Annotated in this window: 61 protein-coding genes (1 of these 61 cut by a window edge); 23 read left to right on the top strand and 38 right to left on the bottom strand. The window is 57.1% G+C overall.

Annotation, left to right across the window (positions count from 1 at the left end; genetic code table 11):
- Positions 1–612: 612 nt before the first annotated feature.
- The 4 genes from BM029_RS09030 (at position 613) to BM029_RS09045 (ending at position 2797) form a co-directional block, all read left to right on the top strand.
- A complete protein-coding gene (locus BM029_RS09030) occupies positions 613–1062 on the top strand; it encodes a ribonuclease H family protein (protein ID WP_092434926.1) in 450 nt (149 codons plus the stop codon).
- A 13-nt stretch (positions 1063–1075) separates the two neighbouring features.
- Positions 1076–1318, top strand: coding sequence for a hypothetical protein (locus BM029_RS09035; protein ID WP_371329105.1), 243 nt, complete (start codon positions 1076–1078; stop codon positions 1316–1318).
- 308 nt (positions 1319–1626) lie between these two features.
- Positions 1627–2451, top strand: coding sequence for a transporter substrate-binding domain-containing protein (locus tag BM029_RS09040; RefSeq protein ID WP_092434928.1), 825 nt, complete (start codon positions 1627–1629; stop codon positions 2449–2451).
- Positions 2452–2500: 49 nt separating this feature from the next.
- Positions 2501–2797, top strand: coding sequence for a recombinase family protein (locus BM029_RS09045; protein ID WP_092434930.1), 297 nt, complete (start codon positions 2501–2503; stop codon positions 2795–2797).
- Between the two features lie 464 nt (positions 2798–3261).
- On the opposite strand, the gene BM029_RS09050 is transcribed toward BM029_RS09045, so the two are convergent.
- Positions 3262–4866 (bottom strand): PAS domain-containing sensor histidine kinase, encoded by a 1605-nt coding sequence (locus tag BM029_RS09050; RefSeq protein ID WP_092434932.1) that lies wholly within the window; start codon positions 4864–4866, stop codon positions 3262–3264.
- A gap of 464 nt (positions 4867–5330) precedes the next feature.
- Between BM029_RS09050 and BM029_RS09055 the strand changes: the two genes are divergently transcribed.
- From BM029_RS09055 to BM029_RS09065, 3 genes are all read left to right on the top strand, one after another.
- Complete coding sequence (locus BM029_RS09055; protein WP_092435242.1) at positions 5331–5972, top strand: response regulator; 642 nt, start codon at positions 5331–5333, stop codon at positions 5970–5972.
- A gap of 174 nt (positions 5973–6146) precedes the next feature.
- Positions 6147–6887, top strand: coding sequence for an acetoacetyl-CoA reductase (gene phbB, locus BM029_RS09060; protein ID WP_092434934.1), 741 nt, complete (start codon positions 6147–6149; stop codon positions 6885–6887).
- Positions 6888–6998: 111 nt separating this feature from the next.
- Positions 6999–7565, top strand: a complete 567-nt coding sequence (locus tag BM029_RS09065; protein ID WP_092434937.1) for a phasin family protein — start codon at positions 6999–7001, stop codon at positions 7563–7565.
- Between the two features lie 345 nt (positions 7566–7910).
- On the opposite strand, the gene BM029_RS09070 is transcribed toward BM029_RS09065, so the two are convergent.
- On the bottom strand, positions 7911–8723 hold the full coding sequence (locus BM029_RS09070; protein WP_092434940.1) for a glutathione S-transferase family protein: 813 nt from the start codon (positions 8721–8723) through the stop codon (positions 7911–7913).
- Between the two features lie 410 nt (positions 8724–9133).
- Between BM029_RS09070 and BM029_RS09075 the strand changes: the two genes are divergently transcribed.
- The 4 genes from BM029_RS09075 (at position 9134) to BM029_RS09090 (ending at position 12081) form a co-directional block, all read left to right on the top strand.
- Complete coding sequence (locus BM029_RS09075; RefSeq protein ID WP_092434943.1) at positions 9134–9451, top strand: hypothetical protein; 318 nt, start codon at positions 9134–9136, stop codon at positions 9449–9451.
- A 494-nt stretch (positions 9452–9945) separates the two neighbouring features.
- Positions 9946–10407, top strand: a complete 462-nt coding sequence (locus BM029_RS09080; protein WP_092434946.1) for a Rid family detoxifying hydrolase — start codon at positions 9946–9948, stop codon at positions 10405–10407.
- 424 nt (positions 10408–10831) lie between these two features.
- On the top strand, positions 10832–11707 hold the full coding sequence (locus BM029_RS09085) for a helix-turn-helix domain-containing protein (RefSeq protein WP_092434949.1): 876 nt from the start codon (positions 10832–10834) through the stop codon (positions 11705–11707).
- A 14-nt stretch (positions 11708–11721) separates the two neighbouring features.
- Positions 11722–12081 carry a nuclear transport factor 2 family protein gene (locus BM029_RS09090; RefSeq protein WP_092434952.1) on the top strand — a complete coding sequence of 120 codons (360 nt, stop codon included), beginning with the start codon at positions 11722–11724 and terminating at the stop codon, positions 12079–12081.
- 49 nt (positions 12082–12130) lie between these two features.
- Here BM029_RS09090 and BM029_RS09095 read toward each other — a convergent pair whose 3' ends face one another.
- The 5 genes from BM029_RS09095 to BM029_RS09115 all read right to left on the bottom strand — a co-directional run bounded on the left by BM029_RS09095 (position 12131) and on the right by BM029_RS09115 (position 18557).
- A complete protein-coding gene (locus BM029_RS09095; protein WP_092434955.1) occupies positions 12131–13498 on the bottom strand; it encodes an alpha/beta hydrolase family protein in 1368 nt (455 codons plus the stop codon).
- Positions 13499–13594: 96 nt separating this feature from the next.
- Positions 13595–14077 carry a substrate-binding domain-containing protein gene (locus tag BM029_RS09100; protein ID WP_170851027.1) on the bottom strand — a complete coding sequence of 161 codons (483 nt, stop codon included), beginning with the start codon at positions 14075–14077 and terminating at the stop codon, positions 13595–13597.
- Between the two features lie 148 nt (positions 14078–14225).
- Entirely contained in the window at positions 14226–15713 is a 1488-nt protein-coding gene (locus BM029_RS09105; protein WP_092434960.1) for an aldehyde dehydrogenase, read from the bottom strand.
- Between the two features lie 19 nt (positions 15714–15732).
- Complete coding sequence (locus BM029_RS09110; protein WP_092434963.1) at positions 15733–17151, bottom strand: aspartate aminotransferase family protein; 1419 nt, start codon at positions 17149–17151, stop codon at positions 15733–15735.
- A gap of 35 nt (positions 17152–17186) precedes the next feature.
- Positions 17187–18557, bottom strand: a complete 1371-nt coding sequence (locus tag BM029_RS09115; RefSeq protein ID WP_092434966.1) for a glutamine synthetase family protein — start codon at positions 18555–18557, stop codon at positions 17187–17189.
- 163 nt (positions 18558–18720) lie between these two features.
- On the opposite strand from BM029_RS09115, the gene BM029_RS09120 reads away from it, so the two are divergent.
- Positions 18721–19224, top strand: a complete 504-nt coding sequence (locus tag BM029_RS09120) for a porin (protein WP_371329106.1) — start codon at positions 18721–18723, stop codon at positions 19222–19224.
- Positions 19225–19391: 167 nt separating this feature from the next.
- On the opposite strand, the gene BM029_RS09125 is transcribed toward BM029_RS09120, so the two are convergent.
- A complete protein-coding gene (locus BM029_RS09125) occupies positions 19392–20600 on the bottom strand; it encodes an FAD-dependent oxidoreductase (RefSeq protein ID WP_092434972.1) in 1209 nt (402 codons plus the stop codon).
- 68 nt (positions 20601–20668) lie between these two features.
- Between BM029_RS09125 and BM029_RS09130 the strand changes: the two genes are divergently transcribed.
- Positions 20669–21106, top strand: a complete 438-nt coding sequence (locus BM029_RS09130) for a MarR family winged helix-turn-helix transcriptional regulator (RefSeq protein ID WP_211482455.1) — start codon at positions 20669–20671, stop codon at positions 21104–21106.
- A gap of 39 nt (positions 21107–21145) precedes the next feature.
- On the opposite strand, the gene BM029_RS09135 is transcribed toward BM029_RS09130, so the two are convergent.
- The 4 genes from BM029_RS09135 to BM029_RS09150 form a co-directional block, all read right to left on the bottom strand.
- Positions 21146–21550, bottom strand: a complete 405-nt coding sequence (locus tag BM029_RS09135) for a DUF1801 domain-containing protein (protein ID WP_092434978.1) — start codon at positions 21548–21550, stop codon at positions 21146–21148.
- A 107-nt stretch (positions 21551–21657) separates the two neighbouring features.
- Entirely contained in the window at positions 21658–22068 is a 411-nt protein-coding gene (locus tag BM029_RS09140) for an SRPBCC family protein (protein ID WP_092434981.1), read from the bottom strand.
- Complete coding sequence (locus tag BM029_RS09145) at positions 22065–22388, bottom strand: ArsR/SmtB family transcription factor (RefSeq protein WP_092434984.1); 324 nt, start codon at positions 22386–22388, stop codon at positions 22065–22067. The genes BM029_RS09140 and BM029_RS09145 overlap by 4 nt, the downstream gene beginning before the upstream one ends.
- 87 nt (positions 22389–22475) lie before the next feature.
- Entirely contained in the window at positions 22476–23645 is a 1170-nt protein-coding gene (locus BM029_RS09150) for a 4-hydroxybenzoate 3-monooxygenase (protein ID WP_092434987.1), read from the bottom strand.
- Positions 23646–23783: 138 nt separating this feature from the next.
- Between BM029_RS09150 and BM029_RS09155 the strand changes: the two genes are divergently transcribed.
- Positions 23784–24704 carry a helix-turn-helix domain-containing protein gene (locus tag BM029_RS09155; RefSeq protein ID WP_092434990.1) on the top strand — a complete coding sequence of 307 codons (921 nt, stop codon included), beginning with the start codon at positions 23784–23786 and terminating at the stop codon, positions 24702–24704.
- Here BM029_RS09155 and BM029_RS09160 read toward each other — a convergent pair.
- Positions 24701–25474 (bottom strand): IclR family transcriptional regulator domain-containing protein, encoded by a 774-nt coding sequence (locus BM029_RS09160; protein WP_092434993.1) that lies wholly within the window; start codon positions 25472–25474, stop codon positions 24701–24703. The genes BM029_RS09155 and BM029_RS09160 overlap by 4 nt on opposite strands.
- A 142-nt stretch (positions 25475–25616) precedes the next feature.
- Here BM029_RS09160 and pcaH point away from each other — a divergent pair, with 142 nt between their 5' ends.
- Genes pcaH through pcaD form a run of 4 tightly spaced genes read left to right on the top strand, consistent with a single transcriptional unit; the run spans position 25617 to position 29545 of the window.
- Positions 25617–26309, top strand: coding sequence for a protocatechuate 3,4-dioxygenase subunit beta (gene pcaH / locus BM029_RS09165; protein ID WP_092434995.1), 693 nt, complete (start codon positions 25617–25619; stop codon positions 26307–26309).
- Between the two features lie 12 nt (positions 26310–26321).
- Positions 26322–26840 (top strand): peptidase associated/transthyretin-like domain-containing protein, encoded by a 519-nt coding sequence (locus tag BM029_RS09170; protein ID WP_092434998.1) that lies wholly within the window; start codon positions 26322–26324, stop codon positions 26838–26840.
- Positions 26841–26876: 36 nt separating this feature from the next.
- Entirely contained in the window at positions 26877–28271 is a 1395-nt protein-coding gene (gene pcaB / locus BM029_RS09175; RefSeq protein ID WP_092435001.1) for a 3-carboxy-cis,cis-muconate cycloisomerase, read from the top strand.
- 11 nt (positions 28272–28282) lie between these two features.
- Positions 28283–29545, top strand: a complete 1263-nt coding sequence (gene pcaD / locus BM029_RS09180) for a bifunctional 4-carboxymuconolactone decarboxylase/3-oxoadipate enol-lactonase PcaCD (protein WP_092435004.1) — start codon at positions 28283–28285, stop codon at positions 29543–29545.
- 48 nt (positions 29546–29593) lie between these two features.
- Here pcaD and BM029_RS09185 read toward each other — a convergent pair whose 3' ends face one another.
- The 3 genes from BM029_RS09185 to BM029_RS09195 form a co-directional block, all read right to left on the bottom strand.
- Positions 29594–30778 carry an ABC transporter substrate-binding protein gene (locus tag BM029_RS09185; RefSeq protein ID WP_092435007.1) on the bottom strand — a complete coding sequence of 395 codons (1185 nt, stop codon included), beginning with the start codon at positions 30776–30778 and terminating at the stop codon, positions 29594–29596.
- Between the two features lie 88 nt (positions 30779–30866).
- A complete protein-coding gene (locus BM029_RS09190; protein WP_092435010.1) occupies positions 30867–31832 on the bottom strand; it encodes a PDR/VanB family oxidoreductase in 966 nt (321 codons plus the stop codon).
- Positions 31829–32860 (bottom strand): aromatic ring-hydroxylating dioxygenase subunit alpha, encoded by a 1032-nt coding sequence (locus BM029_RS09195; RefSeq protein WP_092435013.1) that lies wholly within the window; start codon positions 32858–32860, stop codon positions 31829–31831. The genes BM029_RS09190 and BM029_RS09195 overlap by 4 nt, the downstream gene beginning before the upstream one ends.
- Positions 32861–33002: 142 nt before the next feature.
- Here BM029_RS09195 and BM029_RS09200 point away from each other — a divergent pair, with 142 nt between their 5' ends.
- On the top strand, positions 33003–33476 hold the full coding sequence (locus tag BM029_RS09200; RefSeq protein ID WP_092435016.1) for a MarR family winged helix-turn-helix transcriptional regulator: 474 nt from the start codon (positions 33003–33005) through the stop codon (positions 33474–33476).
- Here the strand turns inward: BM029_RS09200 and BM029_RS09205 are convergent.
- A complete protein-coding gene (locus BM029_RS09205; protein WP_244544975.1) occupies positions 33463–33822 on the bottom strand; it encodes a type 2 periplasmic-binding domain-containing protein in 360 nt (119 codons plus the stop codon). The genes BM029_RS09200 and BM029_RS09205 overlap by 14 nt on opposite strands.
- Between BM029_RS09205 and BM029_RS09210 the strand changes: the two genes are divergently transcribed.
- Positions 33808–34833: a PDR/VanB family oxidoreductase gene (locus BM029_RS09210; RefSeq protein WP_170851028.1), complete on the top strand. Its 1026-nt coding sequence runs from the start codon at positions 33808–33810 to the stop codon at positions 34831–34833. The genes BM029_RS09205 and BM029_RS09210 overlap by 15 nt on opposite strands.
- Before the next feature lie 172 nt (positions 34834–35005).
- Here BM029_RS09210 and BM029_RS09215 read toward each other — a convergent pair whose 3' ends face one another.
- From BM029_RS09215 to BM029_RS09245, 7 genes are all read right to left on the bottom strand, one after another.
- A complete protein-coding gene (locus BM029_RS09215) occupies positions 35006–35719 on the bottom strand; it encodes an ABC transporter ATP-binding protein (protein WP_092435022.1) in 714 nt (237 codons plus the stop codon).
- Positions 35712–36473: an ABC transporter ATP-binding protein gene (locus BM029_RS09220; RefSeq protein ID WP_092435024.1), complete on the bottom strand. Its 762-nt coding sequence runs from the start codon at positions 36471–36473 to the stop codon at positions 35712–35714. The genes BM029_RS09215 and BM029_RS09220 overlap by 8 nt, the downstream gene beginning before the upstream one ends.
- Positions 36470–37453, bottom strand: a complete 984-nt coding sequence (locus BM029_RS09225) for a branched-chain amino acid ABC transporter permease (RefSeq protein WP_244544986.1) — start codon at positions 37451–37453, stop codon at positions 36470–36472. The genes BM029_RS09220 and BM029_RS09225 overlap by 4 nt, the downstream gene beginning before the upstream one ends.
- 68 nt (positions 37454–37521) lie before the next feature.
- Complete coding sequence (locus tag BM029_RS09230; RefSeq protein ID WP_092435029.1) at positions 37522–38388, bottom strand: branched-chain amino acid ABC transporter permease; 867 nt, start codon at positions 38386–38388, stop codon at positions 37522–37524.
- Positions 38389–38502: 114 nt separating this feature from the next.
- Entirely contained in the window at positions 38503–39705 is a 1203-nt protein-coding gene (gene pcaF / locus BM029_RS09235; protein WP_092435245.1) for a 3-oxoadipyl-CoA thiolase, read from the bottom strand.
- Positions 39706–39725: 20 nt separating this feature from the next.
- Positions 39726–40391, bottom strand: a complete 666-nt coding sequence (locus BM029_RS09240; RefSeq protein ID WP_092435033.1) for a CoA transferase subunit B — start codon at positions 40389–40391, stop codon at positions 39726–39728.
- Complete coding sequence (locus BM029_RS09245; RefSeq protein WP_092435036.1) at positions 40388–41053, bottom strand: 3-oxoacid CoA-transferase subunit A; 666 nt, start codon at positions 41051–41053, stop codon at positions 40388–40390. The genes BM029_RS09240 and BM029_RS09245 overlap by 4 nt, the downstream gene beginning before the upstream one ends.
- 191 nt (positions 41054–41244) lie before the next feature.
- Between BM029_RS09245 and BM029_RS09250 the strand changes: the two genes are divergently transcribed.
- Positions 41245–42099 (top strand): IclR family transcriptional regulator domain-containing protein, encoded by an 855-nt coding sequence (locus BM029_RS09250; protein WP_170851029.1) that lies wholly within the window; start codon positions 41245–41247, stop codon positions 42097–42099.
- A 340-nt stretch (positions 42100–42439) separates the two neighbouring features.
- Here BM029_RS09250 and BM029_RS09255 read toward each other — a convergent pair whose 3' ends face one another.
- A complete protein-coding gene (locus BM029_RS09255) occupies positions 42440–43531 on the bottom strand; it encodes a porin (RefSeq protein ID WP_092435038.1) in 1092 nt (363 codons plus the stop codon).
- Between the two features lie 209 nt (positions 43532–43740).
- Here BM029_RS09255 and BM029_RS09260 point away from each other — a divergent pair, with 209 nt between their 5' ends.
- Positions 43741–44916 (top strand): ABC transporter substrate-binding protein, encoded by a 1176-nt coding sequence (locus BM029_RS09260; protein WP_092435041.1) that lies wholly within the window; start codon positions 43741–43743, stop codon positions 44914–44916.
- A 64-nt stretch (positions 44917–44980) separates the two neighbouring features.
- Here the strand turns inward: BM029_RS09260 and BM029_RS26065 are convergent, their stop codons facing one another.
- From BM029_RS26065 to BM029_RS09290, 6 genes are all read right to left on the bottom strand, one after another.
- Entirely contained in the window at positions 44981–45328 is a 348-nt protein-coding gene (locus tag BM029_RS26065; RefSeq protein ID WP_211482456.1) for a hypothetical protein, read from the bottom strand.
- A gap of 299 nt (positions 45329–45627) precedes the next feature.
- Positions 45628–46275 carry a dihydrofolate reductase family protein gene (locus BM029_RS09270; RefSeq protein WP_092435044.1) on the bottom strand — a complete coding sequence of 216 codons (648 nt, stop codon included), beginning with the start codon at positions 46273–46275 and terminating at the stop codon, positions 45628–45630.
- A 14-nt stretch (positions 46276–46289) separates the two neighbouring features.
- The gene (locus tag BM029_RS09275; RefSeq protein ID WP_092435047.1) at positions 46290–46505 is read right to left on the bottom strand and encodes a hypothetical protein; all 216 of its coding nucleotides are present in this window, start codon (positions 46503–46505) and stop codon (positions 46290–46292) included.
- Positions 46506–47145: 640 nt separating this feature from the next.
- Positions 47146–47490 carry a hypothetical protein gene (locus BM029_RS09280; protein ID WP_244544976.1) on the bottom strand — a complete coding sequence of 115 codons (345 nt, stop codon included), beginning with the start codon at positions 47488–47490 and terminating at the stop codon, positions 47146–47148.
- Positions 47491–47629: 139 nt separating this feature from the next.
- Positions 47630–47965 (bottom strand): hypothetical protein, encoded by a 336-nt coding sequence (locus BM029_RS09285; protein ID WP_092435050.1) that lies wholly within the window; start codon positions 47963–47965, stop codon positions 47630–47632.
- Positions 47966–48033: 68 nt separating this feature from the next.
- Positions 48034–48309 carry a hypothetical protein gene (locus BM029_RS09290; protein ID WP_092435052.1) on the bottom strand — a complete coding sequence of 92 codons (276 nt, stop codon included), beginning with the start codon at positions 48307–48309 and terminating at the stop codon, positions 48034–48036.
- 185 nt (positions 48310–48494) lie between these two features.
- Here BM029_RS09290 and BM029_RS09295 point away from each other — a divergent pair, with 185 nt between their 5' ends.
- Positions 48495–48959 carry an RDD family protein gene (locus BM029_RS09295; protein ID WP_092435055.1) on the top strand — a complete coding sequence of 155 codons (465 nt, stop codon included), beginning with the start codon at positions 48495–48497 and terminating at the stop codon, positions 48957–48959.
- Positions 48960–49046: 87 nt separating this feature from the next.
- Here BM029_RS09295 and BM029_RS09300 read toward each other — a convergent pair whose 3' ends face one another.
- From BM029_RS09300 to BM029_RS09330, 7 genes are all read right to left on the bottom strand, one after another.
- Positions 49047–49259, bottom strand: coding sequence for a hypothetical protein (locus BM029_RS09300; RefSeq protein WP_092435058.1), 213 nt, complete (start codon positions 49257–49259; stop codon positions 49047–49049).
- A 186-nt stretch (positions 49260–49445) separates the two neighbouring features.
- On the bottom strand, positions 49446–49655 hold the full coding sequence (locus BM029_RS09305; protein ID WP_092435061.1) for a hypothetical protein: 210 nt from the start codon (positions 49653–49655) through the stop codon (positions 49446–49448).
- A 72-nt stretch (positions 49656–49727) separates the two neighbouring features.
- Positions 49728–50039 carry a hypothetical protein gene (locus tag BM029_RS09310; protein ID WP_092435064.1) on the bottom strand — a complete coding sequence of 104 codons (312 nt, stop codon included), beginning with the start codon at positions 50037–50039 and terminating at the stop codon, positions 49728–49730.
- A gap of 152 nt (positions 50040–50191) precedes the next feature.
- The gene (locus tag BM029_RS09315) at positions 50192–50860 is read right to left on the bottom strand and encodes a LysE family translocator (RefSeq protein WP_244544977.1); all 669 of its coding nucleotides are present in this window, start codon (positions 50858–50860) and stop codon (positions 50192–50194) included.
- A gap of 196 nt (positions 50861–51056) precedes the next feature.
- Positions 51057–52463 carry an efflux transporter outer membrane subunit gene (locus tag BM029_RS09320; RefSeq protein ID WP_092435068.1) on the bottom strand — a complete coding sequence of 469 codons (1407 nt, stop codon included), beginning with the start codon at positions 52461–52463 and terminating at the stop codon, positions 51057–51059.
- Positions 52463–55609 (bottom strand): efflux RND transporter permease subunit, encoded by a 3147-nt coding sequence (locus BM029_RS09325; RefSeq protein ID WP_092435071.1) that lies wholly within the window; start codon positions 55607–55609, stop codon positions 52463–52465. The genes BM029_RS09320 and BM029_RS09325 overlap by 1 nt, the downstream gene beginning before the upstream one ends.
- A gap of 12 nt (positions 55610–55621) precedes the next feature.
- Positions 55622–55969 carry the final stretch of an efflux RND transporter periplasmic adaptor subunit gene (locus BM029_RS09330; RefSeq protein ID WP_244544978.1) on the bottom strand. Its footprint extends 819 nt past the window's final position, so 348 of the gene's 1167 nt are visible here — the last part of the coding sequence; the start codon falls outside the window, past its right edge — the gene reads right to left on this strand; the stop codon is at positions 55622–55624.

The following is a 55969-nucleotide window of genomic DNA, read 5'->3' on the forward strand; positions in this document are numbered from 1 at the left end:
CAGTATTGGGCAATCTGCCGCCCGCCGCCTATGAGCGGAAAATGGCAGAAAAAGAACCTATTGTTGTGTCCGAAATTACTTGACCACCGCAGCCTTCCCTCTGACGTGGTGTGCGAACTGATGGACAATGAATTTCTACACGGAGTTCATGCCCTTGCAGGTGCCATGCATCCCTAGCCGACCTAGCCGGGAGGAACCCACAGGCCATGGCAGTCATGAGGTCGCGCACCAGCTTCTCAATAGATCGAGGGGGTGGGAGGGGAAAAATCCATGCGGATGGGAATCGACATAATGGACCTTCACCTGATTTTTGTACCGGCGAGATGGGTCGGGCGCTATTTGAGGCACTCCCCTAGCGCTACATGCGAATGCCTATCCAGTTGCATGCGCTGGAGGATGTGTCATAGTCTTGCAGAGATCCCCCCCCAGCTATACTCAAATTGAAGAAGTACGAGTTGCTCTCCTCAATCGGGGTGATGTGGACCGGTTAGCTGAGCTGATCAAATTGTGCACGAACTATATTTATTATTCTTAGGAATCGGCCGGGGGATGTAAAGAAAATCCGCTCAATCTCGCATTGTCGTTGCTTAAAGAAACATAAAGGAAATTTGGATGAGTTGGATTGTATACACAGATGGTGGTGCGGCCCCTTCTAATCCCGGCCCTGCCGCGTGGGGCGCGGTCATTATTGCCCCGGACAAAGTTGTCTCGCACCACAACGGATTTATTGGACATGGCACCAACCAAATTGCCGAGCTAACTGCTGCGATAGAAGGTCTTTTGCTCATTCCTGCGGATTCCAAAGTAGAGCTGGTGTCAGATAGCCAGTACGTCCTCAAAGGCTTAACAGAGTGGCGTAGTGGATGGGAAAGAAATGGTATGCGCAACTCAAAAAAGGAGCTGGTTGCGAACCTTGAATTATGGAAGCGGCTATACCATGTAGCGGATGCCCGCAAAGTTGCTACGCGCTGGATTAAAGGTCACAGCGGCGATAAATATAATGAGCAAGCCGACGTACTGGTTGGTGAGGCGATTGCATTAGCGCGCAGGAACGCGGCTTGAGAATGGAAAATCTATGATGACATTATTTGCCGTACCTGTTTTCGATGCGACTGTAATCGTCGAAGGAAATGAGCTTTTCAAAGGACAGGGTTCAGCAACGCGTTGGGCTGAACGCTTGGCCGCTGAAATTGGCAACATGGTGGTTGCGAAAAAGATCGGAAACGGCTGGGCACTGTGTGGCTCGGTGGATGGCATCGATTGCGTGTGGGGCATTCACGGGCAGCGACTTAAACGAATCGAATTGAAGGAAACTTAATCTTTGGTGCTGCAATAGTGGGGGAAAGCCAGTACCCTAGCGCTACAGGTCACCCTGTAGCCAATTGCAGGCGCTGGTGTTATGACCACCACCATGCCGGTTTAGTCTGACGTCCAGCGCTGGTCAAAGCGGATCAATTCGCTGGTGTTGCACCTGCATTGATTGGGAGGGTGTGCTCCCGGTTGATGCCGGAATTCAAGACGATTGTCCTTATCGCAAGCCGGTTTTATCATCGCTGTCTTCGTTGACGTCTAAAAAAGTACTGGGAGATCCATGCCTGATATGCATCATATCCGCAGAGGTGAGAAATGAAGATGAGTTTATTCAAGTTCGGCCTCGTTCTTATCGCTGCGGCGCTAACCGCCTGCGCGGCGCCGCAAAACGATGGAAGCTCTGATGCCGTGAGACAGCAGCTCACACCAACCGGCAAAGTGAGGGTCGCGATCTCTGTGGGGCCGACAGCGAACACGTTCCGCGCGACGCTCGATCCGGCGACTGGTCGCCCGCAGGGTGTGGCAGTAGATTTGGCTAACGCGCTCGGCGAAAGACTTGGCGCACCGGTAGAGTTCATGCTGTATGACAACTACGTGGAACTACTCGAAGCGGCCCACCACGGTGTGTGGGACGTCACTTTTCTCCCGTTCGATGAGGAACGCACGAAGGTGTTGGACTACGGGCCTCCATATTACCGCTTCGAGTTCACCTATCTCGTTCCCAGCGGCTCCGCAATCCGCGCTCAAGCGGATGTGGATCGTCCCGGCGTAAGGATCGCTGTTGCGGAGGGATCGGTTACAGCCCGAAATCGGCAGCAGGCTCTGAAGAACGCGACTCTGCTCCGCTTCAAGACACTTGCCGAGATTCAGGAGCAGGTGCGGGCTGGGAAAGTGGATGTGGCCGCTGCGGGACGCGAAACGCTTGCGGGTCTCGCTGCCCAAGTTCCCGGTGCGCGCGTTCTGGATGGTTCCTTTCATGTCGAGGGCGTCGCCGTGGCGGTGCCAAAGAACCGACCTGCCGCGCTCGAATTCGTTTCCGATTTCATCGAAACCGCGAAAGCGACTGGGATCGTCCGCCGGGCCTTCGACAAAGCGGGGTTCAAGGACGCAGTGGTTGCGCCGGCAGCGTCTCGACCGTAATGCCTCCTATCTGCTTGCCTGGCCGTGACAACGAGCATGCTGGACCCTGATGCTTTCCCCGGACCTGATCTTCACGGGCGACGATAGCGCGATGAACAACCTGCTGCTGACGCTCCTGGGTGCCGTGGCTGAGTTCGAGCGGTCGATGATCCACGAGCGTCAGCGCGAAGGCATCGCCATCGCCAAAACCAAAGGCGTTTACACAGGCCGCAAGCAACAACTGACTCCGCAACAAGTAGGTGAGTTGACCGCATGCGTCGAGCATGGGGAACCGAAGGCGAAAATCGCCCGTGACCTCGGGATCAGCAGGAACACCTTATACAATTACATCGAGCGGCTGCGTTAAACAGCCGGGATATCATATGGCATAGCCGTGTGGTTGTTGGCAGCAGCTAAATGTCTGCATGATTGGGTTACTGGATGCGCTGGACTGCGCCATGGGTGTAGCCGTACCAATGGCGCCACCGCCTGCGTCTTCTATGGGCCTGCCAATCTAGACCAGCGCCGTGTACAAGCTAGAAGACTTCGGGTTGGTACTAATCGCACTCGTTGCCCTGATGTTCTGGAGGTTTCCGCCTTGGCTAGTCGTTTTTTTTGGGGGCGGCGTGACCGGCTGGCTGTTGAATATCACGCTTTGATGTAGCTGGAACCTTTTTTCTTTTCGTTTTCCATAATCGTTCTGTGGAGGCGAAAGTGCGATAGGCCAAATTCACGCAACACAAATTGACCTTCAGTGAAAGACCGCCAAATAAGAAGGATGCTGTTGTGCTCGATTGCATGGCCATCCAACAGCCCCACCCTGATTTTCTATCAGCCTTTCGGGTTTTCCAGCGGTAATCGCAGCACCACCAGGGTGCCATGCGATGTGTCGGAAATCCTGATGTCCCCGCCAAAATAGCGTGCGCGTTCGGCCATGCCGGCGATTCCCCAGGACTGGCGGTTGGGTAGTTGGCCGGCATCGATGCCCCTGCCATTGTCCTCCACCTCCAGCCTGATCCAACCATCTTCATGCATCACCCGAATGTCGACCTGCGATGCATAGGCATGACGCGCCACGTTGGTGAGCGTTTCCTGCACAATACGAAACAGCGCCGTGCTGCGTTCCGCGTCAATGACGGATTCCTCGGCAGAAGGATCGATGCTGACGTGGCAGCGAAAACCGCTACGCGCTTCGATTTGTGCGGCAACCCATTCCAGCGCGGCCCACACCCCGAGTTGATCCAGCACGCTGGGCCGCAAGTCGGTGATCACTCGGCGCACCGTGTCTACCGCCGCGTCCAGTAATGCACAGGCATCCAGCAGGCGCGGATTGGGAACTTTGCCGGCGCGGTCATCCTGAGTCATTGCGACCGACAGGTTGGCCTTGATGCCGGTCAGCACACCACCCAGTTCGTCATGAATTTCGCGTGCGATGCGGATGCGCTCGTTTTCCTTGATACGCTCCTGATAAGCCACCAGTTCGTGCAACTTCTCATGCGACAACTGTAATACGGCTTCCGCCAACTTGCGTTCGCTGATATCCACGACCGTGCCGCGCAAGAGCGTCGTGTGCCCATCGGCATTGACGAGCGGATGTCCCCGCGCATGCATCCAGCGAATCTCGCCGGTGGGGAGTACGATGCGGAACTGGTCGTCAAAATCGCGGCCTTCGCGCAACGCCGTCTGTATCAGTTCGTGGTAATGCCGGCGGTCTTCCTGATGCACGAGCCGCAGGTATTGCCCGCCGTAGAGGGCGGGCAGCGCCGGATCGATACCAAACAGCCGGTAGGTCTCCAAAGTCCATGTGACGGAACGAAGCACTGGGTCGAGCGCCCAGCCACCGAGTCCTGCGATGCTCTGAGTCAAGTTCAGGTTCGCCTCACTCGCCTGAACCGTTTGTAACATGTCTTGCAGGTCCTTATTGCTCTGATGCAACTGCTTGCGCAGCCCGCTGATAAACCCGCCCATCAGGGCGAACCAAGGCAAGGTGAACGCAAGGGCCAGCCACTGCAGCAGTTCCAGACCCAGGTCCAGCGAGTGCGGCTTGAAATACCACAGCAGGCTGATCACCCCGCCGTAGGCGCACAGAATACCCGCAGCGTAAGCCATTAATGCCCGGACAGTGAGTCGCAGCACGCCGAACAGAAAGATCATCAGCAGGAGTACAAGGAACACGACCCGCTCCCCATCAGCGGCGTACATGGCGTACAGGATAACCAGGGTCGCAATCAACATTTGCGGAGCGGTGAGACTCGGGTCGCTGAACCTCAGATTGAGTCCCGAGCGGAACATGATATAGAAGGCCAGGACCGCAAGCAGGACGAGCGTGGCGCTTTGATAGAATGCCGCGCTAGACAGAGCGCCCTGCAGATAGCAGGCAAACAGCAGGCCCAGCGCCAAGAATGACGTTCCGGCCGCCATGAAATAGCGGTACATGCGCAACGACTGCTTGGCGTCGATTGGTTTTGGGCCGCTGCCGAACGCCGTTATTCTGATTCTGTGCACTGGTTATCCGAATTCTATATTTACAAAAATATGGGATTTGCAAAAAACGACGCGCTTGGCCTGAGCTGGTTGACCGCAGCATCAACGGAGAAACATGTTATCGCTAAAGCGCAAATGAATGGGCTTTAAATAACCGGCCGGCCTGGCTCACACCAGAAGCCAACAACAAGCGCCTAGGATCAGGTAGCCATCGAAAATACCGCCGATACAAAGGCAAATGACGACAAGCTGCCGGTATGGCCGTCGCCCGTCAAGACGCAACCAAAACCATCGTCGGTTAGCGTTTCACAGGCCACGCTACCAACAGCACGCGGTATGAACGATACTGATAATGAAGCAAGGGTACAGCTCCGCATAAAATGCTTCATGTACCAATAAAAGAGAAAAAGAGAAAAATGAGTAAGCGCAATATCAGAGTTTTGCTGGTGGATGACCATAGCATTGCCCGCAACGGCGTGCGCCTGATGCTGGGAACAGAGAACGACATTGAAGTTACGGGTGAGGCGGAGACGGCGAAGGACGCCATGCAACTTATCCGCAACAATGATTTCGACGTTGCGCTGTTGGATATCGCGTTACCGGGAACGAATGGCCTTGACCTCCTTAAGTCGTTACGGACAGAGAAACCAAAACTCGCCGTTCTGATGCTAAGCATGTATTCGGAAGATATCTACGCCTTGCGTGCAATGAAGCATGGTGCTGCCGGCTATCTCACCAAAACGGTGTCTGCAGCGACCCTGGTTGCTGCAGTTCGGAAGGCAGCGGCTGGTGGCCGGCATATTAGCCCCGAGCTGACAGAAATATATATCGACGTCATTGGCGGAGGCAACAGGACGCGGCATGCTGCGCTATCCGACCGGGAGCTGGAGGTATTGAAGTTGCTCGCTGCAGGTGAAAAAATTATCAATATTGCCAAGACGCTACATCTGAGTCCGAACACCGTGACGACTTACCGCACCCGTATCCTGGAAAAAACGGGGATGGATAGCAACGCTAAACTGGCCCGTTATGCACTCGAAAATGGTCTACTAACTTGATTTGCTTTAATCGCCTCGTAATATATGCCCCCCTTGTAGTTGAACACTTACAAAAAAATGCGGTAAATACCTATGGCAACCCCTGGTTGACTTCAGCATACTTCTCTCGTCTTCATACAGTAAGCAGCGTCATTTTCAATAGCATCACGAAATCAGATATCAGGAGACAGCAACATGGCAAGACTTGCATTAGTGACTGGCGGCATGGGCGGTTTAGGTGAAGCGGTATGCATCAAATTGGCAGCTCTGGGGTATCGAGTAATCACAACCCATTCACCCGGCAATACCAAGGCCAACGAATGGCTGGCAGCGATGGACCGACAAGGTTACCAGTTTCGCGCCTATCCTTGCGACGTGGCTGACTACGAGTCGGCCAGGGAATGCATCCGCACCATCGAGAAGGAAATCGGCCCGGTCGATGTGCTGGTCAACAACGCCGGCATCACGCGCGACATGACCTTCAAGAAAATGGATAAACCCGACTGGGATGCGGTAATGCACACCAATCTCGATTCCGTATTCAACATGACCAAGCCAGTGTGCGATGGCATGGTCGAGCGCGGCTGGGGCCGCATCATCAATATCTCGTCGGTGAATGGGCAAAAAGGCGCGTTTGGGCAAAGCAATTATGCGGCGGCCAAGGCCGGCATGCACGGGTTTACCAAAGCATTAGCACTCGAAGTAGCGCGCAAGGGTGTGACGGTGAACACTATTTCACCTGGCTATATCGGCACCAAGATGGTGATGGCGATTGCACAGGACGTACTCGACAGCAAGATCATTCCGCAGATCCCGATGGGCCGCCTGGGCAAGCCGGAAGAAGTTGCCGGTTTGGTCGCCTATCTTGCTGCAGATGAGGCCGCCTTTGTGACCGGAGCGAATATCGCCATCAATGGCGGCCAACATATGTCCTAAAGGTGCGCACTGTTTGTAGTCATATATGACGGTAACGCACCCTAATTGTTGCTGCACCCCATATCGGTGGCAGCTTGTTTAAAGCACCTATTGAACCTCAAGGAAAAATCCATGTTTTCGATTTCAGAACAATTTTCAAGCGCTATCAAGGCCAACTTCGAGGCCCAACTCGCCATGATCAATGCGCTGACCGGCACAGCGCTCGAAGGTGTCGCAAAAGTTATCGAATTAAATGTCGGCGCCGCCAAAGCGTCTGCTGCAGAGTCTGCGGTTACAGCCAAGCAACTGCTCTCCGCCAAAGACCCACAGGAATTTTTCGCGCTGAGCGCAGCGCAAGCACAGCCGAATACGGAAAAGGCGCTGGCCTATGGCCGTCACCTGGCTGCCATTGCGTCCAGCACCCACGTTGAATTCACCAAAACTACTGAAGCGCAAATTGCCAATGCCCACAGCAAGGTAATCGGGTTGTTGAACGAAGTCGCCAAAAATGCACCCGCCGGTTCCGAAAGCGCGGTAGCGATACTGAAATCATCCTTTGACAACGCCAACGCCGGCTACGAGCAGTTGACCAAAACCGCCAAACAAGCAGTGGAAGCGCTGGAAACCAATCTGACTGCGGTCACGGACCAGTTTTCGCAAACAGTAGGAAAAACTGTTAATCAGGCTAACAAGAAGTAACGAGTTTGCGTGACAGGTTTTGACGGGCCGCTTAGCGGCCCATTTTCTTTTGCGCAAGCCCAATCTGCCCTCTCAGAACCGAAAAGCGGTCTTTACCAGGTCAACGTCAATTGTCGCAATCTTTACACGTATAGCAGACATTCAGCTCGCCGGTGTTGACCGCAAGGCCGGGCATCGCGTCGTCCAGGAGCAGTGGCAGTGCGAATCAGCTTGCCGGGCCGTGTCGAGTCTTCACACGCACCCCTTAGTTTTCCCTGACGACATCTGATCTATCTTTCAACCGGTGAAAGATAGCCTGCCAGTCAGGCTTGCCGGTATTGCCCGACTTCGCGCATCTCGCAACGGTTAGCCCGAGCCTGATACGTCCAGAGCATGTCGAGCTTCGCCGGCCAACCTTCGGTCTCGTTCTTGCGAGAACAAGCGCAGCGCGAATCGTCCGGCATCGGTACCCCGCAGGCGCAGCACCTCGTCGCGCATCGCGGTAGGTACCTTGTCGAGCGCGGGATAGGCGGCACGGTAGCCCGCTGGGAACAGCACAGGTGCGGCGAGCGCTGCAAACGTCAGGTCGGCGGCAGTGAAACGTCCGCCGACCAAGAATTGGCGCCCATCGCTAAGTCGTTCGCTGACGTTATTGAAGACGCCATGCACGCGTTCAATGGAGCGACGGGCATTCTCCGGCGTAATCCTCAACCCTGTGCGGACGAGGCGGACCACACCCGGCATGATTAGCGGCAGTATGCCAGCCTCGAAACGTGGTACGCCACGCGACATCACTTGACGGAGCAGGCGACGCTCCGTCAGCAATTGCGCATAAGCCCAACGCCTCGTATGCGGGCCGAGTTTCTCGTCGAAACGCGCCTCAAGTGCTTCGACTTCTTTTCGCAGTGCCGAGTCGCGTGGATAAAGAAGGTCGCCGCCGCAAACGGCATTCGCATGAATCAGGATGTCGGTAGAATCAGTGAAGCGACCCGCGCCATATATCAATACCGGTACACTGCGGCCACCGTTGCGCATCGTTGCCAACCGGTGTAGCAACGGCACATGCGGTTCTTCGCGATACGGCAGCGAGAGCCAATCGAGCGCCCACCGTGCCTTCTCGCAGTAGTGGCTGTGTGGCATCGTAATCAGAACGGCGGGGGTAGCACTGTTGTCCGTCATTGGGACGATGCTCCTTGTCGGGCTTGCGATTCGGTTACGGATCAAATATCCGTCGGAATACAGCACGATGTCAAATAGGGCCTGTCTCCATTGCCCAAATCACGCATGCAACCACAGTCTGCCCGCACCTAGTACGTCAAGAACAAGCCCAGGCTCACCGGCCAGGAACCCGCCATGTCCAAGATCACGACCCCGATGCTGTCACCAACGCCAGCCACCGGTGACGCAATATCCAACTTGCCAAGCTCGGGGATTGGTATATTATTAACAAGCAATAATGACAACAATCCGACTTACTCGAAAGTGCCAGACATACAACATTGCAACAATTATGACTGAAAAGTATTTTTTTTGCGTTAATAACAACATCATTTAAAAACAATAAAGACAACACAGGGAGTCAATTCAATATGAGTAATCACCCTACCCCGTTCGCTCCACTCAACAACAATCTCAACGAACTGGTGACGTATGACCCAGATCACTTGCTTGATTTTTTGAGCAAAAAATTGCTGTTGAAAAATGATGCGGCGCTCGCCCGCGCACTCGAAGTGGCACCGCCGGTCATCAGCAAAATCCGTCATCGCCGTTTGCCGGTGGGCGCATCACTGCTAATCCGCATGCACGAAATCAGTGATCTCACGATTGGAGAATTGCGCAGTTTGATGGGGGATCAGCGAGCTAGATATGGTATTAGCGACAAACATTCCCAGACAAAGGATGTTTAAAGTCCATGACTAAAAATTCCCAGTCTGCCGATGCCTAGGTGTGAACCTGGCCCTAGGAACGTCATAGGGCCGCGCACGCTACGATAGGCCGTAGATATAGCTTGGCGCTGCGTCGCGGCCAATTTAAGTGGCGTATCGAACGTCTTGCCTCCGCCTTATCGCGGGCAGAACCGATCCTTGTGCGCTCGACCAGTTGCAGGCGCTGGCGCGAATTGACCACAGCATCGGTTCTGGCTGACCTGCTGTGCTGACCCGCCCCGACTTATCCTGATGGCGTTGACCTTACTACCTCGAGTTTAAAACGCTAAACACCCTTTCATTGTTCATTGCGGTAGTTGTTGTCTCAAGGTTGCCAGTTCGTCTGGTCGCAGTTATTTGGTTTGCGTCATGGTGCATTTTTAATATTGCCTATCATTTCGACAACATCATTCCTACAATGGACCAATCCCTTAGCCAGAGTTATCCGCAACAAACCAACCCAAAGAGGTATCAAAATGACGCGTCTATTTTGTATATCAACGCTATTTGCAGCCATTGCCCTTGGCGGATGTGCGAACTTACAATCGAATGAATTGAAATTCGTTGCTGTTCCCGGCGCTCCAAAAGCAGTCGGCCCTTATTCGCAAGGCGTGGTCTCAAACGGAATGCTTTTTACAGCGGGATATACCCCGCGTGATCCTGTGACCGGCAAGCTGATCGAGGGCGATATGGTCGCAGCAACAAATCGTGTTATCGATTACCTTGAGGCTGTTTTACTCGGTGCCGGTTGCTCGCTAACAGACGTGGTCAAAGTAACCGTCTACATGACAGATCTCGCCGACTTTGCGAAGATGAATGAGGCGATGGCAGCAAAATTCGGAAGCCATAAGCCTGCGAGAACAACTATTCAAGTCGAAAAAATACCTGGGGGCGCAACCATCACAATGGACTTTATTGCGCGGGTACCACCGCAATAGCGGAGGCGATTCACGGTTCCTTGATTCCGAAGCTGTTCATCGTGGTTGATTGCTCGACCGGACGGTTTTTACCGACTGCGCCCCTTCGCGCCTGACAGTATATAGTCGCCACAAACCCTCGGTAAGCATAGTCAATGCCGGCGAAACAGCGTTGAACCGGTCAACGACTACCAGCGATGGTGGTCAACTTTAGCGGAATATGCAACCAGCAAGCCGCATTCCATTTCCGCAACCACTGCCAGCATCAACTTCTTGGGCTGTGACGATGAGCGCGTGCTTGAACCCGAAACTTTCCCAGATGGCATCTAGCCTATCTTCGGAATTCCGAAGATACGCATCGGCTGCCATGCCACCCAAAATCGAGCACAAAATATCAAAACCCCGGATTTAAATCCTTTTATCATTCTTCCACAAAGGAGAACTGATGAATTACCTCGATCAAATCCAACGCAGTGTCGATTACATCGAAGCCAATCTTGACCAGCCAATTTCCATCAATGCAGTGGCAAGCGGTGCCGGACTTAGTCAATGGCATTTTCAACGCATCTTTAAAGGACTGACGGGCGACACAGTCAAGGACTACATCCGCTCGAGAAGACTCGGAAAAGCACTTGATCAGCTGCTGAACAGCGACAAAAAAATCATCGACATCGCAATGGAAGCGGATTTTGAAAGCCAGGAAAGCTTTACACGGGCGTTTAAATCCGCGTTTGATACTACGCCGGCTGAATATCGCAAAATTGGAAAGAGACGCCCATTCCCGCAAAAGGTAAAGTTCGACCAAGACTACCTTGAACATATCAACAAGAGGATGAATACCGTCCCCGAAATTTATGAGCAAAAGGAAATGCATCTTGTGGGACTAAGGACAAGCTTCTTTGGCACCGACTCGGAGAAAAACAATATTGGCGAAAAACTCCCGCCTCTGTGGCAGCAATTCCTTCCCCGGCTATCCGAAATCAAGAACACGGTCGGCGGGACTTGTTACGGCGTCGTCAGGCAGATAACAGAGAACAGCGATGAACTGGAATATTTTTGTGCGATTGAAGTGACGGCGCTCATGGATATCCCGGACAGAATGCTGGCGATTAAAATCCCGGCATGCACCTACGCCAAATTTGCGCACAACGGCGCCGTCAGCTTGATCGACAACACCATCAACTACATTTACTCGACCTGGCTGCCGCGCAGCGGAAGAAGACACGCAAATACGGCCGATCTGGAGTTCTATGGCGCGGGCTATAACCCCAGCTCGAATGAATCGGTCATGCACTATGCCATCCCGATAAATCGATCATGACAGGAGCAGAAAACATGAATGCAGATCTTGAGAAGACGTGGGAAAAATATACCTCTGCCTGGAAAATGACAAGCAAGGCGGAGAGGCTGGCTATATTTTCAGAGGCACTCGCGGATAACGCCGTTTACACAGACCCGCTAACGCAAGCGGCATCATGGGACGAGCTCATCAATTACATGGAGAATTTGCATCAACAGATTCCCGGCGCCCATTTCGTCACAACCTGTTTCATGTCTCACCATCAAAAAAGCATCGCTAACTGGGAAATGAAAACGCAAGAGAACATAACTGTGGGAACCGGGATAAGTTACGGCGAGTATGACGATCAAGGCAGATTGGTCCGCATGAATGGATTTTTTGAGAATAACTCTTGAAATTTACACAGAGGTGGGGCCAGGTCTTTGCACTGAGGTAAGCGAAAATTCACCTGGCCGTCGGTGCCAGCATCCTCTCCTGCACCTCCGGAGACAAAGGCTTCTGCCTCATCCAGTCGGCCAAGAGTCGATCATAGCCGGCCGCGTAAGCCAGATATTTGCGACTACCGTCAGGCATCACGGAAAACGAACGGATGCCGTGATCCGACTGCGGAAAAACCGCAATCGCGATATCCTTGCCGCTGCCGCGCAAGGCATTCAGGCGCGCGATGGTCGGCGCGCTGGGCGCCACCGAATCGTCTTGCGCAAACACCCACAGCTGCGGGATGGCGAGCTGCCGCAGCACCGCCAGCGAATCGTAATGCCAGATCACTTGCGGGCTTTCGCTGCGCGCCCGTTCCACCTCGCCGCGCAGCAGTGCGCCGCTGTACTGGCCATCGACTTTCGCCAGCCAAGGCTCGCCCGCGTATTTATCCTTAGCCAGCAGCAATTGCGGCATGCCGCGACGGAAATCCGATGCCGCGACATTGCCGGCCAGGGCAGTCAGCGTACGCGCCTTGCCGATCACATCTTCGCCGTAGCCGAGCTGGCGCAACTGGTAGTCAACCTGCCACTGGTCCTGCTCGATCGGCGTACCGATCACGCCATAACCGACCACCAGGAAATCCGCCTGTGCCTTAAGCGCTGCCAGCGGCGCGACCCAGCCGCCTTGGCTGAAACCGGCGAGGCCGACGCGGCCGATACGGCCAGCGCCCAGCCGGCGCGCCTCGTCTACCGCTGCTGCGGCGTCGCCCGCCAACAGCACGAAATCCTGGGTATAAACGCCACCTGAGCCACCAGTGCCGCGCTTGTCAAACAAGAAGGCGGCGACGCCTTGGCTCGCCATCAGGAATGCATGGTTGCTGGCATCCACCGTGGCGCTCGATTCGGATCCGTGCACCAGCACGAACAGTGGCGGTTTGTCGCCGCCGGCCATCGGTTCGATCAGTTCGCCATTCAGCTGCACCGCACCGGACATGAAACGAGTGCGGGTAATCCGCAGCGGCAACCGCGACCACCGTTGCGCATCAGCGCCGGAAAACTGCAAGTCGAGCGAAGTGGCCTGGCATCCGGCATAAGTCAGGCGCCCCGCCAACCTGGCCGGATTATCGGCGTCCTGCGCGGCGTTCAATACGCCGTCACCAGCCACCTCAAAGACGCCGCTGCGGCCGTTGAAATCAGTCACCAGCAATGTCTGCGGAAAACCCGGGCGCTGGGTCAGGGTGACGATCTCGCCCGCCGGTGAACGGTAGGCGCCCGTAAGACAGGCCGGCGCCGCCGTCGGCAGGGACTGGGCAAAAGCCGCGCCTGAAAAGCAGGCAAGCGCAAATACTGAATAGCGGAAAATAGTAGAGGTTCGAGCTTTGGTGGATGGCATTTGAATTCCTTGACGTAGGTGCCAAATCCTACCCGATATATTTACCACAAGGCAACTATGCCGCCTGAGCCAAACCTACGCAGTGGTCAATTGGCACTAGCCCAGCGGCACCGTGCCTTCGCTGGACATCGCTTTTTGTTCCTTGGCGCGAATCGACTCGTCATTCCAAACAACGATCTCGCCAGTCATGATCTTTGCCAGCACCACGCCATTGAGGATCAACTTATTCGACTCGACTCCCGGAAGATTCACTACGGGGACAATTGCGGTAACCATTGATGGAAACTGAATAAGCTTGCGCTCTTCCAGTTCCTTGCCCGTAAGTGCAACATCCGAAACCGAAAAATCCGCAGCACCAGATGAAACGCTCTTGGCAAATTCGTCCGTCTTCCTATCAGAATATTTTAACGAGAGTGGCTTTTCGATAGAACTAAAGTCATCGGCCAGGGCCATGTACAGCCCGTGCATGTAGGGAGCGCCCATGACATTGCCGGTTACGACGCTCTCGCTGAACGCTGGGTTCACCAGGAAGAAAGATGCTGCCACCATCCAAAACATTTTCGAGAATGAATTTTTCATAGTCCCTGTGTGGATAACTAAAAATATGAAAGGCTTGTGACTGAGAGGCGTTCCCGCTTGCCAGGAATGGCGGCGGAAAGCAAAGCTATCAACGCAAACCCGGGCTTTCCTCATGAAAGCGGACTTGCGTTGACTAGACCAGAGCGCTTTACCTGATGTTGATCCAGGTGGTTTTCAGTTCCGTATATTTATCGAAAGCATGCAAGGATTTATCGCGCCCGTTTCCGGATTGTTTGTAGCCACCGAACGGCACCGTTATGTCATCGTCGTCGTACTGGTTGACGTGCACCGTGCCCACGCGCAGCGCCCGTGCGGTTTGGTGGGCCTTGCGGATATCCGAGGTCCAGACTGCTGCCTGCAAGCCGAACGCGGTCGCATTCGCTGCACGGATCGCTTCGTTCAAATCGGTGAAGCCGAACACCGACAATACCGGCCCGAAGATTTCTTCGCGGGCGATCTTCATCGTGCTGTCGACGTTATCGAACAAGGTCGGCTCGATGTAATAGCCACCGCTCTCGCTGCGTACTTGCTGCCCGCCCGCCAGCAATTGCGCGCCTTCCGCCTTGCCCGATGCGATAAAACCCAGCACCGAGTTCATCTGGATATCGTCGACGATGGCGCCCATCACGGTTGTCTCGTCCAGCGGATCACCTGGCTTGAAATTCGGCACCAGTGCCAGCGCTTTGGCAATGAATTGCTCCTTGATCGATTTCTCCACGAACAAGCGTGAAGGTGCGTTGCAGCTCTCGCCCTGATTGAAGTAGATCGAACCTACCGCCGCTCGCACGGCGGCATCCAGGTCGGGGCAATCCGCACACACGATGTTGGGCGACTTGCCACCCAGCTCGGTCCAGACCCGTTTCAGATTGGACTGTCCTGCATATTGCATGATCTGCTTGCCAACCCGCGTCGAGCCGGTAAAGCCGATGCAATCGACATCCATGTGCAAGGCCAGCGCGCTGCCAGCCTCATTGCCATAACCCGGCACCACGTTGAACACTCCGGGCGGAATGCCGGCTTCCAGCGCGATTTCAGCCAGCCGCAGCGCCGACAGCGGTGACTTTTCCGATGGCTTCAGCACCACGCTGTTGCCGACCGCCAATGCCGGCGCGATTTTCCAGGAGGCCATCAGCATCGGGTAATTCCACGGTACGACTGCAGCTACCACACCGACCGGCTCGCGCGTGATCAACGCCAGGGCAGTGTCGGGCGTCGGGGCAATCTCGTCATAAATCTTGTCGACCGCTTCGCCGTACCAGCGGATGCAGTTGGCCGCCCCTGGCACGTCCACGCTACGGCTGTATTTGATAGGTTTGCCCATATCAAGCGTTTCCAGCAGGGCCAGCTCATCCCGGTGTTGCAGCAGCAAATCGGCAAATTTGATCATGGTGCGTTTGCGCACCGCCGGCGCCAGCCCGGCCCAGCGTCGGTCTTCGAAAGCGGCGCGTGCTGCAGTCACCGCCGCGTCGATATCGATCGCCTCGCAACGGGCGACATCGACCAGCTTGCGGCCATCGACGGGAGAAATACAGTCGAAGGTTGCGCCGGACTGCGCTGCGACACGCTGACCGTTGATGAAAGCGCGTCCGTCAAACTTCAATTCCGCAGCGCGGTCATGCCAACGTGTGTTCGTCATTTGAATATCCTTAAAATGTTTACATCCAGCCGCGCTGGGTAATATCTGTCAAAGTTGCATCGAGACAAGCGCGAATCAAGGCCACCATCTCGTCAATTTCGGCATGCGTCATCACCAGCGGCGGCGCGATGATCATCCGGTCACCGACGGCGCGCATGATCATGCCATTGTTAAACATATGACTGCGGCAGACCATCCCGACCTCCAGCTTCGCGTCGAATGACACGCAATCATGCACATTCGCCGCTTTTTTCCGCACCAGATTGATACCGGCGACAAAGCCGCAGGTATCCGCAGCACCGACCAATGGATGATCGGCCAGTGTCTCGAATTTCTGTTTCAGGTAGGGGCCGGTATCATCGCGCACCCGCTCGACCAGCTTTTCTTCCTGGATGATGCGGATGTTCTCCAAGGCCGCGGCGCAGGCGACCGGATGGCCGGAATAGGTGAAGCCGTGGTTGAAGTCACCGCCTTTTTCGATCAGCACATCGGCCACGCGATCGCCGACCAATACGCCACCCAGCGGTACATAACCAGAGGTCACGCCCTTGGCGAACGTCATCAGGTCTGGCTTGATGCCGAAATATTCGGAACCGAACCAATGACCGAGGCGACCGAAGCCGCAAATCACCTCGTCGGCGACCAGCAAAATGCCGTATTTGTCGCAGATGCGCTGAATCTCAGGCCAATAAGTGGACGGTGGGACGATAACGCCGCCGGCGCCTTGTACCGGTTCACCGATGAAAGCGGCAACCTTGTCGACGCCGACTTCCAGGATTTTCTGCTCCAGCCAGGACGCGGCTTCAAGCCCGAATTCTTCCGGCGTCTTGTCCTTCCCACCTTCCAGGTAATACGGCTGGCCGATATGGACGATGCCCGCAATCATGCCGCCCTGCTCGTGCATGCCGGACATGCCGCCCAGCGAGGCGCCTGCCATCGTGCTGCCGTGGTAGGCATTGTGACGGCTGATGATGACGTGGCGATCCTTATAACCTTGCAAGTCCCAGTAGCGACGCACCATGCGGATGATGGTGTCATTGCCCTCGGAACCGGATCCGGTGAAAAAGACATGGTTGAACTGCGGCGGCGAGATCTCGACCAGTTTGGCCGCCAGTTGCACCGCCGGCACATTGGTAGTCTGGAAAAAACTATTGTAGAAAGGCAATTGCTGCATCTGCGCATACACCGCATCGGCGATGCTCTTGCGGCCATAGCCGACATTCATGCACCATAAACCGGACATGCCGTCGAGCAGGCGCTTTCCTTCCGAATCCCAGATGTAGATACCTTCGCCCCTGACCATTACGCGCGAGCCCTGGCTGGCCAACGCCTTGGAATCGGTGAACGGGTGCAGATAATGGGCGGCGTCCAACTCCTGGATCGCACGAGTATTGACTGGCGTTTCGACAGCCATCGGGGCGATTTTATTTGGATGCATGTTCTACCTTCAGCTCTCGTTGCTACTATATAAAATCAGACATGCAGCAGCAGATGCTCGCGCTCCCAAGGACTGATCACCTGCATGAACTCCGCATGTTCCAGATCCTTGATCGCCGCATAGACATCGACAAAACGGTCGCCCAGCACCTGGCGCAAGCTCGTCTCGTTGCGCAAGTCTTGCAGCGCTTCGGCTAAGCTTTGCGGCAACTGGAAATCGAGGTGATACGCGCTGTCGACCATCATCGGGGCTGGTTCCAGCCGTTCGGTCATTCCCAGATAACCGCAAGCCAGTGTCACCGCCAGCGCCAGGTACGGATTGGCGTCGGCGCCCACAACACGGTTCTCGATGCGACGATCTTGCGGCCCGGATTCCGGGACCCGGAATCCGACCGTGCGGTTATCCTTGCCCCACTGGACGTTAATCGGCGCAGCCGTATGACGCACGATACGGCGGTACGAATTCACGTACGGCGCCACAATCGCCATCGCGGCCGGCATGTAACGCTGCAGGCCGCCGATGTAATGCGAGAACGCCTGGGAGGCGGTGCCATCCTGCTTGCTGAAGATGTTCTTGCCGGTCTTGGTGTCGACCACGCTTTGATGGATATGCATCGCCGAACCGGGCTCGCCAGTCATCGGCTTGGCCATGAAAGTCGCATACATGTCGTGCTTCAATGCGGCCTCGCGCAAGGTCCGCTTGAAGAAGAAGACCTTGTCCGCCAGACCCAGCGGTTCGCCGTGCAAAAAATTGATTTCCATCTGGCCGGCACCGATTTCATGGATCAGCGTATCGACGTCGAGTTGCATCAGTTCGCAGTAATCGTAGATATCCTCGAACAGCGGATCGAACTCATTGACCGCATCGATGCTGTAAACCTGGCGGCTGGTTTCAGACCGGCCACTGCGACCCACCGGCGGACGCAACGGTATATCGGGATCGATATTCTTGGCGGTCAGATAAAACTCCAGTTCCGGCGCGACGATTGGGGACCAGCCTTTGTCGGCGTATAGCTTCAGCACGCGGCGCAGCACCGAACGCGGGGCAAAATCGACCAGCGAACCATCGGAAAAATGGCAATCGTGAATCACCTGTGCCGTCGGGTCGACCGCCCATGGCACCAGCGTAATGGTATTCGGATCTGCCCGCAGAATCATGTCGCGATCAGTGGCCGAAATGGCGCGCTCGTACGCGGCGTCGCCGGACGGATAGTTACCGGTAACTGTCATCCCGAGTACCGCTTCCGGCATACGCATGCCACGATCTTCGGTGAACTTGGTGCGCGGCATGATCTTACCGCGTGCTACACCGGTCAAATCAGGCACCAGGCATTCGATTTCAGTGACCCGCTTTTCATTGAGCCACACGTCCATATCGGCGTAGGTAAAATTTTCACGTATAGCCATGAGATTCTCTATAAATTCATCGAATCAGGACATGTGCAAAGATCAGTTGTGATGCACCACATCGGTCAACATATTCTGCACCTGATCGGCATATTATGCACCTGATCAAGCTTCGATTTTTGCGGAGTATCTTTATCGATAATCGTATCGGCGAATATGTGTTTTGCGTAAATCCTGTGTATATTATTCGCTGGCGGCGTTATCGGATTCGAGTGGGCCACCCATTGAAAACGCCACCAATTTGCCGCCTGGCCCGGGCGCCGCCGCTGGCCTGACCAGCAGCGACTTCAGTGATCAACGTATTTCGCTGAATGGCTATTTCATGCTGGGCCAGACCAAGATTGGCGCCGGCCTGGTTGATCGCAAGATAAAAACCGCCAGCGACACACATTCCGATTTGTATTACCTCGGCGTCAGTTATCCGTTTTCTTCCTATTGGGTGCTGGATGCACAGATTTCGCGCCTGGGTGTCAAGGATACTGACAAAGTCTCCACACTGGCTGTGGCGCGCGTGACTTATAACCTGTCGAAACGCACCGCGTTGTACACATCGCTTGGCTATATCCGGAATGCAGGTTCGGCAGCCATTGCGCTGGATGCGGGCGGCACCGTGGGTGTCGGATTGAATCAGGTCGGTGTCATGTCGGGTATTCGCCACATGTTTTAAGCAAGACGGGCAAAGATACGCTCATTCAAAAAAGCAGATGATCTAAATTAGAGCGACAAACCATGTCTTCCTGGTGACACCCAATGTTGGCCCGGGAAATTCCGGGCCAACGAATGTCTTTTCAACTTCAAACGGCAATGGATTTGAAATATGGCCGTCCGGCTCGATCACTGCAAGGTGACCGGAACGGAACCAGGCGCCGTCGAAGGCGCAGGCAACAGTGATGTTCCGCTTGCGTGGCTCCGATACATTTCCAGCGCCAGCTCCTGACCGATATGAGATAGCTGCGTCGCAGCCCCTTCCGCAGCACCTTCGGCGGACTCGACAACGCGCGCAAACATCAGCGATTCGTATTCAGCCACGGCTTCATTCCAGTCAGCGCGCTCGGCCAGCAGGCGCGCCAGTTCGACGGCATCGAACATGGCGTTGTTTACCCCGTCGCCGCCAAAAGGCGACATCACATGCGCTGCGTCTCCCAGCAATGTGAGGCCACGCCGGCCAGCCCAGCAATGCCCCACCGGCAGCGCACAGATCAGGCGGATAGCGAAACTATCGTTACTGACCCGGAACAGATCGAGTATCTCGGGAGCGAAGCCGTCGAATTCCTTGAGCAGCTCTGTGCGCATGGAAGCTGGTGAGGCAATGTCAAAACGCCCTGCCGCCCAGTCTGCCGGCACGCGGAAGATGGCATAAGCGCGGATGTGCGCATTACCATTGCGTTGCGCGATAATTTCCTTGCAGTCGGCTTCAACACTCATCTTGCCGCGTCCCACCAGTTGCGACAAGGTGGGATGGCTGCGGTCCACGTCATCGATGCCGCACTCGACAAAGGTAAGGCCACTGTATTGAGGCCGGTACGGCGACAGCAATGGCCGCACTTTCGACCACGCGCCATCGGCGCCGACCACCAGGTCGAACGGCCCCTCGTTGCCATGATCGAAGGCCAGGTCCCAGCGACCGTCGTGCCGCGCCCGCACTTCACGCATCGTGCAACCCCAGCGCACGCAAGTCGCAGGCAATGCCTTCAACAACATGGCGCGCAGTTCCGTGCGGTCCACCTCGGGGCGGTCGCCGCTGGCAGCATCCTGGTCCTCGAACAGCACGTTGCCGGCCTTATCGAGCAAGCGCGTACCTTGGTCATCGTAGCGGGCGATGGCCTGGAACGCCTCCAGGAGACCGGCCTGCCTGAGCGCCAGCAAACCCGATTCCTCATGCAGGTCCAGGGTGCCGCCCTGCGGGCGTTCCAGCGCATGGGATTCCTGCTCGAATACGGTCGCGGCGATGCCGTGCAGATGGAGGGTGCGGGCCAATGTGAGGCCGCCGGGGCCTCCGCCAACTATGGCTAAGCGTAATGGCGAGGGTAATTGTGTATTCACAGAATGGATTGATTCGATTATGATAGGTACCTATATAAAAACATAGTTACCTATTGAATGTCAATATCATGAAAAATGATCTTTCCGAGAACCCGATGAGACTCGTCGGCCAGGCTTACCGTACGTTCGGTCGGCTAGTCGACAGCCCGCTGCGCACGCTGGGTTTTGCCATGGGGCAGTTGCCGGTGCTGGTCGCGCTCAAGAAGAACGGCGCCCTGTCGCAAGCCGAACTGGCGCGGCTTGCGCAGGTGGAGCAGCCCAGCATGGCGCAACTGCTGAATCGCATGGAACGCGATGGCCTGGTTCAGCGCATCCCCAATCCGAACGACAAGCGCAGCCAGCTAGTCTCGCTGACTGCCGATGCCTCACAGCGGTTGCCAAAAGGGAAAGCTGTCATGGATGCAGCTAGCCGGCAAGCATTGGAAGGTTTGACCAAAGAAGAACAAGATCAATTGGTGGCGCTGCTGGTGCGCGTAAATGGCAATCTCGATCGCGCTGCAAGCTAGCCGATATCAATCTCAACTGAACTTGGCGGCGCCGGACGACTATCGGACAGACGGACTGTTCAATGCTGCGGCAGCGCCTATGAGCGCCTTGAAGGCATCCTCATTTATTTCATCATCTTCATGAAAATCGATAGCACGCCTGGTGTTGCCTTCAAGGCTGGAGTTGAATAGTCCTGACGGGTCCTTGAGCGCAGCGCCCTTGGCGAAAGTCACCTTGACGACGCTCTTGTATGTCTCTCCGGTGCAGATCATTCCATCGTGATACCAAACCGGAACACCTCTCCACTTCCACTCCTCGACTACATCAGGGAGAGCCTGTTTGATGAGGGTGCGGACATGGGACAGCATCTTGCCCCGCCAGTCGTCCAGTTCCTTGATCCGTGCGTCGATCAGCCGCCATGGGGATTCACTCTCGGCTGTTGCGGTCGTTGCGCTCTTTTTCATTTTGTCTGCACCTCATTCGGTCGTTTTTCGATCTTGCTCGGGCAGCAATCACCAATCGTCCGCGCCGGCCCACATGAGGCCGGCGTCCATCGATGCTCCGGCAGGCTTCAGTCAATCCGTGCCAAAACCTGTTCCAGGGCCGCAAGAAATTTCGGCCAACCGATCTTGGCGCCCTGATAAGCCTGCTGCTGATCCGGCCGGAAGCCCGACTGCACCATGCGCAGGCTAGTGCCGGTACTCGTGGGCGTGAGAGTCCAGGTAACGACGCTCTCCAGACCATAGGCCGCCCACGTGTAAGACAGCGTTTTGTGCGGCTCAATTGCCAGGACCTGGCAGTCGACAGCACCCCAGTCGGCGTTGAGATTGAAGCGGTGATCCATGACAGGCTTGAAATCGTTCTTCATCAGCCACTCCTCGATCAGGTGTGGTTGCGTGAGCGCGCGCCAGATCTTTTCCGACGGAAAAGGTATCTCCCGTTCGACAACAACGGAAAGCGTTTCGGTTGCAGTATTGCTCATTGGTCCATCCTTTTCAAAAGTGATTCGAGCTGATCGAACCGTTCTTTCCAGAAGGCGCCATAGAGGCTCATCCAATCGCGTATGGGCGCAAGTGCTAACGGTTGGGCGCTGTAATGCGTCTCGCGTCCCTCGTGCCTGTCGTTCACCAACCGCGCGTGCTTTAGAACGCGCAAGTGCTTGGACACTGCCGGCTGTGATACACCGGCGTGATCAGTCAATGCGCGTACGGTCAGTTCTCCGTCACGCGCCAGGCGTTCAAAGATCGCCCGGCGTGTCGGGTCGGCCAGAGCCTTGAAAATGTCGTTTTCTACCGTTTGCATTTTTAATGCATAACCAAATGGTTATTGATCGTCAAGCCCTGTTCTGATGATATCGATCCCGCAACACTAATCCGCTTAGCTGTATGCTCAGAATGCACCAACGTAGTTCTCTGCCAGCGATGTAGCCAGCGCGCGCGAGCTCACGATATTTTCCAGTTCAGCGCGTTGCATCTCGCGTTCGAACGGCGTGGCGTCGGCGAAGGTATGCAACAGACGTGTCATCGTCCATGAGAAATATTCCGCGCGCCAGATGCGCTTCAATGCTTCGTCGCTGTAGCCGTTCAGGTGTTCTTCACTGCCCTGGCGATAGAACTGGTCCAGCCCGCGTGCCAGTAACCGGACATCCGACACCGCAAGGTTCAAGCCCTTGGCGCCGGTCGGCGGTACGATATGCGCGGCGTCGCCAGCCAGGAACAACCGCCCTGCTTGCATTGGGGTAGAGACGAAGCTGCGCATGCCGATGATATTTTTCTGGAAGATGCGGCCTTCCTTGAGCTTCCAGCCGTCGCGATTCTCCAGCCGTGCGTGCAGCTCGGCCCAGATGCGGTCGTCGGACCAGTTGTCTGTATGGTCGCTGGGATCGCACTGGAAATACAAGCGCTGCACCGTCGGCGAGCGCGTGCTGACTAGCGCAAAGCCCCTGTCGTGCCGGGCGTAGATTAGTTCATCGGACGATGGCGCCGATTCCACCAGAATACCGAACCAGCCGAACGGATAGATGCGTTGGAAATCCTTGCGCAGACCCTGGCCAGGCATCGCCGGACGCGACACCCCGTGATAGCCGTCGCAACCGATGATGAAATCCGCTTCCAGCTTACATTCCGCGCCGCCATGGAGGAAAGTGACAGATGGCTGCGACGTTTCCACGCCATGCAGCGCAACACCGCTCACTTCGAACAGCAACTCGCCCTGCGCCGCCAGCCGCGCAGCCACCAGATCCTTGATCACTTCATGCTGTGGATAGACGGTAATGGCCTTGCCGGTGAGCTCAGTCAGGTCGATACGGTGACGAGCGCCATCGAAAGCCAGCTCTATGCCGTGATGTAGTGCGCCCTCGCTACGCATACGCTCGCCGACGCCAGTCTCGGTCAAGATATCCATAGTGCCCTGCTCCAGCACGCCGGCGCGGATGGTGCTTTCTATCTCGGCGCGCGAGCGCGACTCGAGGACGACAGATTCTATGCCCTGCAGATGCAGCAGGTGGGATAACAGCAGGCCGGCCGGGCCGGCGCCGATGATGGCTACTTGGGTACGCATGGCGTGTCTCCGATGTTGTGTTGGTATAACTTCATCGTAGCCGCGCCGCGCTTCAATAAACATGGATGAAGCGGCATAAAACTTGTACTATTTTGACACACCGCATTTCTCGAACGCTTTCTCGATTACTTTCCCGATATGCCAAAACTCTCCAAACCAGCCGCTGCAGAGATCCCCCAGTTCGCCCTGTACGGCGAACAAACACGTGCAGATAATGCTGAATTCGTTCATATCGAATTGATCGAAACGCGTAGCAGTCTGTATAACTGGCATATCGCCAACCATACCCACCCAGGATTGTTTCAGGTACTTTTCTTATTTAGCGGCAAGGTTCGCGCAAGCGTCAACGAAGCCGTATGGGAACGCAGCGGACCAGTTGCCATCACGGTCCATCCCTCGGTAGCGCACGGCTTCGATTTTTCGCAAGGAGCGCAGGGTTATGTCCTGACGGTAGACCAGAACGTGATCTTCGCCGTGGCAGGGAACCACGCCGACCTTTATTCCTCGTTGTTCGTGCAGCCGCTGGCAGTCGACCTGGCCGACTTGCCGGAAGTGCACAGCCGGCTAGAGTCGCTGCTGAAAAACCTGATGACGGAAGCTTCCTGGCCCCAGTATGGCCATACGCTCATGCTGGAATGGCTAGCCCGTAGCGCTCTGCTGCTGCTGGTTCGGGTACACGCAGAGCATCGGCTGGCCGACCAGTCGGGCCGCAGCGACTTCGAACTTTTCAGCCGCTTTCGTGCTGAAGTGGAGCGGCATTTCAAGGACCAGTGGCAGGTCCGGCAATACGCCGATATCCTGCGCGCTACACCGACGCGGCTGAATCGCCTTTGCCTCAAGCTGTCCGGCAAGTCGGCTTTCGATATCACGCAAGACCGGCTGATGCTGGAAGCCTGCCGCAAGCTGACCTATCTCCCGATCAGCATCGCGAGCATCGCGTATGAACTGGGGTTCCAGGACCCGGCCTATTTCAGCCGTCTGTTCAAAAAACGCATGGGCGTCACGCCCAAGGAATTCCGCCGCTATCCAGCCGAAGCGGCAGAGCCGGAAGAAAACTAGAGCAAGGCGTTCAGCTCAACCTGGATCTTGATCATCGCCGGCAGGCACCGTTCCACCATCTGATCGATCGGCATGCGACCGGCGTGCACACTGATGTTCATCGCCGCCACCACCTCGCCGCGGAAGTTCTTCAGAGGGACCGCGATGGTGCACAGGCCTAGTTCCAGCTCCTGATCTACCAACGCATAACCGCGGACGCCGGCACGCGCGATCTCCAGCGCCAGGCGTTCCTTGTTGACGATGGTGTACTCGGTGATCTGCTCCGGCTGGGCACGCGCCAGGAAAGCCTCGATCTGCTGCGGCGGCAGGCTGGCCAGCAGCATGCGGCCGTTGGCGGTGCAGTAGGCAGGTACCCGCGTGCCCGGTTGCAACGTCGACGACACCAGTTGCCCGGCACTGACGGCGGCCACGCACACCAGCTGGTCGTGATCGAGCACACCGACCGACGCGGCCTCCCCTAACGCATACGCGAGTCGATACAACAGTGGCTGAACCACCCGCGGCAGCCGTGCCGAATGCAGATAGGATTGTCCTAGCCGCAGCACCATCGGCGTCAGCGAAAACAGTTTGTTCTCGTGCCGCATGTAGCCGAGGTGGGTTAGCGTGATCAGGTAACGCCGCGCCGCCGCGCGCGTCAGCCCGGTGCGTTCGGCTATCTCTGCGATGCTCAGGCGGCTGCGTTCCTGGTCGAAGGCCTCGATCACTTGCAAGCCTTTTTCCAGTCCGGCGATCAAATCACGCTTGGCGGGCGGGTCAATTTCAGTGTTCATAAGAAAAAAACGTCAATTTGGGCGATATTCGCACAAATTGTGCGTATAGCGAATATAGCACGCCTTATCTCCCTTGTGACCGGATGGCGGCTTGCATACCATCGTCTTCATCCCTTCCGCATCTCATACAAGGAGTCATGCTTTGAAATTCGATGCCATCGCGTCCGGCGTTTATCCGGAACTGATCTACCCACCCTACAAATCAACCGCCAAGCGCGGCCCGGTCCAGCCGTCGCTGCGTATCGCCGCAGGCTTGCCGGTAGAACAGAACATCGCGCCATCGCCGCGCATCCTCCTGCCTAACGACATGGATCTGACTGTGCAAGGCGACGCTCAACCGCTTGGCGAAAAAATCGTCGTCACCGGCCGCGTGCTGGACGAAGACTGCAAGCCCGTGCGCAACTCGCTACTGGAGGTCTGGCAATGCAATGCTGCCGGCCGCTACCGCCACAAGCGCGACCAGCATGACGCGCCGCTCGACCCGAACTTCCACGGCTGGGGCAAGATGATGACCGATGACGACGGCCGCTACCGTTTCGTCACTATCAAACCCGGCCCTTACCCGTGGGGCAACCACGACAAGGCGTGGCGCCCGGCTCACATCCATTTTTCCCTGTTCGGCAACGTGTACGCGCAGCGCCTGGTAACGCAAATGTACTTCCCCAACGATCCGCTGTTCGACTACGACCCGATCTTCCAGAGCATTCCGGACCTGGCCGCACGCCAGCGCCTGATCTCACGCTACAGCCTGGAGTACACCGTAGGCGCCGAAATGCTGGGCTATGAATTCGACATCGTCCTGCGCGGCCGCGACGCCACGCCGATGGAAAACTAAGGAGAGTACCGAATGAGCAAAATCACGACCTCGCAAACCATCGGCCCGTTTTCCCATGAAGCCTGGCAATGGGCGACCGAACTGAGCGCCGCCGACCACCTGCAAACCAGCGCGCCGACCATTACAGTCAGCGGCATCGTCTACGACGGCGACGGTATCCCGATCAACGACGCCCAGATCGAAGCCTGGCAACCGGCCGCCGCCGCTGCGGAATCCGCACAGGCTATTCCCGGCTTCCGCCGCATACCCAGCGACGACGAGGGGAAATTCAGCCTGCGCTTGTCGGTATGTCCACAGGCCCCGGGAGAACCGCTAGCCTACGTGACGGTGTTCGCACGCGGCCTGGTCAAGCACCAGTTCACCGCAGTGTTCCTGGAAAACGATACCGGACTGAAGCAATCGGCGATACTGGAGCAAGTACCAGCCGCTCGCCGCCCTACCCTGATCGCTACTCAAACAGCCGACGGCCGATACAGCTGGAATATACATATGCAGGGTGAGCAGGAAACGGTATTTTTCGATTATGTATGATTCTGAATCTGAATCTGAATATGAACTGGAGCCGCGGTGAGTGTATCCATCTTCGATAGCTTCCTGACCACCACCGACATGATCGCCGTGTTCGACGATACGGCGATCGTGCAAGCCATGTTCCGCTTCGAGCAGGCGCTGTCGCAAGCGCAGGCCGACGAGGGCCTGCTGCCGCCGGCTGCGGCGCGCGCCATCGCCGCCGTCTGCAATGCGCAACTTTACGATATCCCTGCCATCATCACTGCCGGCCGCCGCGCCGGCAGCCTGGCGATTCCATTGGTGAAAGAGCTGACCAAGACTGTGGCGTTGTACGACGCCGAGGCTGCCACCAAGGTGCACTGGGGCAGCACCAGCCAGGATGTAATCGACACCGCGATGGTACTGGCCACACGCGATGCCCTGCAGTTGCTGGACGACGGCTTGTTCGATCTGACCGGCCGCCTGCTGCAACTGGCGGAGCAGCACCTTGCCACCCCGGTACTGGCACGCACCCTGATGCAACCGGCGCAAGTGACCAGCTTCGGTTTCAAGCTGACCGGCTGGCTGGCGCCGCTGGTGCGCTCGCGCGCGCGCCTGCGGGAATGCGCAGCGCGTGCACTGCAGCTGCAACTGGGAGGCGCCGTCGGCACGCTAGCCGTAATGGGCGAGCAAGGCCCGGCGGTTGCCAACCGCGTGGCCGCCATCCTGGGCTTGAAGGTCGCCGATGCGGCCTGGCACACCCAACGCGACGAATGGGTGCGGCTTGGCCTGGAAGTCGCAGTATTGACCGGTAGCCTGGGGAAAATCGCCACCGACCTGAGCTTGATGGCGCAGGGTGAAATTGCAGAACTGGCGGAACCATCCGGCAATGGCCGCGGCGGCTCGTCGGCGATGCCGCACAAACGCAATCCGGTATCGGCCATGATCGCACTAGCCGCCGCCACGCGCACGCCGCAGCACGGCGCGGCCCTGTTGGCCAGCATGGGCCAGCAGCACGAGCGTGGTCTCGGCAACTGGCAGGCCGAACTGGCCGAGTGGCCTGGACTATTTCTCAGCGCGCACGGCGCCCTGCAGGCGTTGAACGATGCCTTCGCCGGCTTGCAGGTCGACAGCGCACGCATGCTACGCAATATCGATGCACTGCAAGGACTAGTGTTCGCCGAAGCCGCATCTGCCTATCTGGCTGGCGCCATCGGCCGTCCGAAATCGCATGAACTGCTGGAAAAAATGACCGGCGTCACGGCATCCACGCAACGCCATCTGGCCGAAGTATTGACCGAGGCGGTGCAAGCGGATCCTGCGTTGCGCGGCCATGTCGATCTGAAGCATCTGAATACACTGTTCGATCCCGTCGCGGCTACCGCGCCGGCACACCGCCTGGCGCAGCGGCAGCTGCAAAGCCTGCGCGGCGACGTTGCGGCATTGAACTCGGCCCACACCTATCATAAATAAATGAGAAAAAAATGAGCTACGATCCTATCGACCACGACTTCGAACGCGGCCTGAACAACCGCCGCAGCATCCTGGGCGACGCCTGGGTAGAGCGTTCGCTATCCAATGCCAACAGCTTCAATGCCGATTTCCAAAACCTGATCACGCGCTTTGCGTGGAACGAAATCTGGGGACGACCAGGCCTGGAACAAAAGACCCGGCGCGCCATCGTCCTGTCGATTACCATCGCGCTCGGCCGCTGGGAAGAATTCGACCTGCACGTGCGCGCCGCCCTGTTGGGCGATCCATCGAATCGCCTGACGCCGGACGAACTGAAGGAGGTGCTGATACAGTCGGCCATTTACGCCGGCGTGCCGGCCGCCAATACCGCATTTACGCATGCCATGGTCATCCTGCGCGAAGTCGGCCCGCAAATCGGCTACGTGCTGGAGCCATTGGCACCGGCAACTGTCGCCCATCCTGGCATCGGCCTTGAAGGCCGCAGCAGCGGCAAGCCCGCCCTGCACTACACCGTGCGTGCGCCGCGCAACGGCAAGGCCCCGCGCCACACTGTGGTGCTGAGCCATGCACTTGGCTGCGACTTGACCATGTGGGATGAACTAGCCAATCTGCTGGCCGGAGATTGCCGTGTGATCACCTACGACCATCGCGGCCACGGTAGCTCGGAAGCCCCGCCGGGCATGTACGACATGGCGTCGCTGGCGGATGACGCCGCTGTCCTTTTGCGCGACCTTGATACCGGACCGGTGGTTTGGGTAGGGCTGTCGATGGGGGGCATGGTCGGCCAGGAACTGACTCTGCGTCATCCGACGCTGGTCAGTGCGCTGGTGCTGGCCAATACCACGTCTTCCTATCCCGAAGCGGCACGTGAGATGTGGCAGCAACGCATCGCTACCGTACAAGCACAGGGTGTGGAAACTATCGGCGATGCGGTGATGGGACGCTACTTCACGGAAGAATTCCGCGGCGGCCACGGCGCCACAGTGGCGCGCTTCCGCCGCCGTGTGGTCAGTACCGATGCTGTCGGCTACGTTGGATGCTGCCACGCGGTCGGCAATGTCGACACCACCGCACGGCTAGGCGCGATTTCCGTTCCCACGCTGGTGATCGCCGGCGAACTGGATCAGGGCACACCAATCGCGATGTCGCAGACGCTGGCGAACGGCATACCCGGCGCGCAGTTAGCGGTACTGAAGGATGCTTCGCATTTGAGTTGCATCGAGCAGCCACAGGCTTTCTGCCAGGCGGTACGTACTTTCATCAGCAATCTGTAAATAAAAAACTGTGGCGGCGCCTGCAATCAGGCGCCGCCACGGCCAAACTTATACGCCCGGGTCACGCACCTTGTCGACCTGGTCGAATTCGACGTTGTAGAACGAACCGCCGCGCGCTTCCACTTTCCGGATATACACCGTCTGCACGATATCGCGCGAAGCGGCATCGATGCTGACAGGGCCACGCACGCTGGTCCACGCCATACCCTTCATTGCTGCAAGCAACTTCTCGCCACTGCTGTCGCCATTGGTCTGCTTCAGCGCCTGATACAGCAAATGCATGCCATCGTAAGCGCCGACCGAATGGAAGTTCGGCCGCATGCCTTTGTTCGCCTTGCCGAACGCCTCGACATACGCCTTATTCTCTGCCGACGGATGCGCCGCCGAATAGTGATGGCTGCTGACCACGCCAATCGCGGCCGGGCCGATGCTGTCCATCAGGTCGTCGTCCAGCACGTCTCCGGTGCAGATCAGGCGTATGCCGGCTGCGGCCAGTCCGCGCTCGGTAAACTGTTTGAGTACCGCCGCGCCCTCACCCGACGGTACGAAGACGAATAACGCATCCGGCTTGGCATCCTTGACACGCGCCAGGAACGGTGCGTAGTCCGGATTGCGCAATGGCACGCGCAGACTGTCGATCACCTTGCCACCGCCTTCGGTGAAGCCCTTGACGAATACCTTCTCCGCATCCAGCCCCGGACCGTAGTCGCTGACAAATGTGACCACACTCTTGATCTTGTTCTTCGCGGCCCACTGCGCCATCGGCGCGGTTACCTGGGCTAGCGTAAAGCCGGTGCGGACGATGAATGGCGAACGCTGCGGGATCACCGAAGTGGCGGCGGCCATCACAATCATCGGCACCTTGGCCTGGGTAGCGACTGGCGCGGCGGCAAAAGCCAGCGGCGTCAGGCCGAAGCCGGCCAGCACTTGTACCTTGTCGCGCGCAACCAGTTCCTGCGCCAGACGCTTGGTGACATCCGGCGCCACGCCGCCATCATCTTTGAGGATGACCTCGATCTGACGTCCGGCCACGGAAGCGCCGTTCTGCTGCATGTACAACTTGACCGCAGCCTCGATCTGACGCCCGGTCGATGCGAACGGCCCGGACATCGGCACGATCAGGCCGACTTTCAATGGCTCGGCCGCGCTGGCGACCGCAGGCAGAATGCCCGCCGATATCGCGGCAGTGCCCAACAGGATGGTTCGACGCTGGTTATTGATTTTTTCTGGCATGGTGTCTCTCTTTCTCTTTTTTATAAATGGCCCGGATCGCCTGATCTCGGAAAATCGGAACGTCAGGAAACCGGCCGTTGGAAAAACGCTACAAATCCAGCAATAGTTCCGCACTCTTGGCACGTGAACAGCACGGCGTGAATTGATCGTTGACGACCTGTTCTGCCTCGGTCATATACAGATCGCGATGATCCGGTACGCCATCCAGAACCCGTGTCAGACAAGTGCCGCACACGCCCTGCTCGCAAGAGGCTGGAATGAACACGCCGGCATCTGTAAGTACTTGCAGCACGGTGCTGCCGACGGGAATGCTAAAGACCTTGCCGCTAGAGGCCAACCTGACGTCGAACGCCTGATCGGTACCGTCATTGGCTGCAGCCGCAGCGCCAAAGTATTCGAGGTGCACCTGCCCTTGCGGCCAGTCGTGCGCCTTGGTCGTAGCCAGCACGTGATCGATGAATCCGGCTGGTCCGCACAGGTAAATGTGCGTCTGCCGATCCAGTCCTGTCAGCAATGCGGGCAAATCCAATTTTTGCGCCGCATCGCCGCTGTCGTAGTGAAATTGCACCTGCCCGGAATACGGTGAGCATGCGATACGTTCACGGAAAGCGGTGCGCTCGGGCGCCCGCGCGCAGTAATGCATCTCAAACGCCGCACCCTGCGCAGACAGCGCCTCGGCCATGCAGAGGATAGGTGTCACACCGATGCCGCCCGCCAGCAGCAGGCTACGTTCAGCTTCCACTATCGGGAAATGATTTTTCGGAACGCTGATCTGCAACACCATGCCGGCCTGGATATCGTCGTGCATTGCCTGCGAACCACCGCGCGATGCCGGGTCGCGCAACACACAGATCAGATAGCGATGCTGCTCATGCGGCGGATTGCACAGCGAATACTGTCGCACCAGGCCAGGACGCAGATGCACATCGATGTGCGAACCGGCACCGAAGGCCGGCAGCGGTGCGCCGTCTGCACTCACCAGTTCGTAACTGCAGATGTCGTCGGCTTCAACAACCTTACGCTCTACCCTGACTTTCAATGTCACCTCGTTCATCCCTGCTGCTCCTTCTGCAGCCACTGGTCCAGTACGCGGCGCGATTGCACGCCACCGGCATCGATATTCAGCATCAGCAGCTTGCGCTCGGGATGGCGCAGGATATTGGCTTGCTGCAGTTCCAGCATCTCACGGTCTTCGCTGAATATCTTGCCCTGGCCTTCGCGGATGGTCGCGGTCAGTTCCTTATCCTCGGGCTTGAAGTTGCGCGCCATGCCCCAGAAATACCAGTGCGACGTTTCAGTTTCCGGCGTAATGAAGTCGACCACGATACTGGACGCCTTGTGGCAAGGATCGGCATCGTAGCCGCCCTTGCCTGCATGCGCCACGCCGACCTCGATCATCACATGGCTGGGCGGACTGAAGCGGCAGATCTGCCAGCGATCTACCGGCACATCGTCAGCCAGGCCGTTGCCGCGCAGGGCTGCACGCCAGAACGGCGGCGCCATGATGTTTTCCATGTAGCGGCTGGTGACGACCTGTTCGCCCTCGACCGTGGTGTTGACAGGCGCCTCGTCGATTTCCTTCTGGCCGATGCTGGAAGCGTGCACATAGGTTTCGTGCGTCAGGTCCATCAGGTTGTCGATCATCAGCCGGTATTCGCAGTTGATGTGGTACATGCCGCCGCCATAAGCCCACTCAGAACTATCCGCCCACTCCAGGTGATGGATCAATGCAGGATCGGCCTGTTCCTTGTCGCCGGTCCAGACCCAGATAAAGCCGTAACGCTCTTCCACCGGATAGCTGCGTATGCACGGAAAACCTCGCACGCGCTGGCCCGGCATGCTAACCACCCTGCCATCGCAACCCATCTCCAGGCCGTGATAGCCGCAGACCAGTTTGCCGTCTTGCACCGAACCCAGCGACAGTGGTGCGCCGCGATGCGGGCAAAAATCTTCAACGGCAGCAACCTTGCCTTCGGCTCCGCGATAGAACACGATTTTCTCGCCGCAGATCTGGCGCCCCAACGGACCGCCTTCGATTTCGTTCGGGGTACATGCCACGTACCAGGTATTTTTTGGGTACATCTCATCTCCATGCTAGGTTTCTAGTCTAATATTAAGTGCACTGAATGTCGTAAAGTATAAACCGATAACCGACGAAGTAAACTGCCGTAATCGACTTTCAATTCAAATTTCGATATTGCGCCGCACAACAAGAGAACCCGACATGCCAGAAACAGAAAACAAACTGATCAACCTGTACGAACATCCTGGCCATCTGTTGCGCCGCGCCCAGCAGATTTCGGTATCGATCTTCTACGACGAGATGGGTAGCGAGCTGACGCCGGTGCAGTACGCGATGCTGCGCAACCTGGCCGACCATCCCGGCATCGACCAGGTATCGCTGGCCGCCATCAACGGCGTCGACACCTCGACCGGCGCGACGGTCTGTGCACGGCTGGAAGAAAAAGGACTGCTGGAGCGCAAGGTGATTCCGCACAATCGCCGCCAGCGTGCGCTGGCGATCACGGCGTCAGGCGAGCAGTTGCTGGAAGATCTGATCCCCGGCTCGCAGCGTTTGCGGCGCCGAATCCTGGCTCCCCTCACCGGACCGGAACAGTTGCAGTTCATGGAACTGCTGACCAAGCTGGTACGGGAAAACAACGATCAAAGCCGCGCGCCGCTCTCTAAGGGGCGCTGAACAGCTCCGCCACCACGGACCGCAACCAGGCGTTGGCCCCGTCTTTGGCGTATTTGCGGTGCCAATGCTGCTTCAGGTCGAACCGCGGTATTTCCAACGGCGGTTCAACCAGCCTGATCGCAGCGAATTGCGCAAAGCTCTCCCCCACCGCGCGCGGCACTGTCGCCATCAAGTCGCTTCCCGCGATCAGGAACGGAATCGACATGAAGTGCGGCGTCGACAACACCACCCTGCGCTCTATCCGCTGGCGTACCAGAAACTGCTCGAATAAGAGGACCGCGTCATCATCGAAGCGCAGTTCCTCAACATGCAGAGTTTCGCGGGCGCCGGCATGATAGACATACATGTCGATGCCGGCGCTAACCGTGCGCGCCGGATAGTGGCGGCGCAGACGACAACGGAGTCAGCGATGGACGTCGTGATTTCTTCCATCACCGACACGAACGGCATCCGCGTGCTGGAACTGGCTGCCGTCGATGGTGCGGCCCTGCCTTCCTACGAAGCCGGTGCACATATCGACGTGACGTTGGGTAACGGCCTGGTGCGGCAGTACTTCCTGTGCTGCCGCGAGCCTTCCAGCGCCGGCTACCGCATCGCCGTCAAGCGCGAAGCCGGTTCGCGCGGGGGCTCGGCATGGCTGCATGACATGGCTCGTACCGGCAGCGTGCTCAGTATCGGCCCGCCACGCAATGCTTTTGCACTGGCGCCTCAGGCAGGGATGCACTTGCTGTTCGCCGGAGGCATAGGCATCACTCCTATCTTGTCGATGGCATATACACTGCTACGGCGCAAACAGCCTTTCCGCCTGGCCTGCTATGTTCGCGACGAGGCCAGCCTGGCATTTTCGACCGAGTTGAGAGCGAGCCCATTGGCGCCGTATGTAGAGGTATTCTGCGGTCTTGGTCCGCAGGACACGGCGGCCAGCATCGGCAAGTTGCTGGCTGCGGCTCCGGCGAACGACAGCCATGCCTACGTCTGCGGCCCGGCCGCATTCATGGATGCGGTCACCGCGCAAGCGGAGGCTCGATTCGGCGCCTCGGCCCTGCACAAGGAATCGTTCGGCGCAGTGCCAGCGTCAGGCACCTCAGAGCAACCCTTCGTATTGCGTCTTTCACGGACACAATGCGACATCGCGATACCTGCAGGACGTAGCGCGCTGGCCTGCCTGCAGGATGCCGGCATCAACATCGACAGTTCCTGCGAAGTCGGTGTCTGCGGCACCTGCCGGACAGCGGTGCTGGACGGCGTGCCGGACCATCAGGGTTCTTTACTCAGTGCACAGGAGCGGAAAGCTAACAACTGCTTCCTTCCTTGCGTATCCCGTCCGCTGACACCTGTCCTCGTCATCGATCTTTAATCGCAGTCCAAGGCGCGCGCAGGTGTTGTATCTTGACCTGCGCGCGCGTCGACCTGGTTCGACAATCCCACATCCGCCTGTCAAACAAATAATCAAATAATCAAATACCCGTCGCGCCAACATAAACGGTACCGGGTATCCGGGGTCAGCCCCCATCCTCCCGGGTCCGGGTTTACGCCACGGCGACCAGGCGATCGAGCTTGTCGCCATCGGCCAGCAAGCTCGCGCTATCCGAGTCGTGCACGATGCGGCCGCGATCCAGTACGATAGCGCGCTTGGTCAGCGACAACGCCAGCCGTGCATGCTGCTCGACCACAATCACTGACATTCCCTCTTCCTGCACCAGCTTGCGGATCACGCGCACCAGTTCCTGCACGATGATCGGCGCCAGGCCCTCCATTGGTTCATCCAGCAACAGGATGCGCGGATTGGTCATCAGCGCGCGGGCTATCGCCACCATCTGTTGCTCGCCGCCCGACAATTGATTGCCGAAGTTAGTGCGACGTTCAAGCAAACGCGGGAATATCTGGTAGATTTTCTGCAGATTCCACGGACCGGAACCGGCACCGGAACGAGCCACCACTGTCAGATGCTCTTCCACCGTCAGCGACGGGAACATATGGCGTTCCTGCGGGACCCAGCCCAGCCCTGCGCGTGAACGTTTATAAGTCGGGACACGGGCGATATCTGCGCCGGCCCAACGGATACTGCCGCCATGCAAACGCGTCAATCCCATCATCGTCACCAGCAGGCTGGTTTTGCCAACACCATTGCGCCCTAACAGGGCCAGGCTGTCGCCCTCGTTCATTTTGAATGACACATCTTCCAGCACGATGGACTCGCCGTAACCGGCGGTGACCTTATCGAGCGCCAGCAACTCACGCATGTTCCGCCTCCCCCAGATAGACTTCCTTGACACGCGGGTCTGCCGCGATTTCCGCCGGCGTACCCTCGGTCAGCACTTTGCCCCCCACCAGCACCGTGATACGGTCGGCAAAGCGGAATACCAGCCCCATGTCATGTTCGATGAAAACCACGGTGACATCGCGCGGCAACAGAGCAATTACTTCGAACAGTTCCTTGCTCTCAGCTTGCGGAATACCGGCTGCCGGCTCGTCGAGCAGCAGGATGCTCGGCTTGGTCGCCAGCGCCAGCGCGATCTCCACCAGCCGCTGCTTACCGTAAGCGAGGCTACGCGTGATGCTGTTGGCTTCTGCCGACAACTTGAGCGTAGCCAGCAATGCCATCGCCTCGTCGATAACGTCGGTATGCTTCTCGACGGTCTTGTACCAGACCGAGTGCAGGCCGCGCCGCTCGCAGATCGCCAAAACCACCGATTCCAGCACCGTCATGCCGGCGAACAGTGTATTGATCTGGAAAGTGCGTGTCATGCCGCGCTGCACGCGCTTGTGCTGCGGCAGGTGCGTGATGTCCTGGTCACCCAGATAGACTTTGCCGCTACTGGGCGCATAACCGCCCGTCAGCAGGTTGATGAAGGTGGTCTTGCCGGCGCCGTTAGGGCCGATCAATGCATGGCGCGCACCCTTAGCGAAGGTCAGGCTCACATCGCTGTTGGCGGCGAACGCTCCCCAGCTCTTGGACAAGCCTTCGGTGCGAAGAGCAATATCTTGTTTCGTCATGCTTGCTCCTTGCGGGACGATGGTTTCAAACGCTGGACGATCAGATCAAGTCCACCCAGGATACCGCCACGCGCAAACAGCACGATCAGGATCAGCAGCAGGCCGATATAAAACTGCCAGTAGGCCGGATTCAGGCCGGAGATATAGTCCTGCGCCAGCATGAAGATTGCGGCGCCGATCAAGGCGCCATACAAGCGTCCGGTCCCGCCCAGCACCAACATGATCAACAATTCAGCCGAACGCGGAAAACCCAGCATGTCGAGGCCGACAAACTGTGTGGTCTGCGCCAGCAGTGCGCCGGCCACGCCAGCGATGGCGGCGGAGACGGTGAATACTGTCACCAGGCGGCGGTTGACGTCGGCGCCCAGTGCAGGCATGCGCCGCCCGCCTTCGCGGATACCGATCAGGCTCAGGCCGAACGGCGACTTGACCAACCGGCGCATCCCCACAAATACGATGAATAGCGTCGCCAGGCTATAGCAATAAGCGACCTTGCCATTCAGGTCGAACTCGAACAGGCCGAGCAGTTTGCCGCCCGTCATGCCGGACAGGCCGTCAACGCCGCCAGTGATGAAAGCGGCTTTATTGGCGGCCTCAAACAACATCAGGCCGATACCCAGCGTGACCATCAACCGGGTCAGGTCCTGGCCGCGCACCACAAGGAAGGAGGTAATGAAACCAAACAGCCCAGCCACCACCGCGCCGGCCAGCAATCCGCTGAACGGCTCGTTCCATCCATGTACCGACAGCAGGCCGGCGGTGTAGGCGCCCAGGCCGAAAAATGCGGCGTGACCCAGCGAGACTATGCCGGCGTAGCCAAGGATCAGGTCCAGCGACAGCGCGAACAGGCCGACGATCATGATCTGGCTGATCAGCACCAGATAGCCGGGAAAGAGAAAATAAGCAGCCACCGGCAGCAACCAGAAGACGATCTCCAGCGGTTTCCAGCGGTCATTCGGCAAACGCAGTAAAGATCTCATATCAGCTTGGTTCCGGTTAGTTGGCACAGGTACAGGCGCCGCCTCGACAGCGGCCTTGGTGACGGCGCTCATGCTTTCCTCCGCATCAAACCGGCCGGGAACAGGATCAACAACAGCACCATCAAGCCATAGATGACGAACGCGCCCACCTGCGGCACATAGTATTTGCCAGCCACGTCGAACACGCCAAGGATCAGCGCCGCCACCAGCGGCCCCTTGATCGTGCCAGCGCCGCCTACCGCTACCACCAGCAGGAAATAGACCATGTACTTGATCGGGAATGTCGGGTCCAGGCCTAGTACGTCAATGCCCAGGCCGCCGCCCAAACCCGCCAGGCCTGAGCCCAACGCAAAGGTCAGGCTGAACACCAGGCTGACGTTGATGCCGAGGCCGGCGGACGCGGTCTGGTTATCGACCGCGGCACGGATCTGCGCGCCAAAGCGGGTGCGCTCGATCAGCAATCCCAACGCGACCGTAATCAGGACCACCACGCCGATCAGGAACAAACGATAGGCGCCTACGTCGAGCCCGAACAATGAAACCTGGCCGCGTAGCCAGTCCGGCAGCGTCACCGGTTGCTGCGTCGGTCCGTACAGCCATGTGGCGCCGGCCACCGCCATGAACGTCAGGCCGATGGAGAATAATACCTGGTCCAGATGGCTGGCTTTGTACAGGCGCCGGTACAGCAGGCGTTCCAGTACCAGCCCCACTGCCGCCGATGCGATGAAGGCCAGCAGCAGCGACGGCAGGAACGGCACGCCATAGCGCGACAGCACCGTCACGCTGACATAGCCGCCCAGCATGGCGAAGGCGCCGTGCGCCAGGTTGATGAAGTTCATCATGCCCATCGTTACCGACAGGCCCACGCTGATGAGGAAAAGAAGGCTGCCGTAGGCGATGCCGTCAAACAGCACGCCGATCAGGTTGGTTAGCATGGCGGCCTCTCGCGCGAGAGGGATGTGCCGCAGATTTCTTTGTTGTTTATTTTTTTATTTATTTTGTCTATCTTATTACTCATTGTGTCTCCTGCTGTCTTCAATGTTGAGGCTTCATACCCGCTCGATAACGATGGCAATACCTTGTCCCACGCCGATGCACATGGTGCACAACGCATAGCGACCGCCGGTACGATGTAGCTGATACATCGCGGTGGTCACCAGTCGGGCGCCGCTCATGCCCAGCGGGTGGCCCAATGCAATCGCGCCGCCCAGCGGGTTGACGCGCGGATCATCGTCGCGCAGGCCCAGTTCACGCAGTACGGCCAGCCCCTGCGAGGCGAACGCTTCGTTCAGTTCGATGATATCCATCTGGTCCAACGTCATGCCCAGCTGGCGCATCAGCTTCTGCGTGGCCGGTGCCGGGCCGATCCCCATCACGCGCGGTGCCACGCCTGCAGTCGCCATGCCGACGATGCGTGCGCGCGGCGTCAGGCCGTGGCGCGCCGCTGCTTCGGCGCTGGCGATCAGCAGCGCGCAGGCGCCGTCGTTGACACCGGAGGCATTGCCGGCGGTGACACTGCCATCGGCACGCACCACGCCTTTCAGGCGGGCAAGTGCTTCAGCCGTGGTCTCGCGCGGATGCTCATCCTGTGAGAAGACGATGGAATCGCCCTTCTTCTGCACCAACGACACCGGTACAATCTCGTCGCTGAACAAGCCGTCGCGCTGGGCGCGGGCGGTTTTTTGCTGGCTGGTCAACGCGAATTTATCCTGGTCGGCGCGGCTTATCTTGTATTCGTCAGCCACGTTTTCGGCCGTCTCCGGCATCGCGTCGACGCCGTACAGTTCTTTCATCACCTTGTTCGGAAAGCGCCAGCCAATGGTGGTGTCATAAATGGCGGCGCTACGCGAAAACGCCGCGTCTGCCTTGCCCATGACAAAAGGCGCACGCGTCATCGATTCCACGCCGCCGGCAATCATCAAGCTGGCGTCGCCGGACTGGATCGCTCGCGCCGCTGTGCCAACCGCATCCATGCCGGAACCGCACAGGCGGTTGATAGTGGAGCCGGGAACTTCCTGCGGCAGACCGGCCAGCAACGCCGACATGCGCGCCACGTTGCGGTTGTCTTCACCGGCCTGGTTGGCGCAGCCGTATATCACATCGTCGACTTCTTTCCAGTCGACGGCGGCATTGCGCCGCATCAGTTCACGCAGCGGCACCGCACCGAGGTCGTCGGCGCGCATATCCTTCAGCGAACCGCCGTAGCGGCCGATGGGCGTGCGGATCGCATCGCAGATAAATGCTTCTTTGATTTCTTTCATGTTGTCCTCGCTCATTTCGCCGGCGGCAGCAAAGTTGCTGCGGTCGCGGCCTGCAATTCTTCAAAGCTCAATCCAGGCGCCATTTCCAGCACCGCAAGCCCGACCGGTGTAACGTCCAGCACGGCCATGTCGGTATAGATGCGGTTGACGCAGGCCACACCGGTCAGCGGATAACTGCACTGTTCCACGATCTTGCTTTCGCCGGTCTTGGTCTGGTGATCCATCATTACGAACACCTGCTTGGCTCCGATGGCCAGGTCCATTGCGCCGCCGACAGCCGGAATCGCATCCGGCGCGCCGGTGTGCCAGTTGGCCAGGTCGCCGTTGGCTGCTACCTGGAAGGCGCCTAATACGCAGATATCCAGATGGCCGCCGCGCATCATGGCGAACGAATCTCCATGGTGGAAATAGGCGCCGCCGACCAGCAGCGTCACCGGCTGCTTGCCGGCATTGATCAAGTCGTCGTCCTCCTCGCCGGGCGCCGGCGCCGGGCCCATGCCGAGCAAACCGTTTTCGCTGTGCAGGAACACTTCGCGCTCGGTCGGCAGGTAGTTGGCGACCTTGGTCGGCAAGCCTATCCCCAGATTGACGTAAGCGCCTTCAGGGATATCCTGCGCCACACGGGCGGCGATTTGTTCGCGGGTATAACGAGTCGAGTTCGGATTCTGGTTCGTCATGCTGCCTCCTGCACCACACGTTGCACAAAGATGCCGGGCGTTATGATCGCTTCCGGATCCAGCTCGCCCAGCGCCACCACTTTCTGCACCTGGGCCACGGTAACTTTGGCCGCCATCGCCATGATGGGACCGAAATTACGCGCGGTCTTGCGGTACACGAGATTGCCCCAGCGGTCGCCATGCAGCGCCTTGATCAGCGCAAAATCGGCATGGATCGGCGACTCCAGCACGTACATGCGGCCATTGATCTCGCGCGTCTCCTTGCCGGCGGCCAGCAGCGTGCCGTAGCCGGTCGGCGTAAAGAAACCGCCGATGCCGGCGCCGGCCGCGCGGATGCGTTCGGCCAGGTTGCCCTGCGGGGTCAGTTCCAGCTCGATCTTGCCGGCGCGGTACAGCGCGTCGAAATGCTGGGAATCGGCCTGGCGCGGGAAGGAGCAAATAATCTTGCGCACCCGGCCCGCCGCCAGCAGCGCGGCCAATCCGGTGTCGCCGTTGCCAGCGTTGTTGTTGACGATGGTGAGCTCGCGCGCACCTTGTTCAATCAGCGCGTCGATCAGGGCAGCCGGCATGCCGGCGTTGCCAAAGCCGCCGATCATGACGGTCGCGCCGTCATGAATGTCGGCCACGGCGCGCTCGATTGATTCAAATGTTTTGTCGATCATATTCCGTCTCGGTGATGCGCACGGCCGCAGATTTGCCATCGTGCGCTGCCGGCTGTCTTAGCCAAACATACAATTGTGTGCGATAATCGAACTAATGATTGATTACCGAACGTTTAGTGTATCTAGCAGTTACCACCCAGGTCAAGAAAAAAAACACCTTTCGAAGCCAACTCCTGCATTAAAATCACACCATGTCCAAGACCACAACCACCAAAGCCCGCCTCATCGCAGAGACAATAGAGGCAGGCGCAGAGGAGCACGAACCCAGCATCGCCGAACAGATCGACGCGATGGCCGACCCTAGCTTCATGACGTCGCTGGCACGCGGCCTTGCCGTGGTACAGGCATTCAGCGATTCACGTAAGCCGCAAACCATCGCCAACATCAGCCAGAAAACCGGTATCCCGCGCGCAGCCGTGCGACGCTGCCTGCATACGCTGCGCGAATTGGGTTATGTGGACGCAGAGCTGAACAATTTCTCGCTGCGCCCCAAGGTGCTGACTCTAGGCTACTCCTATTTGTCGTCGACGCCGCTGACGGTATCGGCCCAACCTTGTCTGAACAATATCAGTCGCACGTTGAATGAATCGAGCTCGCTGGCGGTGCTGGACGATGATGAAATACTGTACGTAGCCCGCGCCGCCACCTCACGCGTGATGTCGGTTGCGCTGAACACCGGCAGCCGCCTGCCCGCCTACTGTACGTCTCTCGGACGCGTAATGCTGGCGCACATGCCACCAGCCGAGCTTGACCAGTATCTGGCCCGCACCAAACTGCGGCCGCTGACTGAAAACACGGTAACCAGCGTCAAGCGGCTGCGTGCGATCCTGGCTGACGTACGTCAAGCTGGTTACGCTGTCATCGATGAGGAATTGGAACTTGGTTTGCGCTCGATAGCAGTGCCGGTGCGCGGTGCATCGGGCACAGTCCTGGCGGCGTTGAACGTGGGCGCGCAGGTAGCGCGTGTCAGTGTCAAGCAGTTGGAACAGGAGTTCCTGCCCGTGCTGTTACGCGGCGCCCAGGAGTTGTCCATCCTGCTGCCTTAAGCGGCAACGCCCCTCGCCGAACATAAGTAACTACACAAGTTACGATATCCAGATGCGCATCGACGACATAGTGATCTGGGGTCGGAGTCGACTTTCGCAGGCCGTATCGCGAAACTTGACTCTGACCCCACATCACGGCTACGGAGAACGGTAGTTCACTTCACGCAGGTTTGTTTCTTCGCGTTTTACCACTTCTACTCCGTGGTCCACTAAGCGGGGTCAGAGTGAAGTTTCGGCGGTAAAGCATACCGAAAGTTCACTCTGACCCCGGTTAGTTCGGGCTACTCCTCGCACATGCCGTAAAATACTTCGGCATTGCAAACAGATTTCGAATAGCTCCTTAAAACGTATGACGCAGGCCGGTCATCACGCCATTCTGCGATTTACCCACGCCTACCGTTCCACCCGCGTCCAGCGCCAATGCCGATGTGCCGGAATTTTGCATACGGCCCAATGCGCCATAGATGGCTGTGCGTTTCGAGAGGTAGTAGGTCAAACGCGCTACCAGCAGCGTGGCGTCGGCATCGCGATGCTTGACGTCGAGATGCGATGCCTGGACGTCAAGCGTGGTTAGCGGCGTCACCGGATAACTCACACCCAGGTAGTACAGGTCCGATTCCGTCAGCCCAGTCACGGCGCGCGTAGTGCGATCGATCACGCCGCCGCCTATCTTGCCCTCGCCCACCATCACATAGCCATTGACGGTAACGCGGCGGTCGCTGTTGTCACTGCTGGTCAAACCACCTGCCGCACCGGTATTGCCATACAAGATGTCGTAGGAGGCATTCAGGCCAAAGGGCTTGGTCTCATAACCGATCAAACCAGTTATCTGGCGGCAGGCCTTGGAGTTTCCGGCCACTTCCCCTGGACAGCCGGTGGCGGCCGGGCCGCCCGTGGCCGACGCGTCGCGACCAGTACTGTAGGTGGCGCCGACCACGAAGTCGTTGAAGTTGCCCAGATAACTGATGGAATTATCGCTGCGGGCATTCGGCAGGTAACTGTCGATACTGCCGATCGAGAACAGGTTTGGTCCCAGCACGTCGGATTTCAGCGTGGCGATATAGGTCATGTTGATCTGGCGACCCAACGATACAGTGCCAAATCCACCTTTCAGTCCCACCAAAGCCTGGCGGCCAAACAGGCGGTTGCCCTGCCCCATAGCGCCAGTGTCCACTGCCAATCCAGCCTCCAGCGTGAAGATCGCCTGCAGCCCGCCGCCGAGATCTTCGACGCCTTTGAAGCCCAGCCGCGAAGGGAAGGAACCCGTTAGCGAAGGCATCTTGACGGCCGAACTGCCGGCAGCGTTGACATTGGTCGTGTAGACCAGCCCGGTGTCGACCAGGCCATAAACCGTTACAGAACTTTGCGCCATTGCTACAGACGCGCTCATCCCGCCCAGAAGCGCGATCGCGCAACGGATAGTGCTTTTCATTCTTGTCTCCCGATGTTGTTTTATTAAATCTTCGTTGTCGTGCGATAATCGAACAATAGGTTGTTAATCGCACGTGAATTGGATAATATGGATGTCACGTAGCGTTGTCAACAAACGCTGCTCATCCGGATTTGCGACAATGCGTACGACGCGGAGATCGCGGCAGTCCATTCTTCATAGACAAAAACAGCAGCAGACGGGAGACAAAAATGATGATGAAAAAAATTTTGGCGTTAGCAACACTGGCGGCCGTAAACTACGCCGCGGTGTCGCCGGCATATGCACAGGACAGCATTAAGATCGGTGTGATTGCCGCGTTCTCCGGCCCTTTCGCGGATTACGGCAAGCAGATGGAAGGCGGCATCAAAGCCTATATGGCGCAGCACGGCGATACCGTGGCCGGCAAAAAAATCGAGATCATCATCAAGGACACCACCGGCCCTTCGCCGGAAATAGCCAAGCGCCTGGCGCAGGAACTGGTAGTGCGCAACAAGGTTGATTTCCTGACCGGCTTTGGCCTGACGCCGGAAGCGCTGGCCGTCGCTCCTATCGCAGAGCAGGCGAAGAAACCGATGATCATCATGAACGCGGCTACCTCCGCCATCACCACCAAGTCCAACTACATCGTCCGCTTCTCGATGACCCTGCCGCAAGTCTCGGCGCCGATGGCAACCTGGGCGGTGAAGAACAACATCAAGAAAGTGGTGACGCTGGTGGCCGACTACGGGCCTGGCATCGATGCAGAGGCCGCATTCAAGACTGAGTTGCTCAAGGGTGGCGGCACCGTGACCGAAGCGATCCGCGTCCCGCTGCGCAACCCTGATTTCTCGCCATACATCCAGCGCATCAAGGACGCCAAACCGGACGCCGTGTTTATCTTCGTGCCAGCCGGTGAACAGAGTATCGCCTTCATGAAAGGCTACCGCGAGCGCGGCCTGGCCGAAGCGGGCATCAAGGTGATCGCTACCGGCGACCTGACCGACGACCATGTGCTGCCGGCAATGGGCGATGCGACGTTGGGCGTGATCACCACTTTCCACTATTCGGCTGCACACAAGTCGCCGGAGAACCAGGCTTTCCTGAAGAGCTTTGCGGATGCAAATCCAAAGAGCGGGCGCCCTAACTTCATGGCAGTCGCTGCTTACGATGGCATGGCAGCTATTTATGAAGTAGCGCGCAAGCTGAACGGCAAGATCGACGGCGACCAGGCCATGGCCATCTTGAAGAACATCAAGTTGAACAGCCCGCGCGGTCCTCTTGCTATCGATCCGGCTACGCGTGACGTGATCCAGACCGTGTATGTGCGCAAGGTAGAAAAGGTCAACGGTGAACCGTACAACGTCGAGTTCGACAAATTCACCGATCAAAAAGATCCGGGCAAATAAGAATCATCGACTGGACTGGCGCGTCGGCAACAGCTGGACGCGCCATTTTTGTACCTGCCAAGACCTAAGATTTATCCCTCAAATTCTCTCCACGCCGGTCACCCACCGTCGCTCGAATACTTTTCGCGTGGTAGTCCATCAGGAGAATTTTGAGATCCGCCGCCAGGGACGGATCGTTGTACAGGCTATGCAGTAGCTGCGACTGCACGAACATGGTTTGGCGTTTGATGATTTCGCAATCGTTGTGGCTGACGCCATGGTTCATGTTGGCGACAAGCTCCAGGACATCGCGCTTGAGACGGTAAAAGAGTGAGCGGGCAAGAATGCTCTCTGCAGTAGTGGGAGGCTCCTTCCCGGCTGTCTCTGTTGCTGCCGACGGTGCGGACTGGCTCTCAGAATATTTTAAAAGCATCGTTTCCCCTGAATCCTAAAACAACGAGAATTGGTTTTCATCTCGGTCTGTCGCCGATTTCGCCACCAACCAAAATGCGCCTTCTACCGGGCTGGATTGACAGGAGATCCTCAGGCAAATTACATAGCAGCAACTAGAGGATGTATCGTCAATCAGCACTTTATAATAATTGCCATAAATTTAACACAGTACTTGATCTGGATACATAACAAAAACTTAAGTTCGACACTGTTCATGGAAACAAGCATGAATCCATTGGTCAGGCGCAAAGCCAGATTAACTTCAGCGGTCTAGCGGTGTTATTGCGTCTTCGTCAGGACGACATGGGCCGCATGCTGTGTCGGAACATATTCGGTGCATTGATAACCGAGTTTTGGCAAGTCGATGCCGGTAAGAAGATGTTCTCCGGAGCCGAGAAGGACCGGGGCGATAACGAGGTGCAGTTCGTCTATGAGTCCGGCGCGAAGGTATTGCCGAATCGTGGCGACACCGCCGCCGAGCCGGATATCCTGGCCGCCGGCAGCAACGGTGGCAAGCTGAAGTGCAGCGTGGATATCGTCGGTAACGAAGTGGAATACGGTGCCGCCATCCATCGTGATCGATGGCCGGGCGTGGTTGGTCAGCACAAAAACCTGCGTGTGATACGGTGGATTGTCGCCCCACCATCCCTTCCATGTATCGTCGGGCCACGCACCTCTGACGGGCCCGAACATGTTGCGCCCCATGATCCAGGCACCTATGTTATCGAACCCGCGTGCGGCTATGTTGTCCTCTACGCCAGTCGAGCCACCCTCATTACCAAACATCTGCTGAAAGGTTCGGGTGGCGAAGGCCCACTCGTGCAACGCTACGCCGCCGACACCGAGCGGATTCTCGAGACTTTGATCGGGGCCGGCACCGTAGCCGTCAAGGGATAGGGTGAAGGCGTGAACCCGGAGTTTGGACATGGCGGCAGACTCTCTCAACCGGTGCCGTTGGCCCGAGACGGTGCAGGATGATCCAGATCAACTTCATTCGTCGAATCGACAAAATTCTTGAGCGCGGCATCCATCTCAAATCTCAATTTTTCGATTACCGCGGGATCGCGCTGTTCCCGGGATATTTCGGTGAGATATTTATTTTTTGCGAGATCGTGCAAACGGCTGGCTTCGGTGATTTTCAGCTCGGGACTATCCATGACGATTGCTCCAGACAGGATCAGCTAGACGGTTATCCTAGCACTGTCCGCGATCAGTCTCAAACGTATTCGCGATGTGTTAACGAGTTATCCAGGCGCGCAAACCAAATATCAGGCAATCGTATTAAATTTTAAGTAATGATATTTGCCGTACGGAATCGTTCCTGAAGAATCCGCATGAATCCGCCGCAAGACAGGGGCGCCTGCTCACCGAATTCGACGATGAACAGGCCGGGGGAAAGAAAGGATGCGCTACCGGACCTATGGCGGCATTTATCAAAAACTTTAAAATCCGTGATTCCAGGCGCGATTAGCTCTTTTCACTGCCGGAAGTACGCGGTAACCACCTTTCCGGTAGTAACGATACAAATGTAAAAATGTTCTCATGTCAGCACTCTTGTCATAAAAATTGCGATTCGATCGCATTATTCATTACTGAAACCCTGCTGATTTGAATTTTCTACAAGCCATGTGACATAAAGATGACAAACGCGAGGCAACCAACGTCATCTACCTCATGTTGTAAAAACACGTCAACCCGGCCCGGGCATTGGCATTGCCGTTCGACGGCAGGTAGAACGGCAACCAGGCTCTATCCGCTGTTGCCGTTCAATTGCAACCCGGCTACCGCCCGTTCCAGCTACTTGCCGATCTGCCTGCTGACGCCATTTTCCTGTTGATTCAATACCGTTTGTTCCGACTTGGTGATATGGCCACCGTTTTGTTTCGCCATATCGCGTTCTTCCTGGCGGATCGCATGATCGTCTTTGTGCAAGGTCTTGGCCTGGGCTTTGCTTATTTCGCCTTCTTTGACTTCATTGTGGATGCGTTTATTCTGGTTATTCAGGCGATTGTTAACCTGTTCGCGGCGCGGATGATCCTTTTGCCACGTTGTGTCTGCCATTGCACTACCGGCTGCGCTGGCGAAGACCGCGACCAATGCGGTGAGAACGATTGCTTTTCCTGAGCGATTGGACTTGAACATGATGTATCTCCTTTTTTTGTCTGTGGTTCCGAATGCCAAAATGGCTGGTGCAGCCCTTGATTAACGCCAGCTCGCATCGCTGCGCCTACGATATAAAATGTTTCTGTCGTAACCGGCCGTAACCGCGCAATATGCGCGCTTAATTGTCGCGACCGCGGCGGTCGCCATGATCGTCGTCGCGATGGCCGTCATGACCGTCATGGTCGCGATGCTCGCGGCGTGCTTCGTTTTCTCGCCATTCGCGGGCCCGCACACGACGTTCATGCCATTCCCCCTCGCGTTCCGGCTCTATGTACACCGGACGCGGCTCGACATACACCGGACGCGGCTGGACATAGACTGGCGCAGGCGCCACATACACACCGGGCAACCGGACATTAACGCCGACATCAACCTGAGCCGAAGCCGGTGCTGCCGCGCTCATCAGAGCGGCGCCTGTGATCAATCCTGCAGCGAGGGCCAGAATTTTTTTCATTTTTGATTCTCCTGAAACAGAAGAGGCAGGACGAGCCTGCCTCTTTGAATCTGCATTGAATTGATTAATTATTTAGGTGCAGCTTCTTTCACATCTGCCTTGACTTCTGTAGAGCTTGCTTTGGTCTTGGCTTTAGCCTTTACAGTTGTATGGTGAGCCTTCACCTTGGTTGCAGCGGTAGCGGTTTTAGCATCCACGGCTTTTGCGTCAATCTTTGCCGCTGGTGTGGTTACTGCGGCTGAAGCCGCGACAGCAGGAGCGGCCGGTGCAGCTGGAGCAGCCGCTTGAGCAAAAACAGAAGTAGCGAACAAACCGGCGATCAGAGTAGCGAGTAACTTATTCATTTGTGCACCTTTACGTTATCTAGATTTCCTCAAGAGATTCCTGAGGCCTTGTGCTATAAACGCGTGGTGCAAGGAAGCTGTTGACCACCCTTACATTCCATTACAATTGGGCAGGTGGATGCGCTATCTATCAAAAAAACGCATCCGGTGAATTTCAGCGCTACAGAATAAAGACAGGAAAAAAAATGAATGAATCGACCGAATTCGAATATGTCGGATTTTGGCTAAGAGTGTGGGCCAGCTTGATTGATACCGTCTTGATGCTGGTCGTGATTTTTCCGATCCTGTTCGCCATTTATGGAAGTGAAAATCTGGCATCCGGCGTGACGCTTAGCGGGCCGGCAAATATCTTGATTTCTTACGTGTTACCGGCGATCGTTATCATCGCATTCTGGTACGCAAGACAGGCGACTCCGGGGAAGATGGCGATAGGTGCGTCCATCGTCGACGCAAAAACCGGCGGGAAGCCAAGCTTCCAGCAGAATGCAATCCGCTATGTAGGCTATTTCGTTTCGACAATTCCCTTTTGTCTTGGACTTATCTGGGTGGGAATCGATAAACGCAAGCAGGGATGGCATGACAAGCTTGCCGGAACCGTTGTGGTGCGGCGGAAAAACAGAGGTACTGAACCGGTAAAATTTGGAGACTAACATTCATGCAGTTAAATTGCAGGACAGGGTCCGTCCACTGCGGTTACTACAACTAACGGCATATGGAAGCAAAAAAACGCAACCGGTCTACCCCATTCCACGCCCGCCATCTTTAGCCGTTGCCATTTCGAACAAATCGAATACATCGTCGTAGAGGAAGGATTTCTTTACAGGCTGGCGGTACTCTGAAGCGCTTGCATAAGCCAGGACTTTCTGTTCGCAATCATGCTTGGTTCTTGCAATGATTGCGTCTGTCTTGTCACCCTCTACGCTTTCGGCAATCCAATAAGTCATTTTCATCTTTTCCCCTGTCCCGGCACGAAACCGCCATCAGGTCTTACAGTGACATATTTTCTGCGATTTGTCTTTTAACTTTATCACTGGCAGTAGTAGTGGAAGTGAAGTCATGCAGCGTCAAAATTCAAAACAAAAAAAAGGAATCTTCCCGATCGAGAAGATTCCTCCTATTTTGACTTGCTTAAGGCCTCAGGCAGGTTGTTGAGGGTTATTACCCTCTTCGCTATCGCCGTCTTTGTTATCGTCCTCTTTGTTTTCCAGACGTTCGGTGATTGCTTCCACACCCTTGTAGCCGGCAATCGCCGCTATGCCTTCGGTGAATATCGAAGCGTTCGGATCCAGCTTCTTAACGCCTTCAACCGCCACTACTGCACCAATTACTTCTTCCAAAATACCCATGAGCCACTCCTTAAAGCATTAACAAATAAAAGAGACAGGCTGCCCTGTCTCTTGTGGTGCGTTCCGCCTTGATTACTTAGGTGCAGCTTCCTTGACGTCTGCCTTGACTACAGCTGGTTGTGCTTTCGCTTCGGTTTTTGCCGCTGTGTGATGGACCTTCGCCTTCGTGCTCTTGGCCTTCGCCTTGGCTTCAGTCGTTGCTACCTTGGCGTCAGTCTTTGCAGCGGTTTTAGTTTCAACCTTGCTTGCTTTCACATCTGCCTTGGCGGCTTGAGTTGTTGTTGCAGCTGCTGCCGGCGCTACTGGCGCAGCAGGAGCAGAAGCTTGTGCGAAAACGGAAGTAGCGAACAGGCCGGCGATCAGAGTAGCGATTAATTTGTTCATTTGTGCACCTTTTAAATTTTCCTGGTTACCTCGGTAATTCCCGAGGGCTTGAGCAATAAACGACTGCCAGGAAGATGCTGTTGACCGTCCTTACAAACGATTACAATTCGGAAAATTCTTTGCCATGCACGATCAAATCGGATCAAATCGAATCAGGATGTCTGGCGTCGTAACGCCAGCAGCAAAGAGCCGAATGAAATGAACGCTGCTCCCACCACGCGATTTACCCACTTTGCAAATACCGGCTTCAACAGCAGGTTTCTGGCGCGGGAGGCGATCAGAGCGTAGCTCAGGTGTGTCGTATAGGACAAACTCATGAAGATCGCCATGAGGATAAGGAACTGGGAAAGCAAAGGCGCCTGGGCATTGATGAACTGTGGGAAAAGCGCGGTAAAAAACAGCACGGCCTTGGGATTGGTTGCCGCCGTCAGGAAGGCTTCGCCATACAGTTTGCGAGGAGGCGGAGCAATTCCGGCCTGGCCTGTTTCCGACTCATAAGCGAGTCCGGTCGAGCCGGCGAACAAATGCCGGATGCCGATATAAAACAGATAGAGCGCGCCGCAAATCTTGACCGCAAAAAACAGCATGGCCGACGACTTGAGCAATACGCCCAGTCCAAGGATCGCTGCAGTGGACAGGCAGAATACGCCGGAAATATTGCCCAGCCCGGACCACATCACCGAACGCGGACCATAAGTAGCACCGTTGCGCAGGGACAGCAGGATGGATGGCCCCGGGCTAAGGATCGACAATGCCGCGAATGCGGTAAAGGTGAGAACAGTCTGGGTATTCATCGCGTGGGCTTTCGAGTCTGGACTCATGAAAGGCTATCACGATCTCATCCGGTTCGACAGAGCTCCGCCGCACAAACTGTCCCGGTGGAAATGGCGTCAACTGTACAAGCGACACCGCTGGCGCCATGCAAAATCATTAACACAAAGTCAATTTATCAAATTATTGACTGGCGTCAGACACCTCATCAAACATCAAAACAATCTGTAGCCCCTGGACGCGGCATCAGGAGCTACTCCAGCCACCGCCCATCGCCTTGTATAAATTGATCCGGTTATTCTGCTCGACCAGACGCAGAGAGATCAGGTTTTGCTGCGCGCCGTACCAACTGCGTTCCGCCACCAGCGAATTGAGATAGCTGTCGATGCCGCTGCGGTAACGCGCCTCCGACAGACGATAGCTTTTGGCTGAGGCGTCGACCAGTCGCTGTTGTGCACCCAGGCGTTGATCGAGGGTGGCACGCTGGGCCAGGGCATCGGCCACTTCCCTGAACGCGACCTGGATTGTCTTTTCATAATTGGCGATATCGATGTCCTTGGTTATTTTCGCGGCATCGAGGCTTGCACGATTGCTGCCGGCGTTGAAAATCGGAACATTGATCGACGGCGGGAAACTCCATGCGCCGCTCCCTGCCGTGAACAAGCCAGACAGACTGCTGCTGGCGGTCCCGCCCTGTGCCGTGAGCGTAATACTTGGGAAAAATGCCGCTCGCGCCGCGCCGACATCGGCATTGGCGGCGATAAGCGTCTGTTCCGCGGCCAGCACATCGGGCCGCTTCAGCAACAACGCGGAGGAAAGCTCTGCCGGTGCCGCCAGCAGTAGCGTGGATGCATCGGGGATGCGATCGGGCAGCAAATGCGCCGGCACCGCAATGCCGGCCAGCAGATTTAGCGCGTTGATATCCTGCTGCACCTGGCTGGTGAAAGTACCAAGATCTACCTGCGCCAATTCGACGCTTGCCTGCGCCGTCGACAAATCGAGACCCGAGGTAGAACCAATAGCGTGACTGCGCTGGCTCAGCTCATAAGAAATCTGCTGGCTCTTCAATGTACTGGCAGCCAGCTGTAGGCGTTCATTATCGGCAGCCAGCGTCAGCCAGGCGCCGGCGACTTCTGCCACCAGGCTGATCTGCACGCTACGCTGCGTCTCGACGTTGAACTGATAAGACGCCAACGCCGCTGCGCTAAGATTTTTCAAGCGCCCGAAAAAATCCAATTCATATGAACTGAAGCCCAGTTGCACGCTCTGGTTACGCGCAATCACCGCCGCGTTGCCACCGGTCTGATCGGCAGGCGTGCGCGTCACGCTGCCGCCGGCAACTACGCCAAGCGCCGGATATCTGGAGGCATCCTGAATCCTGTACTGCGCGCGGGCCTTTTCTATGTTCAGGACAGCTACCCGCAAATCCCGATTATTCGCCAGCGTCAACGCTATCACTTCGCGTAGGCGGGCATCCATGAAGAAGCTGCGCCAGTCAATCGCATCGGCGGTTTCCGCCATTGTGCCCTCTGTACCGTTCGTACCTTGCCAGGTAGCCGGCACCGGCGCGATCGGCTGCGCATAATCGGGCGCCAGGTTGACGCAGCCGCCAAGCAATATCGCCAGACCGGGTATCAATAAGCAATTGCGCATCACTCACCTGCCTTTTGCGGTTCTGCCACCGGCGGCGTGGCGGCTTTACGCCTTTGCATCAGCCGACAGATCAAATAATAAAACAGGGGCGTAAAGAAAATCCCCAGCAACGTTGCAGATATGGTGCCACCCAGCACACCGGTGCCGATAGCGCGCCGGCTGGCCGATCCGGCGCCGCTGGCAAGCGCCAGCGGCAGCACGCCGAACATGAACGCCAGCGACGTCATCAAGATAGGCCGCAAACGCAGAAGTACCGCTTCCAGCGTTGCATCCAGCAAGGATTTTCCCGATTCGTGCAACTGCTTGGCAAATTCGACGATCAGGATCGCGTTCTTGCATGACAGCCCCACCGTGGTCAGCAAACCGACCTGGAAATACACATCGTTGGACAGGCCGCTGGCAGAGGTCAGCAACACGGTGCCGATGATCCCCAACGGTACGATCAGGATCACCGCAAAAGGCACCGACCAGCTTTCGTACAAGGCCGCCAGGCACAGGAACACAAACAGGATGGACGCTGCATACAGCAAGGGCGCTTGTGAACCGGACAAGCGCTCCTGGTACGACTGTCCCGTCCATTCATAGCCGATTCCGACCTGCATCTCCGACATGATGCGCTCCACTTCTTGCATTGCCACGCCGGAGCTGACACCTGGAGCCGGTTCGCCGACGATACCAAACGACGACACGCCGTTGTAACGTTCCAGCAAGGAAGGTCCGTAGGTCCAGGCGGAACTGGTAAAGGCGGAAAACGGCACCATCTGGCCCGCGGAATTGCGCACATGCCATTGATTCAGATCCTCCGCCTGCATCCTGAACGGCGCATCGCCCTGTACATAGACGCGTTTGACGCGGCCATTATTCAGAAAATCGTTGACGTAAGAGCCGCCCATCGCAGTCGACATGGTGGCGTTGATATCTGCCGTACTCAGGCTTAGCGCGCCGGCCTTGCTGTCGTCGATATCAATCCGGAACTGGGGCGTATCGTCGAGGCCGGTGGTGCGCACGTTTGCCAGCTTTTCGCTTTTGCTCGCCAGCGCAATGAATGTGTCGCGAGCTTTCACCAGCGCCTCATGTCCAACCCCGCCGACATCCTTCATCTGGAGATCGAAGCCGGAACTTTGCCCCAGGCCACGTACCGCGGGCGGTAACGTCACGAAAATCCTGGCGTCGCGTATTTTTGCCAGATCCTGGTTTGCCCTCCGTGCAATCTGCGCCGCTCCCTGGGATTTATCCTTGCGCTTGTCCCAATCCTGCAGCTTGATGAACGCGCGCCCGACATTCTGGCTATTGCCGCCAGAACCAGAGCCTGTGACAGACAGCAAAGCATCGATGACTTCCGGCTGCTTCAGGAAATATTGCTGCACCGTGCGCATTACCTGCGTGGTCTGCTCCTCGGTTGCACCCACCGGCAGCTGGATCTGGGCGTTCAGAATGCCTTGATCTTCGTCCGGCAAGAACGAAGTAGGTAACCGCATCAGACATACCGCCATCGCAGCGACAATCAAAACATAGGTCAACAGGCTACGGCGGCCGCGCCCCAACACCCCGGCCACACCGGACTGGTAACGCCGGGCATTGCGTTCAAACGTGCGGTTGAACCAACCGAAGAAACCTTTCTGCGCCGCCTGGCCATGCGCATGCGGTATGAGCATGGTTGCGCACAAGGCCGGCGTCAGCGTCAATGCGACCAGCACTGACAAGACCATGGCCGATACGATCGTAATAGAAAACTGGCGGTAAATCACGCCGGTGGAGCCACCGAAGAAGGCCATCGGCACAAATACGCCGGACAGCACCAGCGCGATGCCGACCAGCGCACCGCTTACCTCGGACATGGCTTTGCGCGTCGCTTCCTTCGCGCTCAGCAACTGTTCTGCCATCAGGCGCTCGACATTTTCCACCACCACGATCGCATCGTCGACCAGCAGGCCGATGGCCAGCACCATGCCGAACATGGTCAAGGTATTGATCGAATAGCCGAATAGGGAGAGCACTCCGAATGTACCCAACAGAACTACCGGCACCGTGATCGCCGGAATGAACGTGGCACGCACGTTCTGCAAGAACAAATACATGATGAGGACCACCAGCACGATGGCCTCTAGCAAGGTCTTGACCACTTCCTCGATGGATACGCGGACAAATGGCGTAGTGTCGTAACTGACGACACTGGTGAGTTTCATCGCGGGCGGAAAATACGGCTCCAGCTCCTTCATCTTCGCCAGTACGGCCTTCGACGTCGCCAGGGCATTGGCGCCCGACGCCAGCTGTATCGCCAGCGCCGCCGAATGCCTGCCGTTTTGCTGTGCCTTGACGTCGTAGCTTTCAGCGCCGATTTCTACCCGCGCCACGTCCTGCAGCCGCACCACCGCACCGTCGCTCGACGATTTCACGATGATCTGGCGAAACTGCTCCGGCGTGCTCAGCTTGCTCCGGGCAGTAATGGTGGCATTCAATTGCTGCCCCGGGATTGGCGGCAGGCCGCCCAGCTGTCCGGCCGAAATTTCCGCATTCTGCGCTTCCAGCGCGCGGTTGATATCGGATGGCATCAAGGCGTATTTTTGCAATTTTCCCGGATCCAGCCAGATGCGCATCGCGTAATTGGTACCGTACGTCGTGACATCGCCGACGCCATCAACGCGGCTAATCTGGTCAACCAGGGTACTGCCGATGAAATCGCCGATATCGAACCCGGTAACCTTCGGATCGCCCGAGACCAGTGAAACAATCATCAAGGTATCGCTGGCTGCCTTGGTCACCGTCACGCCGGTGCTTTGCACTGCCTGCGGCAATCTGGAAGTAGCTAGCTGCAATTTATTCTGCACCTGCATCTGCGCCACATCCGGATTGGTTCCAGCCTTGAAATTCAACGTAATGTTGGTTCTGCCGGCAGAACTGCTGGAGGCCGACATGTATTCCAGGTTGTCCAGGCCTTTCAGTTGCTGCTCGATCACTTGCGTGACCGAATCTTCCAGCGTCTTGGCAGACGCGCCAGCATAGTTTGCCCGGATATTGATCTTCGGCGGCGCGATGTCTGGATACTGCTCCAGTGACAGCGTAACGATGGAAATCGCGCCTGCCAACATGATGGCGATTGCCAGGACCCAAGCAAAAATAGGCCGGTTTATAAAGAAGTGCGCCATGATAGTTACCCTTTAGCGCTCGGTGATCTGCAACGATTTCGACGGTTTCGACGATCCGGCGCTCATGTCGACAGCACTTACGCTGTCGCCCGCCCTGATTTTTTGCAAGCCGTCGACGATTACCTTGTCGCCCGCCTGCAAACCGGTACTTACCCACCAGCGGTTGCCGATGGCGCGGCCGACTGTCAATGCACGCCGTTCGACTTTGCCGGCGTCATTCAGAATCAACACCGTCGCTGCACCCGTAGCATCGCGAGTCACAGCCTTTTGCGGCACCAGGATGGCCGTCTCATCGACTGCCTCCTCTAATTGCGCCCGCACATACATGCCCGGGAGCAGGATGCCATCAGGATTAGGGAA

It is taken from the genome of Collimonas sp. OK607, from assembly GCF_900111995.1.
In the GTDB taxonomy this organism is placed as follows: domain Bacteria; phylum Pseudomonadota; class Gammaproteobacteria; order Burkholderiales; family Burkholderiaceae_D; genus Collimonas.

Bases quoted from the DNA above. Each gene is read 5' to 3' on its own strand.
- BM029_RS09030 (WP_092434926.1), top strand. From the start codon at position 613: ATGAGTTGGATTGTATACACAGATGGTGGTGCGGCCCCTTCTAATCCC.
- BM029_RS09035 (WP_371329105.1), top strand. From the start codon at position 1,076: ATGATGACATTATTTGCCGTACCTGTTTTCGATGCGACTGTAATCGTC.
- BM029_RS09040 (WP_092434928.1), top strand. From the start codon at position 1,627: ATGAAGATGAGTTTATTCAAGTTCGGCCTCGTTCTTATCGCTGCGGCG.
- BM029_RS09045 (WP_092434930.1), top strand. From the start codon at position 2,501: ATGCTTTCCCCGGACCTGATCTTCACGGGCGACGATAGCGCGATGAAC.
- BM029_RS09050 (WP_092434932.1), bottom strand. From the start codon at position 4,866: ATGTACCGCTATTTCATGGCGGCCGGAACGTCATTCTTGGCGCTGGGC.
- BM029_RS09055 (WP_092435242.1), top strand. From the start codon at position 5,331: ATGAGTAAGCGCAATATCAGAGTTTTGCTGGTGGATGACCATAGCATT.
- phbB (WP_092434934.1), top strand. From the start codon at position 6,147: ATGGCAAGACTTGCATTAGTGACTGGCGGCATGGGCGGTTTAGGTGAA.
- BM029_RS09065 (WP_092434937.1), top strand. From the start codon at position 6,999: ATGTTTTCGATTTCAGAACAATTTTCAAGCGCTATCAAGGCCAACTTC.
- BM029_RS09070 (WP_092434940.1), bottom strand. From the start codon at position 8,723: ATGACGGACAACAGTGCTACCCCCGCCGTTCTGATTACGATGCCACAC.
- BM029_RS09075 (WP_092434943.1), top strand. From the start codon at position 9,134: ATGAGTAATCACCCTACCCCGTTCGCTCCACTCAACAACAATCTCAAC.
- BM029_RS09080 (WP_092434946.1), top strand. From the start codon at position 9,946: ATGACGCGTCTATTTTGTATATCAACGCTATTTGCAGCCATTGCCCTT.
- BM029_RS09085 (WP_092434949.1), top strand. From the start codon at position 10,832: ATGAATTACCTCGATCAAATCCAACGCAGTGTCGATTACATCGAAGCC.
- BM029_RS09090 (WP_092434952.1), top strand. From the start codon at position 11,722: ATGAATGCAGATCTTGAGAAGACGTGGGAAAAATATACCTCTGCCTGG.
- BM029_RS09095 (WP_092434955.1), bottom strand. From the start codon at position 13,498: ATGCCATCCACCAAAGCTCGAACCTCTACTATTTTCCGCTATTCAGTA.
- BM029_RS09100 (WP_170851027.1), bottom strand. From the start codon at position 14,077: ATGAAAAATTCATTCTCGAAAATGTTTTGGATGGTGGCAGCATCTTTC.
- BM029_RS09105 (WP_092434960.1), bottom strand. From the start codon at position 15,713: ATGACGAACACACGTTGGCATGACCGCGCTGCGGAATTGAAGTTTGAC.
- BM029_RS09110 (WP_092434963.1), bottom strand. From the start codon at position 17,151: ATGCATCCAAATAAAATCGCCCCGATGGCTGTCGAAACGCCAGTCAAT.
- BM029_RS09115 (WP_092434966.1), bottom strand. From the start codon at position 18,557: ATGGCTATACGTGAAAATTTTACCTACGCCGATATGGACGTGTGGCTC.
- BM029_RS09130 (WP_211482455.1), top strand. From the start codon at position 20,669: ATGAAAAATGATCTTTCCGAGAACCCGATGAGACTCGTCGGCCAGGCT.
- BM029_RS09135 (WP_092434978.1), bottom strand. From the start codon at position 21,550: ATGAAAAAGAGCGCAACGACCGCAACAGCCGAGAGTGAATCCCCATGG.
- BM029_RS09140 (WP_092434981.1), bottom strand. From the start codon at position 22,068: ATGAGCAATACTGCAACCGAAACGCTTTCCGTTGTTGTCGAACGGGAG.
- BM029_RS09145 (WP_092434984.1), bottom strand. From the start codon at position 22,388: ATGCAAACGGTAGAAAACGACATTTTCAAGGCTCTGGCCGACCCGACA.
- BM029_RS09150 (WP_092434987.1), bottom strand. From the start codon at position 23,645: ATGCGTACCCAAGTAGCCATCATCGGCGCCGGCCCGGCCGGCCTGCTG.
- BM029_RS09155 (WP_092434990.1), top strand. From the start codon at position 23,784: ATGCCAAAACTCTCCAAACCAGCCGCTGCAGAGATCCCCCAGTTCGCC.
- BM029_RS09160 (WP_092434993.1), bottom strand. From the start codon at position 25,474: ATGAACACTGAAATTGACCCGCCCGCCAAGCGTGATTTGATCGCCGGA.
- BM029_RS09170 (WP_092434998.1), top strand. From the start codon at position 26,322: ATGAGCAAAATCACGACCTCGCAAACCATCGGCCCGTTTTCCCATGAA.
- pcaD (WP_092435004.1), top strand. From the start codon at position 28,283: ATGAGCTACGATCCTATCGACCACGACTTCGAACGCGGCCTGAACAAC.
- BM029_RS09185 (WP_092435007.1), bottom strand. From the start codon at position 30,778: ATGCCAGAAAAAATCAATAACCAGCGTCGAACCATCCTGTTGGGCACT.
- BM029_RS09190 (WP_092435010.1), bottom strand. From the start codon at position 31,832: ATGAACGAGGTGACATTGAAAGTCAGGGTAGAGCGTAAGGTTGTTGAA.
- BM029_RS09195 (WP_092435013.1), bottom strand. From the start codon at position 32,860: ATGTACCCAAAAAATACCTGGTACGTGGCATGTACCCCGAACGAAATC.
- BM029_RS09200 (WP_092435016.1), top strand. From the start codon at position 33,003: ATGCCAGAAACAGAAAACAAACTGATCAACCTGTACGAACATCCTGGC.
- BM029_RS09210 (WP_170851028.1), top strand. From the start codon at position 33,808: ATGATAGACATACATGTCGATGCCGGCGCTAACCGTGCGCGCCGGATA.
- BM029_RS09205 (WP_244544975.1), bottom strand. From the start codon at position 33,822: ATGTATGTCTATCATGCCGGCGCCCGCGAAACTCTGCATGTTGAGGAA.
- BM029_RS09215 (WP_092435022.1), bottom strand. From the start codon at position 35,719: ATGCGTGAGTTGCTGGCGCTCGATAAGGTCACCGCCGGTTACGGCGAG.
- BM029_RS09220 (WP_092435024.1), bottom strand. From the start codon at position 36,473: ATGACGAAACAAGATATTGCTCTTCGCACCGAAGGCTTGTCCAAGAGC.
- BM029_RS09225 (WP_244544986.1), bottom strand. From the start codon at position 37,453: ATGAGATCTTTACTGCGTTTGCCGAATGACCGCTGGAAACCGCTGGAG.
- BM029_RS09230 (WP_092435029.1), bottom strand. From the start codon at position 38,388: ATGCTAACCAACCTGATCGGCGTGCTGTTTGACGGCATCGCCTACGGC.
- BM029_RS09240 (WP_092435033.1), bottom strand. From the start codon at position 40,391: ATGACGAACCAGAATCCGAACTCGACTCGTTATACCCGCGAACAAATC.
- BM029_RS09245 (WP_092435036.1), bottom strand. From the start codon at position 41,053: ATGATCGACAAAACATTTGAATCAATCGAGCGCGCCGTGGCCGACATT.
- BM029_RS09250 (WP_170851029.1), top strand. From the start codon at position 41,245: ATGTCCAAGACCACAACCACCAAAGCCCGCCTCATCGCAGAGACAATA.
- BM029_RS09255 (WP_092435038.1), bottom strand. From the start codon at position 43,531: ATGAAAAGCACTATCCGTTGCGCGATCGCGCTTCTGGGCGGGATGAGC.
- BM029_RS09260 (WP_092435041.1), top strand. From the start codon at position 43,741: ATGATGATGAAAAAAATTTTGGCGTTAGCAACACTGGCGGCCGTAAAC.
- BM029_RS26065 (WP_211482456.1), bottom strand. From the start codon at position 45,328: ATGCTTTTAAAATATTCTGAGAGCCAGTCCGCACCGTCGGCAGCAACA.
- BM029_RS09270 (WP_092435044.1), bottom strand. From the start codon at position 46,275: ATGTCCAAACTCCGGGTTCACGCCTTCACCCTATCCCTTGACGGCTAC.
- BM029_RS09275 (WP_092435047.1), bottom strand. From the start codon at position 46,505: ATGGATAGTCCCGAGCTGAAAATCACCGAAGCCAGCCGTTTGCACGAT.
- BM029_RS09280 (WP_244544976.1), bottom strand. From the start codon at position 47,490: ATGTTCAAGTCCAATCGCTCAGGAAAAGCAATCGTTCTCACCGCATTG.
- BM029_RS09285 (WP_092435050.1), bottom strand. From the start codon at position 47,965: ATGAAAAAAATTCTGGCCCTCGCTGCAGGATTGATCACAGGCGCCGCT.
- BM029_RS09290 (WP_092435052.1), bottom strand. From the start codon at position 48,309: ATGAATAAGTTACTCGCTACTCTGATCGCCGGTTTGTTCGCTACTTCT.
- BM029_RS09295 (WP_092435055.1), top strand. From the start codon at position 48,495: ATGAATGAATCGACCGAATTCGAATATGTCGGATTTTGGCTAAGAGTG.
- BM029_RS09300 (WP_092435058.1), bottom strand. From the start codon at position 49,259: ATGAAAATGACTTATTGGATTGCCGAAAGCGTAGAGGGTGACAAGACA.
- BM029_RS09305 (WP_092435061.1), bottom strand. From the start codon at position 49,655: ATGGGTATTTTGGAAGAAGTAATTGGTGCAGTAGTGGCGGTTGAAGGC.
- BM029_RS09310 (WP_092435064.1), bottom strand. From the start codon at position 50,039: ATGAACAAATTAATCGCTACTCTGATCGCCGGCCTGTTCGCTACTTCC.
- BM029_RS09315 (WP_244544977.1), bottom strand. From the start codon at position 50,860: ATGAGTCCAGACTCGAAAGCCCACGCGATGAATACCCAGACTGTTCTC.
- BM029_RS09320 (WP_092435068.1), bottom strand. From the start codon at position 52,463: ATGCGCAATTGCTTATTGATACCCGGTCTGGCGATATTGCTTGGCGGC.
- BM029_RS09325 (WP_092435071.1), bottom strand. From the start codon at position 55,609: ATGGCGCACTTCTTTATAAACCGGCCTATTTTTGCTTGGGTCCTGGCA.